Origin of the sequence: Fulvivirga marina (genome assembly GCF_016775155.1) — a bacterium.
GTDB lineage: Bacteria > Bacteroidota > Bacteroidia > Cytophagales > Cyclobacteriaceae > Fulvivirga > Fulvivirga marina.
Genome location: NZ_JAEUGD010000018.1, coordinates 57,672 through 115,342 on the forward strand (window position 1 = coordinate 57,672; position 57,671 = coordinate 115,342).

At 37.9% G+C, this 57,671-nt stretch carries 59 protein-coding genes and 1 tRNA gene (2 of these 60 cut by a window edge); 18 read left to right on the forward strand and 42 right to left on the reverse strand.

Annotation, left to right across the window (positions count from 1 at the left end; all coding sequences use genetic code 11):
* On the reverse strand, positions 1–562 hold the 5' portion of the coding sequence (locus tag JMN32_RS05375) for a hypothetical protein (protein WP_202855272.1). Its footprint begins 425 nt before the window's first position; only the first 562 of its 987 coding nucleotides appear in the window; its start codon is at positions 560–562; the stop codon falls past the left edge of the window.
* Positions 562–1,020, reverse strand: a complete 459-nt coding sequence (locus tag JMN32_RS05380; protein WP_202855273.1) for an LEA type 2 family protein — start codon at positions 1,018–1,020, stop codon at positions 562–564. The genes JMN32_RS05375 and JMN32_RS05380 overlap by 1 nt, the downstream gene beginning before the upstream one ends.
* A gap of 205 nt (positions 1,021–1,225) precedes the next feature.
* On the opposite strand from JMN32_RS05380, the gene JMN32_RS05385 reads away from it, so the two are divergent.
* Complete coding sequence (locus JMN32_RS05385; protein ID WP_202855363.1) at positions 1,226–1,408, forward strand: hypothetical protein; 183 nt, start codon at positions 1,226–1,228, stop codon at positions 1,406–1,408.
* Between the two features lie 51 nt (positions 1,409–1,459).
* On the opposite strand, the gene JMN32_RS05390 is transcribed toward JMN32_RS05385, so the two are convergent.
* From JMN32_RS05390 to JMN32_RS05440, 12 genes are all read right to left on the reverse strand, one after another.
* The gene (locus JMN32_RS05390) at positions 1,460–1,858 is read right to left on the reverse strand and encodes a hypothetical protein (RefSeq protein ID WP_202855274.1); all 399 of its coding nucleotides are present in this window, start codon (positions 1,856–1,858) and stop codon (positions 1,460–1,462) included.
* A gap of 29 nt (positions 1,859–1,887) precedes the next feature.
* Entirely contained in the window at positions 1,888–2,145 is a 258-nt protein-coding gene (locus JMN32_RS05395; RefSeq protein WP_202855275.1) for a hypothetical protein, read from the reverse strand.
* Between the two features lie 409 nt (positions 2,146–2,554).
* Positions 2,555–2,887 (reverse strand): hypothetical protein, encoded by a 333-nt coding sequence (locus JMN32_RS05400; protein ID WP_202855277.1) that lies wholly within the window; start codon positions 2,885–2,887, stop codon positions 2,555–2,557.
* A gap of 236 nt (positions 2,888–3,123) precedes the next feature.
* Entirely contained in the window at positions 3,124–3,723 is a 600-nt protein-coding gene (locus tag JMN32_RS05405) for a C2H2-type zinc finger protein (RefSeq protein ID WP_202855278.1), read from the reverse strand.
* Between the two features lie 44 nt (positions 3,724–3,767).
* Complete coding sequence (locus JMN32_RS05410) at positions 3,768–4,022, reverse strand: hypothetical protein (protein ID WP_202855280.1); 255 nt, start codon at positions 4,020–4,022, stop codon at positions 3,768–3,770.
* Positions 4,015–5,331, reverse strand: a complete 1,317-nt coding sequence (locus JMN32_RS05415) for a hypothetical protein (protein ID WP_202855281.1) — start codon at positions 5,329–5,331, stop codon at positions 4,015–4,017. Before JMN32_RS05415 ends, JMN32_RS05410 begins: the two co-directional genes overlap by 8 nt.
* Positions 5,318–5,524, reverse strand: coding sequence for a hypothetical protein (locus JMN32_RS05420; protein ID WP_202855282.1), 207 nt, complete (start codon positions 5,522–5,524; stop codon positions 5,318–5,320). The genes JMN32_RS05415 and JMN32_RS05420 overlap by 14 nt, the downstream gene beginning before the upstream one ends.
* A gap of 12 nt (positions 5,525–5,536) precedes the next feature.
* Positions 5,537–6,376 (reverse strand): adenine nucleotide alpha hydrolase family protein, encoded by an 840-nt coding sequence (locus JMN32_RS05425; RefSeq protein ID WP_202855283.1) that lies wholly within the window; start codon positions 6,374–6,376, stop codon positions 5,537–5,539.
* Complete coding sequence (locus tag JMN32_RS05430; RefSeq protein ID WP_202855285.1) at positions 6,369–6,533, reverse strand: hypothetical protein; 165 nt, start codon at positions 6,531–6,533, stop codon at positions 6,369–6,371. Before JMN32_RS05430 ends, JMN32_RS05425 begins: the two co-directional genes overlap by 8 nt.
* A 29-nt stretch (positions 6,534–6,562) precedes the next feature.
* Entirely contained in the window at positions 6,563–6,808 is a 246-nt protein-coding gene (locus JMN32_RS05435; RefSeq protein WP_202855287.1) for a hypothetical protein, read from the reverse strand.
* A 15-nt stretch (positions 6,809–6,823) separates the two neighbouring features.
* Positions 6,824–6,952 carry a hypothetical protein gene (locus JMN32_RS27500; protein WP_262896698.1) on the reverse strand — a complete coding sequence of 43 codons (129 nt, stop codon included), beginning with the start codon at positions 6,950–6,952 and terminating at the stop codon, positions 6,824–6,826.
* Between the two features lie 273 nt (positions 6,953–7,225).
* A complete protein-coding gene (locus tag JMN32_RS05440; protein WP_202855289.1) occupies positions 7,226–8,698 on the reverse strand; it encodes a hypothetical protein in 1,473 nt (490 codons plus the stop codon).
* Positions 8,699–8,927: 229 nt separating this feature from the next.
* Between JMN32_RS05440 and JMN32_RS05445 the strand changes: the two genes are divergently transcribed.
* The 3 genes from JMN32_RS05445 to JMN32_RS05455 all read left to right on the forward strand — a co-directional run bounded on the left by JMN32_RS05445 (position 8,928) and on the right by JMN32_RS05455 (position 11,573).
* Positions 8,928–9,704: a MerR family transcriptional regulator gene (locus tag JMN32_RS05445; RefSeq protein WP_202855292.1), complete on the forward strand. Its 777-nt coding sequence runs from the start codon at positions 8,928–8,930 to the stop codon at positions 9,702–9,704.
* Positions 9,705–9,789: 85 nt separating this feature from the next.
* Complete coding sequence (locus JMN32_RS05450) at positions 9,790–9,966, forward strand: hypothetical protein (protein WP_202855293.1); 177 nt, start codon at positions 9,790–9,792, stop codon at positions 9,964–9,966.
* 8 nt (positions 9,967–9,974) lie between these two features.
* Entirely contained in the window at positions 9,975–11,573 is a 1,599-nt protein-coding gene (locus JMN32_RS05455) for a recombinase family protein (protein ID WP_202855294.1), read from the forward strand.
* On the opposite strand, the gene JMN32_RS05460 is transcribed toward JMN32_RS05455, so the two are convergent.
* Positions 11,568–12,842, reverse strand: a complete 1,275-nt coding sequence (locus JMN32_RS05460) for a tyrosine-type recombinase/integrase (RefSeq protein ID WP_202855295.1) — start codon at positions 12,840–12,842, stop codon at positions 11,568–11,570. The two genes, JMN32_RS05455 and JMN32_RS05460, sit on opposite strands and share 6 nt — an antisense overlap.
* Before the next feature lie 143 nt (positions 12,843–12,985).
* Between JMN32_RS05460 and JMN32_RS05465 the strand changes: the two genes are divergently transcribed.
* The 3 genes from JMN32_RS05465 (at position 12,986) to JMN32_RS05475 (ending at position 15,311) form a co-directional block, all read left to right on the forward strand.
* Positions 12,986–13,063: transfer RNA gene (locus JMN32_RS05465), tRNA-Met, on the forward strand.
* A gap of 626 nt (positions 13,064–13,689) precedes the next feature.
* On the forward strand, positions 13,690–14,532 hold the full coding sequence (locus tag JMN32_RS05470) for a glycosyltransferase (protein WP_202855296.1): 843 nt from the start codon (positions 13,690–13,692) through the stop codon (positions 14,530–14,532).
* Positions 14,533–14,627: 95 nt separating this feature from the next.
* Positions 14,628–15,311 carry an FkbM family methyltransferase gene (locus JMN32_RS05475; RefSeq protein ID WP_202855297.1) on the forward strand — a complete coding sequence of 228 codons (684 nt, stop codon included), beginning with the start codon at positions 14,628–14,630 and terminating at the stop codon, positions 15,309–15,311.
* Positions 15,312–15,341: 30 nt separating this feature from the next.
* On the opposite strand, the gene JMN32_RS05480 is transcribed toward JMN32_RS05475, so the two are convergent.
* Genes JMN32_RS05480 through JMN32_RS05500 form a run of 5 tightly spaced genes read right to left on the reverse strand, consistent with a single transcriptional unit; the run spans position 15,342 to position 20,005 of the window.
* Complete coding sequence (locus tag JMN32_RS05480) at positions 15,342–16,298, reverse strand: TauD/TfdA family dioxygenase (RefSeq protein ID WP_202855298.1); 957 nt, start codon at positions 16,296–16,298, stop codon at positions 15,342–15,344.
* A 6-nt stretch (positions 16,299–16,304) separates the two neighbouring features.
* Entirely contained in the window at positions 16,305–17,255 is a 951-nt protein-coding gene (locus JMN32_RS05485) for a TauD/TfdA family dioxygenase (RefSeq protein ID WP_202855299.1), read from the reverse strand.
* Between the two features lie 19 nt (positions 17,256–17,274).
* Positions 17,275–18,105, reverse strand: coding sequence for a sulfotransferase family protein (locus JMN32_RS05490; RefSeq protein ID WP_262896699.1), 831 nt, complete (start codon positions 18,103–18,105; stop codon positions 17,275–17,277).
* Entirely contained in the window at positions 18,102–19,163 is a 1,062-nt protein-coding gene (locus JMN32_RS05495) for a hypothetical protein (RefSeq protein WP_202855301.1), read from the reverse strand. The genes JMN32_RS05490 and JMN32_RS05495 overlap by 4 nt, the downstream gene beginning before the upstream one ends.
* Positions 19,164–19,189: 26 nt before the next feature.
* On the reverse strand, positions 19,190–20,005 hold the full coding sequence (locus JMN32_RS05500; protein WP_202855302.1) for a sulfotransferase: 816 nt from the start codon (positions 20,003–20,005) through the stop codon (positions 19,190–19,192).
* Between the two features lie 350 nt (positions 20,006–20,355).
* Between JMN32_RS05500 and JMN32_RS05505 the strand changes: the two genes are divergently transcribed.
* A complete protein-coding gene (locus JMN32_RS05505) occupies positions 20,356–22,089 on the forward strand; it encodes an ATP-binding cassette domain-containing protein (RefSeq protein ID WP_202855303.1) in 1,734 nt (577 codons plus the stop codon).
* Here JMN32_RS05505 and JMN32_RS05510 read toward each other — a convergent pair.
* From JMN32_RS05510 to JMN32_RS05525, 4 genes are read right to left on the reverse strand one after another with little or no spacing between them, the layout of a single operon-like run.
* A complete protein-coding gene (locus JMN32_RS05510; protein ID WP_202855304.1) occupies positions 22,086–23,546 on the reverse strand; it encodes a glycosyltransferase family 2 protein in 1,461 nt (486 codons plus the stop codon). The two genes, JMN32_RS05505 and JMN32_RS05510, sit on opposite strands and share 4 nt — an antisense overlap.
* A gap of 26 nt (positions 23,547–23,572) precedes the next feature.
* Positions 23,573–25,156 carry a carbamoyltransferase C-terminal domain-containing protein gene (locus tag JMN32_RS05515; RefSeq protein WP_202855305.1) on the reverse strand — a complete coding sequence of 528 codons (1,584 nt, stop codon included), beginning with the start codon at positions 25,154–25,156 and terminating at the stop codon, positions 23,573–23,575.
* A 32-nt stretch (positions 25,157–25,188) separates the two neighbouring features.
* Positions 25,189–26,121 (reverse strand): ATP-grasp domain-containing protein, encoded by a 933-nt coding sequence (locus JMN32_RS05520; protein ID WP_202855306.1) that lies wholly within the window; start codon positions 26,119–26,121, stop codon positions 25,189–25,191.
* A gap of 1 nt (position 26,122) precedes the next feature.
* Complete coding sequence (locus JMN32_RS05525) at positions 26,123–26,767, reverse strand: hypothetical protein (protein ID WP_202855307.1); 645 nt, start codon at positions 26,765–26,767, stop codon at positions 26,123–26,125.
* Between the two features lie 314 nt (positions 26,768–27,081).
* On the opposite strand from JMN32_RS05525, the gene JMN32_RS05530 reads away from it, so the two are divergent.
* Positions 27,082–27,648, forward strand: coding sequence for a carbamoyltransferase C-terminal domain-containing protein (locus JMN32_RS05530; protein ID WP_202855308.1), 567 nt, complete (start codon positions 27,082–27,084; stop codon positions 27,646–27,648).
* Positions 27,645–28,679, forward strand: a complete 1,035-nt coding sequence (locus JMN32_RS05535) for a carbamoyltransferase N-terminal domain-containing protein (protein WP_202855309.1) — start codon at positions 27,645–27,647, stop codon at positions 28,677–28,679. Before JMN32_RS05530 ends, JMN32_RS05535 begins: the two co-directional genes overlap by 4 nt.
* Positions 28,680–28,699: 20 nt before the next feature.
* Here the strand turns inward: JMN32_RS05535 and JMN32_RS05540 are convergent, their stop codons facing one another.
* Together JMN32_RS05540 and JMN32_RS05545 are read right to left on the reverse strand one after the other, a co-directional pair.
* On the reverse strand, positions 28,700–29,584 hold the full coding sequence (locus JMN32_RS05540; RefSeq protein WP_202855310.1) for a hypothetical protein: 885 nt from the start codon (positions 29,582–29,584) through the stop codon (positions 28,700–28,702).
* A gap of 34 nt (positions 29,585–29,618) precedes the next feature.
* Positions 29,619–31,934, reverse strand: a complete 2,316-nt coding sequence (locus JMN32_RS05545; protein ID WP_317191763.1) for an ABC transporter permease — start codon at positions 31,932–31,934, stop codon at positions 29,619–29,621.
* 161 nt (positions 31,935–32,095) lie between these two features.
* Between JMN32_RS05545 and JMN32_RS05550 the strand changes: the two genes are divergently transcribed.
* Entirely contained in the window at positions 32,096–33,166 is a 1,071-nt protein-coding gene (locus JMN32_RS05550) for an SPASM domain-containing protein (protein ID WP_202855312.1), read from the forward strand.
* A gap of 16 nt (positions 33,167–33,182) precedes the next feature.
* Complete coding sequence (locus JMN32_RS05555) at positions 33,183–34,028, forward strand: DUF6492 family protein (protein WP_202855313.1); 846 nt, start codon at positions 33,183–33,185, stop codon at positions 34,026–34,028.
* A gap of 1 nt (position 34,029) precedes the next feature.
* Here JMN32_RS05555 and JMN32_RS05560 read toward each other — a convergent pair whose 3' ends face one another.
* The 8 genes from JMN32_RS05560 to JMN32_RS05595 all read right to left on the reverse strand — a co-directional run bounded on the left by JMN32_RS05560 (position 34,030) and on the right by JMN32_RS05595 (position 42,582).
* Positions 34,030–36,618, reverse strand: coding sequence for a glycosyltransferase family 2 protein (locus JMN32_RS05560; RefSeq protein WP_202855314.1), 2,589 nt, complete (start codon positions 36,616–36,618; stop codon positions 34,030–34,032).
* Positions 36,619–36,620: 2 nt separating this feature from the next.
* Positions 36,621–37,736, reverse strand: a complete 1,116-nt coding sequence (locus tag JMN32_RS05565; RefSeq protein WP_202855315.1) for a DegT/DnrJ/EryC1/StrS family aminotransferase — start codon at positions 37,734–37,736, stop codon at positions 36,621–36,623.
* Positions 37,737–37,758: 22 nt separating this feature from the next.
* Positions 37,759–38,754: an NAD-dependent epimerase/dehydratase family protein gene (locus JMN32_RS05570; protein WP_202855316.1), complete on the reverse strand. Its 996-nt coding sequence runs from the start codon at positions 38,752–38,754 to the stop codon at positions 37,759–37,761.
* A gap of 85 nt (positions 38,755–38,839) precedes the next feature.
* A complete protein-coding gene (locus tag JMN32_RS05575) occupies positions 38,840–40,036 on the reverse strand; it encodes a glycosyltransferase (RefSeq protein ID WP_202855317.1) in 1,197 nt (398 codons plus the stop codon).
* A gap of 183 nt (positions 40,037–40,219) precedes the next feature.
* On the reverse strand, positions 40,220–41,152 hold the full coding sequence (locus JMN32_RS05580) for an ATP-grasp domain-containing protein (RefSeq protein WP_202855318.1): 933 nt from the start codon (positions 41,150–41,152) through the stop codon (positions 40,220–40,222).
* Positions 41,153–41,894: 742 nt separating this feature from the next.
* Positions 41,895–42,098 (reverse strand): hypothetical protein, encoded by a 204-nt coding sequence (locus tag JMN32_RS05585; protein ID WP_202855319.1) that lies wholly within the window; start codon positions 42,096–42,098, stop codon positions 41,895–41,897.
* A gap of 78 nt (positions 42,099–42,176) precedes the next feature.
* Positions 42,177–42,368 (reverse strand): META domain-containing protein, encoded by a 192-nt coding sequence (locus tag JMN32_RS05590; RefSeq protein ID WP_202855320.1) that lies wholly within the window; start codon positions 42,366–42,368, stop codon positions 42,177–42,179.
* Positions 42,355–42,582 (reverse strand): hypothetical protein, encoded by a 228-nt coding sequence (locus tag JMN32_RS05595; RefSeq protein ID WP_202855321.1) that lies wholly within the window; start codon positions 42,580–42,582, stop codon positions 42,355–42,357. The genes JMN32_RS05590 and JMN32_RS05595 overlap by 14 nt, the downstream gene beginning before the upstream one ends.
* 142 nt (positions 42,583–42,724) lie before the next feature.
* Here JMN32_RS05595 and JMN32_RS05600 point away from each other — a divergent pair, with 142 nt between their 5' ends.
* A complete protein-coding gene (locus JMN32_RS05600; RefSeq protein WP_449528500.1) occupies positions 42,725–42,958 on the forward strand; it encodes a transposase in 234 nt (77 codons plus the stop codon).
* Positions 42,959–43,372: 414 nt separating this feature from the next.
* On the opposite strand, the gene JMN32_RS05605 is transcribed toward JMN32_RS05600, so the two are convergent.
* Positions 43,373–44,986: a class I SAM-dependent methyltransferase gene (locus JMN32_RS05605; RefSeq protein ID WP_202855322.1), complete on the reverse strand. Its 1,614-nt coding sequence runs from the start codon at positions 44,984–44,986 to the stop codon at positions 43,373–43,375.
* Between the two features lie 220 nt (positions 44,987–45,206).
* On the opposite strand from JMN32_RS05605, the gene JMN32_RS05610 reads away from it, so the two are divergent.
* Positions 45,207–45,848: a Type 1 glutamine amidotransferase-like domain-containing protein gene (locus JMN32_RS05610; protein ID WP_202855323.1), complete on the forward strand. Its 642-nt coding sequence runs from the start codon at positions 45,207–45,209 to the stop codon at positions 45,846–45,848.
* A 4-nt stretch (positions 45,849–45,852) separates the two neighbouring features.
* On the opposite strand, the gene JMN32_RS05615 is transcribed toward JMN32_RS05610, so the two are convergent.
* Positions 45,853–46,671 carry a GNAT family N-acetyltransferase gene (locus JMN32_RS05615; RefSeq protein WP_202855324.1) on the reverse strand — a complete coding sequence of 273 codons (819 nt, stop codon included), beginning with the start codon at positions 46,669–46,671 and terminating at the stop codon, positions 45,853–45,855.
* 101 nt (positions 46,672–46,772) lie between these two features.
* Entirely contained in the window at positions 46,773–47,399 is a 627-nt protein-coding gene (locus JMN32_RS05620) for a hypothetical protein (RefSeq protein WP_202855325.1), read from the reverse strand.
* Between the two features lie 672 nt (positions 47,400–48,071).
* Here JMN32_RS05620 and JMN32_RS27705 point away from each other — a divergent pair.
* Together JMN32_RS27705 and JMN32_RS05630 are read left to right on the forward strand one after the other, a co-directional pair.
* The gene (locus JMN32_RS27705) at positions 48,072–48,239 is read left to right on the forward strand and encodes a cysteine-rich CWC family protein (protein WP_202855326.1); all 168 of its coding nucleotides are present in this window, start codon (positions 48,072–48,074) and stop codon (positions 48,237–48,239) included.
* A 166-nt stretch (positions 48,240–48,405) separates the two neighbouring features.
* The gene (locus JMN32_RS05630; protein ID WP_202855327.1) at positions 48,406–50,919 is read left to right on the forward strand and encodes a caspase family protein; all 2,514 of its coding nucleotides are present in this window, start codon (positions 48,406–48,408) and stop codon (positions 50,917–50,919) included.
* A 168-nt stretch (positions 50,920–51,087) separates the two neighbouring features.
* On the opposite strand, the gene JMN32_RS05635 is transcribed toward JMN32_RS05630, so the two are convergent.
* From JMN32_RS05635 to JMN32_RS05650, 4 genes are read right to left on the reverse strand one after another with little or no spacing between them, the layout of a single operon-like run.
* A complete protein-coding gene (locus tag JMN32_RS05635; protein WP_202855328.1) occupies positions 51,088–52,332 on the reverse strand; it encodes an NAD(P)/FAD-dependent oxidoreductase in 1,245 nt (414 codons plus the stop codon).
* 20 nt (positions 52,333–52,352) lie between these two features.
* Positions 52,353–53,354: a 4-hydroxyproline epimerase gene (locus JMN32_RS05640; protein ID WP_202855329.1), complete on the reverse strand. Its 1,002-nt coding sequence runs from the start codon at positions 53,352–53,354 to the stop codon at positions 52,353–52,355.
* Positions 53,347–54,936, reverse strand: a complete 1,590-nt coding sequence (locus JMN32_RS05645; RefSeq protein WP_202855330.1) for an aldehyde dehydrogenase (NADP(+)) — start codon at positions 54,934–54,936, stop codon at positions 53,347–53,349. The genes JMN32_RS05640 and JMN32_RS05645 overlap by 8 nt, the downstream gene beginning before the upstream one ends.
* A gap of 9 nt (positions 54,937–54,945) precedes the next feature.
* Positions 54,946–55,881, reverse strand: coding sequence for a dihydrodipicolinate synthase family protein (locus tag JMN32_RS05650; RefSeq protein WP_202855331.1), 936 nt, complete (start codon positions 55,879–55,881; stop codon positions 54,946–54,948).
* 302 nt (positions 55,882–56,183) lie between these two features.
* Here JMN32_RS05650 and JMN32_RS05655 point away from each other — a divergent pair, with 302 nt between their 5' ends.
* On the forward strand, positions 56,184–56,762 hold the full coding sequence (locus JMN32_RS05655) for a YceI family protein (RefSeq protein WP_202855332.1): 579 nt from the start codon (positions 56,184–56,186) through the stop codon (positions 56,760–56,762).
* 7 nt (positions 56,763–56,769) lie between these two features.
* On the opposite strand, the gene JMN32_RS05660 is transcribed toward JMN32_RS05655, so the two are convergent.
* Positions 56,770–57,204, reverse strand: a complete 435-nt coding sequence (locus JMN32_RS05660; RefSeq protein WP_238354361.1) for a response regulator — start codon at positions 57,202–57,204, stop codon at positions 56,770–56,772.
* Between the two features lie 256 nt (positions 57,205–57,460).
* On the opposite strand from JMN32_RS05660, the gene JMN32_RS05665 reads away from it, so the two are divergent.
* A protein-coding gene (locus tag JMN32_RS05665) for a hypothetical protein (RefSeq protein WP_202855333.1) crosses the window boundary here: on the forward strand, positions 57,461–57,671 show its 5' portion. Its footprint extends 683 nt past the window's final position; the window shows 211 of its 894 coding nt (coding positions 1–211); it begins with the start codon at positions 57,461–57,463; the stop codon falls past the right edge of the window.

Consider the following 57,671-nt stretch of genomic DNA (forward strand, 5'->3'; position numbering starts at 1 on the left):
CCAGGATTCCGTCATTCATGGTAAAGTCTTTCTTTTCCAGGTAGGGCACTTCATAGTCGAACCAGCTGGTTACAGTGTCCATGATGATAGGAAGCTCCTCGGTAACTACTGTATAAATGTGCTGGTATCGGGGCACTAACCAGGGGTTGCTCTTGACCGGGTATTTAGTGATCCTAATTTTATGTTCAATATTTAAATTGGTTAAAAGGCTACAGATCATGACCGTCATGCAGTCACAGTCGCAGCCGGTCTTTCTCTCTGCCCAAACCCGCGAAGGCCTCCTGACCTGCTCGATACCCTTTTTGTCCAGCTTATACTGAATATGATCGTAAACAAATTGCCATACGTTGCGGCAAGTATCCCGAACGTTAGAGCCTTTTAACTTTGGGGCAACCTTTGCCGTGTCGTCCAAGGTAGTAGCCACCATTTCCTTGATCAGGTTAATGGTATGATGCAGTTTGGCCTTGCCTTCCGGCTGAATAACGGTATCAACCATGCTGCATTTCGGGAACAGGTGGTCATATTCGTAACCAGGCTTTATCTTTCTTTTTCCGGCCTGCATCAGAAAGAAAGGGTTGTGGTTTCAGTGTCGGTGTAAGGGATGCCGTTTACCGTGGTGGTTACAATTACGTCCACATTTACACTGGTTTTGTCTTTGTTCCTAATCGCATCTACCAGGGAGAGGCCAAGACTTTGTGTCAATGCCAGCCAGCCAAAATTCATGTCGATTTCAAAGGTCTTTTGGCCGAATTCAGGAACGGTGATCTTCTCGTCTTCCAGTTGGGATGTACCCAGACTTTTGCCTCCATAACTTATTGTAACAAGTGGTTTTTGGAGGGTAATGGTAAGTTTATTCGGGTTCTTGATAGTGGCATAGATTTTTACGGCAATACCTGAAAGGCCTACTTTATGTATCTTGGCTTTTGTCTTGGTTTGAATGGTTTGTGATGCCCTGTTGAGTTTGAGCAGGTATCCAAAGGTGAGGATTCCCGCGCCTGCTCCTATGATCCACTTTAGCATAGTTTTTCCCGTTTTTTCTTCAAATATTGGTCGGGAAAAACGGGGATCAAAGCGGGTCTGGCTTATGCGGGAAAGGCCGTTTACTTGCTGTAAACAGAAGTTTTTTTATGGACTTAAATAGTGTTGATAGGCTCTTTTTGACACTTTTTGGCTCTTGCGTAGATTCTCAGAGATCGTTCTGAACTTTTGGGTTTATATTAGTGACATGGAATATTTGAGGTTTAAAAGCAAGGCAGAATTAGCCAGGGAGTTCGGGATCAGCCGGGAGACACTACGGTTAAAGTTAAAGCAAATTGAAGGGCTGGATACAGGTAGGAGGCAATTGCTTTATCCGTGGGAGTTGAGGGTTATTTATCGGGAGTTTTGGGAAGGGCAACGAGCAACCTAATACAATATTTTAATTTAAAATTTCACTTATTCAAGTATTTTCTTTACGTAGTCAGTGTACTCTGTTTTTATTCAATTGAGTCACCCCCTGAACTATACATACCACTCTTAAAAACCGCTTAATGGTGTGTAAGAAATCAATAAGAATCACCTTATTATCAATATAAAAAAGAGTTCCATTATCCCTTCTTTCATACAACAAATTATTTATTTCTTTAATGACTTCAATTTTTTCCAATTCATTCACTATATGATCTGGATAATGAGCGAAAACATTTCTTAGGGTATTGAACCTTTGAATTTGATCCCATTCGCTTTTTACATCTGTCATATCAATTTTTACCACCTGTTCCATATACTGTTTATACTTAGAAACATAACTCCCCTCAAAGTCCTTTAATTTTCCAGAGGTATCTTGGTTCGCGTTAGCAATGCTGTATAATTCCTTCATTGTCTGCTCAAGAAATGAGTAGATTGATATTAGGGTTGAGCTGTAATACAGTGATTTAATGTTTTTTTTATTGAATAGTCCACCATATCCACGTCGTCACCTAAGCCGTCAGAAAATTCTTTCTTGATCTCTAATAGCTTATTTTTCACTTGTATGTTTATCAACTTCTCTGTCATTTCAATGTATTCCTCGAAAGCATCAATTTTAAGTTCTACATTTAAACCAAACTGAAACCTGCAAGGCACTTCCTCATCTACAAAGCATTTTCGTAATCCAAATAGTCCCATGTTTTTATTTTAGTTTACAAGTGGCTACATTAATTAACGTTCAAAATATGACCTTTTAAAAGCTCTTAATTACCTTCTTAAAATAAACGCCATTGGGCTATTTAGCCCCTCTCACGGACCAATATCGAACAAATTAATAATAATACTTTCATTGTTGTTATTTACATTGTTGTTAAGGCCACTTACTTGAGTGGTCAAGATATATTACCTTATACTAGTTGCTATGAGTTTTAAACCTGCCCAAGTGTTCTGAACAAATACTGAAACCTTGGCATGAAAATGGGGATTTTATAAAAAATCCATAAAACCTTGATTATCAACTTAATAATTGGATTTCACAATTATTATTAAAATATTCGAACAAAATATAGCTCAAACACATGAAAAACAACAAATATTTATATGACAATTACGATGAGTAGGAAGACTTCAAACGCTCCAAAAGTTGAGGGTAGGTGTCAAAGATTTTTCTAAGATGTTTCGTACTGGTGGATGTGATTTCAAAATGATGTTGGTACATGTCCTGCCACATCACTTTGACTTTGACATTGATTAATGGATCATGGAGGCTTACCTTCTTAATGATTTCTACAGGGTGAGAAAAATACTTTTTCAGGTCGTGAATAGGTAAGAAAGGGCCAGCCCCCATCGAGTAGTAGAGCTTACCCTTTTCTTTAATCACCTCCATTAAGCAATGTACTCCGAATTGCTTGACTTTATAAAACCCTTCTTCTAGTTCCATACCCTTAGAATTACACTTACAATATTAGTAATTACTAACATAATTAGCAATAATTTCAGTTGGGATATGCTTATTTTTTTCATCATAAGTCCCTCCTAATAAATCTGTTACATTTCAGTCCTGTACTCACAAATTCTACTTTCCAGAGTTCCAAATTTCTTTCTCTATATAGCTTCTTTATCAAAAAGGCTTCGCCTTCCAAAAGCCGTTCGCCTGTCGGGTCTGTATATATCATTTTAGTTTTGTACCGCTTCATGATCATTAACTATGATTGTTTTCGAATTTTTATGTGCGGCCATGTGGCCATTGAGGGCTTTGACGGATGGAAAGGACTTGTGACAATGTTCACATGTATACAACACTTCGTTTACAACTGGTTTACTGGTGTTGACAATGGTGTTTCCGGTGTGGTCCACCATTCGGCTTCGGTTTTCTGATGCTTTTTTAGCATATAATTCAGCATAGCTATAACCAGTATAGGCTCCGAAAACACAAAGAAATACTTTAGTCAGGCGTATTAAATAGTTTTCTGTAGGATCGAATGGGTCAAAAAACAATATCTCTACTATGAGTATAAATATGGCAAATATGATAGGCTTGCGGCCAATTTTGTGAAATGTAAAAACCAAAACAGCTATCGCGAAAGCAAAGGAGTATGCAAAAGCGTAGATGTGCTTGAAATAATTACCGGCAACAGGTGAGATATTATAGTAGAGCTGATAGAGGTTAACGGTAAGTGGGATTGTAATTGAGAGCACCCCTATAAAAATGAATTTACGGGAGAACATGAAGGTCTCCACTCTATCAAAAAAGCCATTGGTTTGTCTATTTTCCATTAATTCAAGTTTTAATGCTCTCGATCAATTTCCGCGCCTCGGAATTATTTATATATCTCTGTAGGGTCTACACGGTCGACTTCTCTCCCTCCTTGCCTATTCTCATAGATAATGGCCTTTTTCCAATCTCCTTTGAGCGCTCCTACCAATAGCATTTTCCTAAATCTTCTTATCCCTACTGCTTGGTCTGGTTTACTGCGTTTGCTTTTTTTATCACGGGAATAGAATACCCTGGTCTGGTTATTATTCTTCAACACCCAACATCTCGTGAGTGATGTTGACTTTAGATTCTCAGGCATGGGCTATGATATATTTGTTATAGGCTGACAGGTAGGCTCGGGTGATCATATCATCATTGAGTCTTTCCAGATGCTTACGGTGCTTATTGAATAGCTCATATCGAGAAAGGTGTTTATGCCTGCCTTTTCCCCTCTGATGGTCTTCGAGTTGTCGTTTCATTTTTTGAAGCTCAATCTCATTGCGTACCTGCAGTTTTAAGGTTTCTTGTTTGAGGTACCACTTCCAGGTTTTCTTAAAGCCATTTTTTACATTGTATGGGCAGAAATACAGATCGGCTGGTGCTATCCATCGGTCTGGGGAACGCTTCAGGTAATCACATACCATTCGTATCCTGGTCAAACAGGACTCATGGTAGTTTTCCCATTGCCTTTCTGTGTAATCTGCTTTGAACCCTCTGTAAACAGAGGTCCAAATGCTGTTAAGGATAGATTTTTCTTCATAATCCTTGAAAGTTTTATCCGGATAAAGGGCATTTTTTGCATACTGCCAGAAGTTCCTGACCAGTTTGATATGAAAAATGCGCGCCGCCCCCCCGGCCTGCTGCTCTTGTTTCTCCTGTTTGGGATGCGGCTGCGGCATTTTTTCTGGTTCTGGTGAAGGGTTTGTTTCATCTTTTTTTAAAATATGGGCATTCAGGACTGTGGCTAAGGCCTCTTTTGCCTCTCTTTCATTCAAATCAGCGGCATTTTTTCTGGTGCTCTTGTCAAATGCTCCTGTTTCGTCTTCGCCGTGAGGCAAGACACACTTGTCCGGCTCATGACGGACGCCTTTTTCACTATACACATTGCTATTAATATTGTTATGCTCTTGTAGTTCGTGTACTAATCCCTGAATTTTTTTCCGATTCGCTTCGATATGGTTGTAAACAGGGGTTAGACTCGTGCCGCCTTCCTCTAGTTTTTGAACTTTGTAAGCTCCTTTCCACATGACTTCAGGGTTTACCCACACTTCAATACCGTCTCCGGCATGGCGCTTTATTTCTTTAATAAAGCCTGCTTTGATAAGGCGTTCTTTGTGGTTATAAAGTGTTCTCACGGTACAGCCTTTACATGCTGCCAGACTGGACATATAGGTTCGGAATGACGGCATATTCACCAGGGAATACTCCGTTATAGCGGTCAGCTTATTAAGTTGCTTTAAATAGAGCCGGATGATGAGTTCGGCTGTTGCCCGGTGTGATGCATTGATCTTTTCTTTCAAGCCTGGATGTTCTTTATTATATCCGTCAATAAAGGTTTTGAGGGCTTCAAATGTCTTAGAGAAGTTGAATGTCAGGGGTAGTTCTGTATTCTCGTTAAGCTCCGTCATTATCTGTATATTTTAAGGTGCTAAGTGATACTTTGATGCTGTTTAGGTATTGCAGGGTGTCCTGAATCAGTGCCATAACCAATATGACGGAGCTGTCTCCTTCGTGTAATTTCTTCTCATTGATCTTATAGGCGGTCTCATACTTCCCGATTTCGTATTCTATATATTTGATCTGTTGATGTAAGCTTTTCATGTTTACATTGGTTTACACTCCGCAATGGCCTTCACATTCTTCAAAAAGTTCCAGTTGGTCTTCACTAAGGTTGGCTTGATCTAAAGGAATGCACTGTCGATGCAGGTATATAGGATATTTCACTCCTTTATTTTTACTATCCCGTAGGCGATAGTCTAATTCAACGGCTTGTTCCCATACCTTTGGGAATTGTCGTTTCAGTCGCAGCCAGCTTTCGTTGCCCTGGTATGGGCAAAAGAAACATGAACTCTTCGGCGGCACGGGCAATTTCATCTTTGCTAACCAGCGCACGCAATCTGACCGGGTATGTAAAGCATAGTTCAGTCCCTTTCCGGTGGACTTTTCTGTTTTGTAATTGCAGAATGGATAAACAAGTGTTTGCCATTTATTGTCTGGGTACCGTACCCTCGAAATTTCATCCAGTGTAATGCCCAGCCATATCTCAGTGGCGGGTGTACGCCCGTACTTTTTTAGTCCATAATAATCTCTGATGGCTTTATTGACGCGTTTTACCTTATAATCACCAGTACATTGCCTTCTCAGGGTCCCCACCTCTCCATTGTCTTTTTTGATATAGGCAGGTATGGATGAAAACCATTTTCCATTTTCATTTCGACCATTAATAAGTTCTTCATAAATGGAATGTTTGTTTTTGGCAATTACAATGGGAATGCCATCATTCCTGATTTGCCAATCCATCAGCCATTCCAAATACATATAGGTATCTGGTAACTCTGCACCCGGATCAGCAAAAATGGCTATATCAGCTTTGGGCAACTCTTCCATACAGCTCATGAAATATAAAGCTGTAGATTGCTGTCCGAGGCCTAAAGAAATTACACGTTTATGCATTTTGAAAGGTGGTTAGAAGGCTTTCAAATGATTTTTGATCTATCAACATCTGTCCGTTTTTACGGATGGTGCGCACCATGCACATGGTCGATAAGAAATGAAAGGTCTCAGTGTTCCAGGTTGAGATAAAAGGGTGCTGCTTGTAGCTGTCCAGCATTTGTTCGGGCGTTTTATAGTGGTGCTTATTCATTGGATATTATCTGCTTCAATGATCCAACATCCCCCCGGACGGTTTTGCCTGGCCTTGATCACTCCCTTGGAACAGTGTGACACGACTGTGCTATAAGGTATGCCCATCAAATCGGCGTATTCACGGGCTGTATAAGTTCGCTTTTTGTCCATTTGCCTCCTGAGTATTCGCTCAAAGCTTTCCTCTAGTGACATGCGAAGGTTTTCAAGGTCTGCTTTGGTTATTGGGGAATCTGAATCCATGATGAATTTATTTACCTAACCAACCTTGAGTTGCTCATTTGAGGCAGGCTTATTCATACGGGCCTGCTCTATTTTTCGCATGGTATAGCTTAGTCTTGCTATCAGGTCCTTGTATGCCTTGTCCTTTATTATGGGCTGTTTCATGGCTAAAATTTTTAATTGTCAGCCGTAAAGAGAAAAATAAAAAATCACATTTATCCAATGTTAACACCCCCGACACACCCCGCAACACCCCGATTTAAATCATTGATTTTTAAATAGTTAACTTCAAAAATATTTTTCAAACTTTTTTACACGTTAACCAAATAAGTATATTTCAATGTGTTTTATTAATATTTTTGTTTGATGTTTTCTTTGATTAGCCCATAAAAAAAGCCTCCGATGGGAGGCTTAAAATCTGTCGGTCGAATAAGGGGCTTACTTCTTTTTTAACTCGTCTAGTACTTTGATCGCCTGGATAAAATCGTGATGAAGGTTTTCCGCAGCTCTCTTATCAATGGTAATATATTTATTGTATAGGCTGTTGGGCGAAATACTATCGGTCCCAACGGTAGAAAATGTATAACATAGTCCTTCTACAAATTTCCTTGCATTTTTTAACTCAATCATTCCTGACTCCTTCATCACGCGCACAAAAGCACCTAATTCTGCCACTGAGCCCAAAAATACATTTTTCATTTCAGGGGTTAACTCATGATGTTCACCCATTTGTTCTTGCTTATCAACTTTTGATAGCAGTTGCCTGCAAAATTTCAGCATGGTGTCAGGGTATGAGGGAATTTTAAGGTCATAACTGCTATCCATTGATTCTTGTAAACTTTTGTAGTATTTAATGCGCTGGCCCAAAAAGTCCAGGGTATCTAAATCGGTCAATGTAGCAACTTTCTCTTCTATTCTTCCAGACATATAAAAAGCAAAAGCCGGGGTATTTACTCCCAATAATTCAAAGATCCTGATCAGTCTGTTTACCAAAGCATCATGACTATATTGAGGCTCTTTAAGTATTTCGCAACTCTCTGTCAATACTTTATCGAATGTTATGAGCATTGAAAATGAAATATCTGTATCCAGTTTACCGATCTTGGACAATAGGCAATTAATAACATCCTTAAAACTATCTTCGCTAGATTCATACACGAAACTCTCAATGCATCGTATTTGAACTGCATGTTGAATGATATATTTTTCCCTGATAAAAAATGGCACTTCAGAGGAAAGGTCCATGTATTCACTATATTCTTCATAGAGGTGCAGGTATATACCATATAGATACTGGAGTAGTAGTTTAAAAATATCGACTACTGTTTTGTCATTCGAAATGAAAAGATGGGACACCGATGGTAATACTCTCTCCTTTACTTTGGATATATATTTGTCTAATAGGTACTGAAGGTTAGCTACATATTTTCTTTTAGCCTTTGTTTTGGCGCCAAAATAGACATGTGTATATAAGTCCTCTTTTATCTTGTCATATTCTTTTGCAAACAGTGAATTGTAATAATGAAACCGGGATTCCTGGTTGGACATTTCATCCAACTTCTCTCTACTCCCTATAACTACTTTATAGGGGTGTATCTGGTATGTATTTACTATCTGTGCAACCGTTAGGTTAACAGGCATGTCATTCAGTAAGGCCAATGCTTTGCTACTATATTTAGGAGTCTTCCAGTTATTAGGGTCTGATATCTTATAATATTCCTTAAACCAGAAATTTTCATGAGAATGATACATCATAAATTCATTTTTCCTGAAGTAAGAGACTTCGTAGTAAAGCACAGGCTCATATCCGTTTTCAATTTCCTGCAATAAAAGTTGATGGTAATCCAACAAGGGGTTTAACAATGGGTCAAGACGACCGCCACTAATAAGTTCAAAAAATAAATGATTCAAGAGTTTTTTTATTATATTAAGAATGATTTTTTTGAATATTTCAATATTAGGGGCGTAATTAAATGATACGAAAAATAGACTTTTTTACAACAAAAAATATAAGCTAATACTTTGTTAAACAGATATTTACAATAGTTTTTGAAAAACTAATACGTAAACAGCATTATGAAAAAATATTTCCTCAAAATAAACAGTACATTAATGTACTATTTTATATATTTGCTTCTCTATGAGATTCAAGAAAATGGAAAAACAAAGCAGCTTTATTACACAAAACTTTGAGGACTTACATGACACACTTACAAACAAGCAACTCTCTCTCAAGGACACGGGACAAAACCACCGGGTGATTAACAATTGGGCCAAGCAGGGTATTATTGAGGATGAACGTTCTGATCAGGAGAAATGGAGGCGGTTTAGCCTCATGGATATTATTTGGCTCAGCATAATTGATGACTTCAGGTCCTTTGGGATGGGACTACCTGCCATAAAGGAAGTTTATGACCATCTCGTTGCCAAAAAAGCTAAGCGACTGGAAGTTAATGGCAAATCATTATCGCAACTTGAATTAGCAGTCCTACAGGTTTTTCATGATAAGGGCTTGAGATTTATGGTTACCGATAGTCAGGGTAATGCAGAAATTCTATCAGAAACAGATTTCAAGTCAAAAACTACTGATGGGAGTATTGACAACCATATTGTGATCAGCCTTAACAGGACAATCAATGAAAACTTTGAGGAAATAGCTTTTGCCCCTACCCTTGACCGAGGCGATCTTACGAAAGAGGAGCGGGATTTGTTAGATATCATCAGGAACGGGAATTTCCTGTCTATAAAAGCAAGGTTAAAAGATGGTCAGATTACAATGATTGAAGGGGTTGAGCGAATGGCTAACAAGAAGAGGATAATTGAGATCCTCAATGAAGGATCATTTCAGGATATCGAATTGAGGCAGGAAAATGGTAAGGTGGTGTCGGTGCACCGGACACTTAAAAAGAAGTATTAAATACACTACGATATAAAAATCGGGTCTATTTCCACAACATGCTTTTACTGCACCAAAGCTCGAAGGCATTTTACAGGAAATACCAATGGATCAACTCAGTGAAGATGATTTATTAAATCTTAAACCGATGACTTATGAGCGCCTTAAAACTTTTGAGGGGTTCAATGATATTGAAAAAGAGGAAGCAGACGAAATAATTAAAAATATGGAGATGTTCTGTGAGATATTATATAAGTATGTCTCGCGACTTCCGGACAGATAATTGAATTTATGAGAGACCTACATATTTTCCAACAATTTGCAAAGAAAAGTAAATTATCAAGCCATAACAAGGATGGCGAAGGCGTAATCTACACGCGTGTCTCTACTAAAGAACAGCTAGAAAATAATGCCAGCCTTGCCACTCAAAAGAAATGCTGCATTGCGTTTGCCAATAGAAAAGGGATTAAAGTAAGAGCCTATTTTGGAGGAACGTACGAATCAGCCAAAAGTGATGAAAGAAAGGAGTTTCAGAAGATGATCGCTTATGTTAAGTCAAGAAAAAGCATCTCTTATATCATTGTTTATTCTTATGACCGCTTTTCTCGTACAGGAACGAATGCAGCCTACATAAGTGAACAATTAAAAAAACAGGGCATCCTCACTTTATCTGCAACGCAGGAGGTTAATGCTGATACTGCTGCCGGCTCATTTCAACAAAACCTATATTACCTTTTTAGTCAATTTGATAATGAACTGAGAAGAGGTAAAAGTATTGATGGCATGATAGACAAGCTGGAAAGAGGCGATTGGGTTACTTCTATTCCGCTGGGATATACAAACCTAAACCCAGGCAAAGGTAAAACTCCAAAAATAGTTGTAAATGATGATGGGAAGTTATTAAGGCAAGCTTTTCATTGGAAGGCCAATGAAGACATTACATATGAGGAAATGGCTAAACGTTTAAAGGCAAAGGGACTAACTATCCGGTCAAAACTATTAAGCAATATTTTCCGAAACCCTTTTTATTGCGGGTTAATGGCTTGTTCGTTAATTCCTGGTAAGGTGATCAAAGGAAACCATGAACCGCTCGTTTCAAAGGAGCTTTTCTTAAAGGTACATGGCTTACTAAATGGTAATACTTATGGGTACTCGTCGGACGAGCAAAATTTACCATTAAGACAATTTGTAAGGAGCTATGAATGCGGCACGCCTTATACTGGCTATGTCGTCAGAAAGAAGGGGTTATATTATTACAAGAATAATCGTAAGGGAAGCAAGGAAAACCGCAGTGCCAAAATAATGCACAAGAAGTTCACTGAGCTCTTATCACAATACCAGCTATCCAATAAGGGAAGCGCATTGGCTTTAAGAGAGATGATGCTTTATACATTTACAAAACATCATGAAGAGGCTTTGCAGCAAAATAAGATTTTCAAGAAAAAGATTGAGGTGCTTGATTCCAAGCTGGAACGATTGGAAGAGCGGTTTGTGTTCGATGAAATTACCAGGGAGCAGTACAATAAATTCTCTTCAAAAATAATCACTGAAAAGTATGAAATTGAGGAACAACAGATTTCTGAGGGAATTGACTTATCGAACCTTGATAAAGCCATTGACAAAGCGCTTCAATATAGCCTTAAATTGCCTGATTTGTGGGTTTCTGGGGACTTAGGCATTAAAAGGTCGTTGCAAAATATGGTGTTCCCGGAAGGTGTGCTGTTTGACTTCAAAAATGACTGTTATCGAACCACCAGAGTCAATTCAATATTTGACGCAATACCCTATTTTTCAGTCAGTTATAGTCAAAAACAAAAAAGGACAAACCAACATAATGTTAGCTTGTCCTCGATGGTAGCCCCTTGGAGAATCGAACTACCTACTCTATGACAAAATTTGATCAGCGGCATCATCCAAAACTTCTTTGTCGAAATCATCAAAATAAGCCTCGGTAGTATAATAGTTGGTATGCCCGAGCATATCCCCTATTACGTTCTTTCCAACACCTTTATGAAGACCTGCGGTTGCAAAAGTATGTCTAATGACATAAGTAGTTAATGTAACAGGAATCCCTGCATCCTTACCTATTTTCTTAAGCCAATCATTATGAGTGGAACGCCTTTCTGTATATTTCTTATAAATGTATGATTCGTCATCACTGTCAATCACATCCTGGAGAATTGGAAATATCAAATTACCAGTCCGCCTCTGATTCAGATAATATTTTAAAATGCCTAGTGCTTCTTCATTGAGCTTTATATTGAAATCCTTTACACTTTCTCCTCTTCTCGTCTTACGACGCCGATATTTCAACCTGCCTTCAGAAACATTCTCCCTGTTAAGGAAAGCTAAATCAATAAAATTCATTCCTCTACAATTGAACATAAAAAGAAGATAATTTCGATGATGCCAGATCGGGGTGTCATGCTGATAATCCAGGTCTCTGATGACCTGCAAATAATCTGTTTTGATAGCCCTTTTCTTAGTTTTTGCTTTTTTTATCGAATATCCACCCTGCCCAAAAGGATAGTGCTCTTTTGAAACCTCAGTTGTGGAATCTTTTATAGCTAAATTATATATTCTCCGTATTGAACGCAGGTATGCACCGAAGGCATTAACTTTCATTCCCTTTGACCTGCAATTAGCTTCGTAGCCCAAGAGAAATATTTCATCAATATCCGTCAAGAGAAGATTTATCCGTCCACTATAATTAACCATAGAGTTAATTGCATATTCAAAGCCCTCAGCCATACTGTATTGACCAGATTGATTATACATGGTTATAACCTTTCGCCCATAATCACTCAGAGTCGTAGACTTTTTTAAACTAATTACTTCCTTCTTCTCTTGTCTGCTACCATTAATAGACTCCTTAACCAAATCAGCTAATTCATATACCGTCATATCCTTTAACTGATAATCGTACCTCAGTATAATGTCATTCGCCAATGCCAATTGATTACCTATTTGAGCGTTTACACGAGTCGAATTTTGATACCCTTTTCTAACTTTCAGATTTTTCTTATCCCACTGATCCACGGTTGCTTTATAACCTGTAGGCATCATCTTTGGAAGATTTTTGTGCGTCAGTCTGATAACAATCGGATACACATCCGTCTTCTTACTTCTCGTATCTAATCTTAGTACCGCTGTAGCCATGCTATTAATATTTTTTAGTGTCGAACATTTCAACGCAAACTGCCTTAGTTTGGTTGCTAAGATTTTGCTAAGTTTTTAACATTCTAACAACGCAAAACAAAACCTAGGATCGTTTAAAAACTCTATTTATTCATCTATTTAAAGGGTTTATTGTTTGATAGAATAAAAAACAACCTTGACTCATAATCAAGGGGTCCCTGGTTCGAGCCCAGGTGGGCCCACAACACTAAAGCCTTGTAAATCGTTGATTTACAAGGCTTTTTAATATTCAACTTTTTTCGCTTTTTTGGCAAAAATTACTATTTGCAAACATTTTGCAAACATTTCGTTTTTTCTTTATCAAAAAAGAGGATCGAGCACATTTTTGGGATTAAGCGGAATTTCTGTGGAGTATCTAAGAAAAGTATAATTTACGGCAAAAAAAGATTGCCTTGGAAAATCATTGTTAGAGCTATTTCTGCCAGAGGGTATTTTTTGATTGGTATTTTCAGATAGAGATAAATAGAAAAAACAGCAAACATTGTTTTTGATTAACCCCTGACCTAGAGGACAGCTCACAAATACATTCTTTCGACATAATATTAGCACAACTAACACTTTACCAACAAGAAGTGAACTAGTTTTTCCTAATTGACTAAGATTTTTTCACCTCTATATGTTTACCTCTACCACCCATTTTGTACTATAATGGTTATCCTATGATCATTTGCAAATTTTTTATTATTTTTTTAAATAATCAACACAATATAATTCAAGGACATTTCTATTACCTTAATAAAGGGTTATTTACCGACGAATGCTAATTATATATTATAATTGTGTCATATATTGAAATACATAGAAAGAGATGTCAACATCTTCAGATAAAAGAAATTGCATTGTCATTATATTTGATGACCAATACTTTGATTTTGCCCGGAACTGTCTTAAAAGCTTTTCCAACTTCCCTGATCACCCCATGATAAAGGTAATCTATCAAGGAAATGACACTAATATCTCTAAATTTATTGATGAATTAGATAATACTGAACGTATCGATATAAACTTGGATATGTCAAAATTGTCAAATTTAAACTTAGGCCATATAGGCTCCCCCATGATCTATGTTAGGTATGTCATTTGGTCATCATTATTTGACGATTATGACAAGGTGTTGTACATTGATTGTGACTCACTCATCATAAAACCGTTTCCTGAGCTATTCGAACATGATGATTTTTTTACGCTTTACGATAATGCCGACAAACCATTATTCAATGAATCGGCTTATAAGAACGAGGAATTCATTACGAAAACTCAAGAAGACAATCTTCCACACGATTTATTAAATCGCATGATGATTAATAGTGGAGTTCTGCTAGTACCCAAAAGATACCGTACTGCCGAGAATTTTCGCTTATTAAATGAATTATCCCAGAGATACTCCAAGTTCATCGAGCATTCTGATCAAAGTATTATTACTATTTGGTGCTATTTAAACGACATTAAAATCAGCTGTGACTATCGATATAATTTTATGATCGACAGAATAACTCGTCCGAGCTTTTCAAATATAAAACTCGAGGACGCAAAGCTACTTCATTTTTCGTACTGGAAACCTAACAAAAATATTGGCGAATTATTTCAAAGAGGTCCAATGTTTCGCCAACTCAAAGCACTTATTGAACAAAACTCAGATTTTTTCAAATAATCATAAATATATCCTATTTATATCCTATTATAGCAGCAATGAACATTCAGCAGAGCTGATGGAATCAATAATTATTTTAAATTTTAATATATCGAATGGGCTTAAAATACAGATCTCAAAAAGGGCAAGACAAATGGCTGGTTGAAGAGATATTTGATTATAAACAAAAAGGATATTTTGTAGACCTTGCTGCCTCTGACGGCATCACTATTAATAATACATACGCTCTCGAAAAAAGATTGGGCTGGACAGGAATATGCATTGAACCCAATGAAGTTTTTTATAAAAGTCTGCTTGAATACAGAAATTGCCAAACTGCTAACATTGTCATCGACAAACAGGATGATGTAGTAGTTGATTTCAGATCTGATAATATGTGGAGTGGAGGTATAGTAGATGAAGATACTGACAACAATGAACATTACCGATCTGAGCAGTTAAAAACTGCTACTATCAGTAAAAGGACAACCAAAAAACTAGAAACTCTACTAGATGAGATCAGTGCACCAAAGATTATCGATTATTTAAGTCTTGACGTAGAAGGAGCTGAAACTCGAATTCTCAGGGATTTTGCTTTTGATAAATACATCTTTCTGGCGCTCACAATCGAACGACCAACTCTTGAATTGGAAGAAGCACTATTCGACAATGGCTACGTTTATGTTACAAAAAGCAAGGTCGGAAATGAATTCGACACATTCTATGTACATAATAGCATTCCAAATTTCAGTACAATAAACAAGGAAAGCTACAGACCTACACCTAAAAAGGATTTTTAGATATCACATAAATTCTAATAGCACAACTCATTAATTCCTTTCAATAAGCATTTGCTCTAGTATTCGCCTCGCATGTGTATGGTCACTAGGGATTTTCTCTAATGGAAGGTCTTCAGACCATACTCCACCTCGATAAACAGACGCATCGACTCTACCAAAAATACTCTTCAATCCAAGTGGAAGTTTTTTACTTTCTGGTGTTGATAGCCATATCCTATAAAGCAACCTGTTGTCACCTTCAAGAAACTTTTGCCTGGCATGCAAGGCTTTATGGTTATTTACAAATAACACATCCCCCCTTTGCAAAAGGCATCGTTCATTATGTTCATCTATAATCTCATCTAAAAATTTCAGCGCAATTTCCTGTTGTTCTGAAAGCTTGTATTTTTTATCGTATTTTAAAGCGCTGTCTATAAAATGCCTGGTATACCAAAATAATAAGTCACCATCTTCAGTTTCGAAGATTATTGGGTAATAAGATATATCTCCATCCTTCCCGGTGAATTTTGAGCGATCTACCGGATAATCCTGCTTCAGGAATTCGTAATAATCCGGATACGTCTTCTGCATATCTTTACAGACAGCAGCAGAATTCATTAGCCTTGTCCTGCCTCCTTCTTTGGATGCATGTACTCCTACAAGCATAAAAAGATCACATCTATCATTATGTGGAGGTAATGCACCGGAATATTCATAACCCCTAGTACTAACATTAGAAGGCTCATTTTGACCTACTACATCTTCTACTCTCACAAGAAATTCGTTATTCCTCGACTGAGATACGGGCAGACCAAATGTAAAGGCAAATTTTAACAGATCGAGCTCAAGCGAACTACGATCTTCACTATCAAAATCAAATCCTCTTACGAGTAAATAGCCATCTCCATCCTGAAGAATACCATTAAATTTATCAGCATAGCCATCCACATATTCGTAATAACCATGTTCATTTTTTTTAAATACTTCATCAAATTCAAAAGAGGTCATAACTTATTAATTTACAGCTTTGACAAGCTGATCAGTGTGAAGTAAGTGTTTTACATTTTCTCTGGCCATGTTAATATCTGAAGGTATCAGCTCTTGATCGAACTCATCTGACCAAACTCCACCTCTATAACTTCCTGATTTAGTATATCTAAACATGCGCATATAATGATCAGGGAGTTCGCAACTACGAGGATCAGATAGCCATACCCTATATAGCAGTCTATCATCTCCTTCAGGAAATTTTTGCCTTCCATGTAGCGCTTTGTGATTATTGATTACACATATATTACCATGCTGCAACACCACACCCTCTTTGTGTTCATCAATTAGTTTGTCCAACATATTTAAGGCTTCCATCTGTTCAACAGATAATTCTTCCTTGTTTTCTATCCTTGACCGAACATACCACATGATAAGTCCTTTGGATGATTCCGAAATTATAGGCATTTTCAAAGTCCCTCCGGGATAGTGATAGGAAAATTTCTCCCGAAGAGTCGCAAATTGCTCTGGATAATCCTTCATCAACTGAGAACATATTTTATTGGTGCTAACCATGAAAGTCTCTCCCTCCCTTTTTGAGGGCGTCACACCGAAGAGTACCAACAAATCGGCTCGATCATTATGCATTGGTATAAACCCCGCATTCTCCTGACCTACTAACAGGGGTCTGTTTCTCACTTTATTTGAGCCGGTTTTAGCTGTATCAATATCTTCCAACCTAACTACAAAGTCATCGTAAATAGTTTCGGACAGAGGAACCCCCAAAGTGAAAGCCCACTTTAATACATTCGTCTGTATTTCCTGCTCACTGGATCCTTCCAGCGGGAAGCCCTTTAGTATAAAATACCCCTCTTCATTATATAGGATATTTTCGAAATTACTTATAGTATCAGCATTACAAGAGTAATATCCCTGATCGCCCTTGCTGAAAAAATCATCAAAATTGAATGCTTTCATATATTATTGTTAATACTCTTTAACACTCGAACATCAGAGTCTCTTCCCCAATTTTTTCCTTGTATAATTTAATATCTGCGTCATACAATTTGCACACAACATCATACATCTCCTGGCTAAATAATGATTGTGGGTTGATTATTTCACCCTTCTTTCTCATAGAAATTATGTCATTCACATTTAGTTTATGCGCATTAGTGATAGAAACCTTCTTGAAACCGTCTATACCATGTTTAGAAGTTTTTCGCATGTCATATATCTTCAACTCTATCTTTTTCTCCAACGTGTCTACGGCTTTCCCGAATTTTTCAACGCTGAAATAATCATCATAATCTTCATATAATAAAAACTCAACCTGAGGAGACCAGTGTGCGTTGACGTGTAAAAACTTCCAATTACTCTCCAGTTTCTTTACAAACTTTTCAAAATTTACCAAGTGCCTGGCAGCAGGATCCAGTAATTTAGCCATAACACCGTCCTGATGTCTGTAAGTAAGATAACTATGTGGCCTCCTATTAAACTGATCCAAAAATGCACTTGCCAATCTAGCAAACGGACATCTTAATATCACAAACGCGTATTCATTCCTCAATTGATATCTTAGATCCGGTTTAAATAACCCATGACCAGAGACATTAGTAGTCCATTGCTTGTTACTGTTGGCATCCCAAATACCGTTAGCAATATCGACAGAGTACCTCATTGTCTGGCTGGCATTTTTAGGAATGAATGTATAAATGCTGTCACTTGAATAAATATGTTTAGCAAAATTTACAGCCTGATTATGCTTGTAATTATGCTTCCAGCATTTGCCCGTTTGACCTGGATTTAATAAACGCCTCTGTTTCATTGTCTTGTAAATAGCTGCTTCAAGGTTTCAAGCCTTTCTTGCGTAAGGTAATATTCATTACCACTGTATAATAATTGATTTTTCAGACTGGCCATCTCTGAAGCTGATATATTCTGTCCGTACATCATTTCAAAGAGCTGCGAATCTGTAGTCACTCCAAATAACAACCTATTTTTATCAGACGAATTATTCCATAGTTTATAATGCGTGCCCGTAATAAACGTATGATCACCATAAACTATGTCCCTAACTTCGAGTATCTTCTTCACTTCATCAGGAAAACCCTCAACAATATTATTTAAAAGCTTGACATACGCCTTATCATGGATAACATCTCTCGGATCCATCATATTTTTGCGTTCGCTACAATTTAGAAACGATGTACCCACATGTGAGGCACCATATTCTACCGCCAGACTGGTGGTAACTTTGGCAAGTCCCAAGTCATTATGAGGATGCCACTCAAACGTTCCAATATTTTCGAATATTCTTCTCAGCCTATCCATGTTACCAATACCTTTGGTATCACAAAGTATAACACTTCGATAACCAGCACCCATCAACTTTCCATACCACTCTACAACCCTTGACTCAGGATTGTCTATAGCATCATTAGTAACATCTGTAAGGGCAATATCCAGGGGAATATCTATGAGTTCACGCCAGTATTTTATAGAATTGAGGGCAAAATTCAGCACATCTTCGGGTGAAGAGTGTAAAATGCTGGTGCATGCTGATGTGCTTGAAGAAATCCAGATATTGGCAGAAACATTCTCCGCTTCTCTGAGTAGTTTTGCCATAATATTTAGATCGTGCTTTCTAGCATGACCAACTGTAGACAATTCTACTCCTGCATTTCTTTTTAAACCTACTATATCCTGACATTTTGAATATTCTCCTCCACATATAGATGGGTATCCAATATTTATTCTAGACCCTACTGGAAACGCCGAAAGGTACTCTTCGTAGAGAGCCATACTTACATTAAACGTTGCGGCTATTCCATCTCTTCTAAAATCATCCCTGACACTAATGTCCTTATTAAAAAATTCTCCCACAGTTTAAATTGATCCTATTGGCTAAATTATATGAAAAACCTTTCCCATTGGGTGTCCTTATATCCAGATCTGAGGTCATCAAAATTCTCAATCAGCTCAGAATTAGATTGCACCTTTTGCTTCATTAAATACGAGTCGAGGTTTTGATAAGGCAAATCCAAAAAATTGAGGATTTTATTAAGAATTACACCACTCTCTCGCTCCAAATCCTCATATCTAACCTCAAGCATATTATGATCCTTGAAAAGCGTATCATAATAATTTTCATATTTCTCCATCCTATTAAAATACTCCGTACACTCATTTTCAGACAGTCTTATAGGCTTGTATTTTTGTGGCTTTTCGCCTATACGTACCCATTGGTCCGTAAAAAAAGCATTTTTCAGTGAAAGCAATGAATTTAGTTTATTATTCCTCTTCAAATGAACTATATAATATGACTTATCATTTTTAAGAGTATCTAAAAAGCTGGTAAGAGATGTCGATAGTTTGTTAAAAAAGCGCTCATCAGATATAAGCTCACAGTAATCAGACAAACTGTTTTGGATTCTTGGATTATGAAAATGCTCATCATGGAGCATCTCTGAAGTCTTCAGGGCACTCAAATGTCTGTAAAAAAGCTTGAATCCAACAACACTCTGACTTTGGTGAGCTAGTTTTTCATCCACATACTCCTCAGCATTATCCGCAATCTTAATAAGAGATTGTCGATCAAGCAGTGAAATATTAAAGAGTTCATTATACATGAATACTGCTTCATGACTCGATAGCAATCCTCGCAAAAAGTTGGAACCGGTTCTGGGTCCTGAAAGCAAAATCAGCTTTTTACCTACTGAGTTCATTTTGTTAAAATTAAAACAATTAATAGAATTCGACAGCTATGCTAAATACAAATATATAAGTATTAAACAATAATATACACTTAGCTTTAAACTGACTCATATTGGATAAATAAAAATAATAATAATTATAGCGTTGGAAATTTATTTCTGCTTACCATTGAGCTGTATGAGCATCAGCTTTTAATATTTATTATAGCTGATAGGGCTAGCTAGCCTTAATCTGTAAGTATTTAAGAAGAACCATCGTTAAAGTTACGCTCATATAATTAAGCAACAATATTTTATTGAAAATATTCTAACTTTGAGCCTTCTAATCGATTAATAACTCTTCAAGCAATTTAAACACATTAATGACTCAACGAATAACAGCTTTCATTAATGATTACTGGGGAAGCACCAAAGCGTGTATGACCCAGTCATTTAAATACACATCCAAATCCTCTATTATAATGGTTATAATGGGGCTATCACTTGCAACTGTGCCTTTCGTAAGAGCCGATGCATTGAGATACCTGATAAACACTATAGAAATTAACAATGGAGCATATAAAGCCCTACCCATTTTCTTGGGCATACTATTTTTAGCCGCCACTGTCGTCATTCCGGAGATTCTATCTGAACTCAGGCTATATGTAAACAAAATTTGGAAATTCAATTTAACAGAAAAGCTTGAGGTATTAATCCTTCAGAAACGAATTGATATAGATATTGCCAAATACGAGAATCCTGATTTCCAAAATCTCATGCAGAGAGCATTCCATAAGGGGCATGCGCCATTGGTAAGTTTTTCAGAACAGCAATTTACCATGCTCAACCTAATGGTTTCATTTATAGTTGGTTCGGTATTAGCCATAGGAATTCATCCTCTTGGGTTTGTCATCCTGCTAGCATCATCAATACCCAGCCTGATCGTTCAGTTTAAATATGGTGCTGATGTATGGAATATCAGGCACGAGGATTCTCCTGAACAGAGAAGGTTTTTAGACTTAAAAAGATACTTTGTTGATAATCATGGTATAATTGAGACCAAACTATTTCAGATAACACCCAAGTTTATTAATTGGGTCGAAAGGATCCTCAATAATTTTCATAAAAAGCACAAGAAACTCCATAAGCAAAAAGTATTTTTCACGCTTTTTTCTGAACTCATATTCCTGGCAGGCTATATCACCTGTATATATTTGATCCTACTATCACATTCAGGCAAAGAATTGATAGTTGGCGATCTCATATTTTCTATAGGTGTACTCAATGGAACTAAATTTGCCATTAATAACCTGTTTAATAATCTTATCAGGCAATATGAAGAACACCTAAGTGTCAGAGACATTATTGAATTTTTAGATACAGAATCAGGATTCAAAACGATATCCAATTCATCATTCAAGCTCACAGATGCGCCCGAGATAGTCTTTGAAAATGTACGGTTTAAATATCCTTCTTCAGCAGGATGGGTACTCGAAGACATTTCTTTCAGCATCAGTAGACACGAAATGATTGCACTCACAGGAGCAAACGGATCAGGCAAATCGACTATAATAAAGCTGCTCTGTAAAATATACAAACCCTGTAATGGCAGAATTCTCATCAACGGCATAGACCTAGGCACCATCGATCAAGATCAGTGGTGGACCTACCTTGGCATTATGAATCAAGAGTATCAGGATTACCGCTTCATAGCTCAAGAGGCTATCGCCATAGGTAATATACACCAAGAACCTGACATACGTAAAGTTCAAGAAAGTGCACAATTGAGTAGTGCTGACACATTTATAGAAAAATGGAGCGGAAGATATCAAACCCAATTAGGTGCCGTATTCGGAGGCAAAGAACTTTCAAAAGGGCAGAAGCAAAAAATGGCGCTAGCCAAAGTCTTGTACAGAGATTCTTTCCTGACAATTCTTGACGAACCAACAGCATCGATAGATATGCAGTCAGTACAGATAATTGCCAACAATCTATCCTCCATTCGAAAAAACAAGACTCTTATTCTGGTTTCACATGACCCTACACTTTTGGATAAATGTGACAAAACGTTACATCTTAAAAATGGTAAACTTACGGTTTCAGTTCACAATCTCTAATCTCTTTGGTGAACAGATTTTTTTGATAACTCCGCCAATGCTAACAGCGATTTAACAGAGGTAATTCGTAGTCCATGACCTTTTTTTTCTGATCGAGGTATATTACGAGCCGCCCATCCTGAATCTTCTATTGTTATACTTTCTATATTATCTTTCGCATATCGGGATATCCCAATATCCAATTGCTCAGGTTTGATAAAAGATTTATAATCCCAAACCAGCACTAATGTATGCTTAATCGCATCGATAATTTTGGATAGAAACTGATGATAAGTGATGTCCTTTTTNTGCTTAATCGCATCGATAATTTTGGATAGAAACTGATGATAAGTGATGTCCTTTTTACTCTTGTACAAATGATAGTTGACACCGAGTTTATAACTAAGCATACTTCCACAATCTGATCCTGATTCAACTATATGTACAACATAGTTCTTAAAGTAATTCTCCAGATAGTTTAAGTAACAATTCAGAGAGAATGAATAATCTGTGTTTATATCATCTATTAATACGAGAATGGCACAATTAGAAAGATCCATCTTTGAATTTTGCGCAATGGACAAAGAGTAATTTGATGAATCATTTAAGTAACTATATTCATTACTGGCATTAAGCTCCAATTTTTTGAATCCATTGAGAACATATAGCTGTAAAGATTCCTTATCCATACTATTTACTAGATGCCACTCTTTTTCATTACTCCTATAAAACCCATTGTACCGACTATCAACTCCTCTATAATGCTCTAAATGGTATATATTATTAGACTTAAAAGTATAGTGCTTTAGCCCAAGTTTTTTTGCCCTGTAAACAAACTCCATATCCTCATATCCATAGGAAATAATATTAGTATTCCATCCTCCTATAAGGCTGAACGCCTTCTTATGATACATTATACATCCACCTGTACTAAAATAATCGCTGTTTCCATATATAGGATACATATTGGACAAGTCATATTGCTCAATCTCCTGTCGATAATTTCTTGGATAAAAAGTAAGGCTATCAGTCAACTGTTTTACACTATTGGCATGAATAAAAAATTTTGATATCTCCACCATAATACCGTTATGTGGAGATAGTATTGACCATTCATTTTTTTCGATTCTCTTAAGAGCCTTAAAGATTACTTTAGGCTCTACTAAAACATCCACATCAATCATCATTACCACGGGCCTAGTGGCCAGACTCGTCGCCAGATTTAAATTTCTTGTTTTATAATGGGTTCCTGCATCATGGATAAATTGATATTGAAAATGATTTTCAGAAGCTAATTGTTGTTCAGTAAGAAAAACATTCTGATGCTCACCTTGCTCTACAATAATTATCTCAGTATTAGAAAGATAAGAGCACAGATAGTCAATTACAAAATGTAGATTGTTAATCCTGTCTTCGGAATCAACCTTGACTTCCATAATTACTGAAAGCTTTCCCAAATCATACCTTTCCATGCTCATCTTATCTCATTGATTATTTATAATTACTACAACTGCTTTAAGTAAATACTATCATCGGTAATAAAACCATCCAAGTCGGTTGTACCTACAAAATGCTTAATATCATGCAAACTATTGATGAAACCTACACCAAGAAAATTCAGTGACGTGTTGCATAGCACACCAAAACCAGTTTCATACTTAAATGCATTAAGGATATTATAAAGATGAGCATTGGAGGTTTGAGTCACGGTCTGCACTCTGGCCGTATCATCCACATGGGTAATAGCTTTTAATTTGGGTGAAATTACCTTTTGGAAGTAGAGCATATAGGGGCTAGACTGATCCCAGTCGAAAAACTTTGCAACATCTTCTTCCAGGCATACCGGAGCCACAGGACGATAGTCTTCCCGCTTTTTGATCGCATTAATTCTTCGCTTTGATTCCAGAGTAAAAGGAGCTGCTATAATTGATCTATTCCCAAGAGCCCGAGGCCCTATCTCGCACTTACCATGAATAAGACCGAAAATTTTACCGTCTTTGAGCAACTTCGCCACAGATTTAGCATCAAAGTCATGCCTGTCAAATTTTACTCCAGAATAGTTGTCAACATGTTTCTTAAAATCCTGTCCACAGTAAACATCCCAAGAAACCTTGGCAACACCTGTATGATGGTATAATGCATCCACAGCCGTCCCAATCGCTGAGCCTGTATCATTTGTAACAGGCGCTACAAATATATCGGAGAATAAGCCTGAATTCTTCCACTTACTATTCCACTCACAGTTTAATCCACAGCCTCCTGATATTAAGAGCGGATATCCCTTCTTACAATTCTTTTGAGCAAATGCTAAAAACTCATTGAATATGAGATCAGAAAACTTTCCACAAAACTCTTTAAAATCAGCATCCTCCACCCCTGCGTTATAGAATGGAGACCACTCCATGTAATCTTCCAGTCCATCATAAACCGTATTGTTTAGTATAAAATCAGCTGTTTTCTTTTCAATTTCATTCAATTCTCCTCTATTCGAAAATCCGGCCAAGGCCATCACCTTACCAGAATAACTATTGCTTATCTTAGCAGAACCTTCCGAGGCCAGATGATATAGAAAACCGTATTTCACACCGGGTTGATTCATTACTGTCCCGAGTTTTTTAATTTTTAGACTTGGGTCTATTTCGTAAAAATCACCAAATCTACCTTCCCATATCAAAGCATAGCAGGGCTCCCCCTGTGCGAATGGGGACATGGCGTAAGTACCCATAAGATGAGACCTCTCATGAGAAGACGAAAACATATCAATCTGCCTACCCATAAAATTCATCTTCTGTGACTGCATATGCGGCAAGTCAATCCCAGCATATCCCGATCCTATGTCTGCCAAGCCATCAAACTCGAGCGTTTTAGCCCATCCGCTGATCGCCACTACATCAGGAATATCATCAATATACTGAAATGCATCAAATATAGTGGATGCGTTAAGTTGTGAATACCTACCATGAGAGTCCTTTTCCGCTTCGTAAGAAAACTCCAACTTGCCGTCTTTGATGTAAGCAATACTTCCGTCATGTCCGGGCTTAAAGGATAATATAGAAGTTACATTGCTATTTGGTACATGACCTCCCATGTATTAAAATTTTAGTATGTTGAAAAATTATATTAGGTTAATATCCTGGCTCTTTCGGCTAGTATCTGCACTGCTTGACGTGGTAAGTCTACATGAGTAACCTCAAGCACATTTCGATATAAGAACACCGTGTTTATCTCAATCAAATGATAGTGATTACTTTCACTTAAGCCAACATCTATCCCATATAGGCCTAACCTACAATCTTGAGGAAGTGCTTTAAGAAGAAACTCTTCTACATACTCAAAATCCTCTTCGATAGGCATCATTTTACCTCCTCTTGAAAGATTCTTAAGGAGTCTATTATCTCCTGCATGCTTTTCATAGGCACAGATAATATTATTATCTGCTATATAAACTCTCCACTCCTTCACAAACCGTATGAATCGTTCGAGAAGAATAATTCGCTCACCCTCATCAAAATTTTCAAGGATAAACTGACGCGCTTGCGTCAGAGTCTTTAATTTCTGAATTCCCATTCCTCCAAGTCCATTGATTGGCTTGTTCAGAAGAGGAAAATCTCCGTTTTTCTCGGCCATAGCCAGAGTTTCATCCACCATAGCTCTGCTGTGGATCAAGTAACTATTTGTTCTGACATTCGAACCTTTGGTTTGTAACAATTCATAGCATTTTCCTATATTGTCCGTTATGCCATTATAACAATGAACAAATCTTTCCAGTCCGGTACTTAGCGGACATCCATCCTTCTCCAGATTACCTAACAACAATAATAACTGTTGCGCTGTACAATCTCCATATTCAAGAAAATATACCATGGATAAATCATTGAGCGATACACCATCCATCCACATTAATGGATAAACACTATCTCTTCTGTACTCATAAATCACCCTTTCTGGATGGATTATGATGATTTCATCATAAAGAGATCTTGAGTGCTCAATAAACCCACGTCTTTCATCAAAAATACTCGAATGGTATATAATACCTAATCGCTTTTTCATATTAAACGTACGCATTTAAATAGGGACTTAGCACTTCTTTCAGACGCCCATTGTCACGCATCTCCCTGGCCACAAAATGTCCTCCGGTAGTACCTACTACATTAGTGTTATTCCATTTAGAAATAAGATTGCTCACATGTAGCTGATCTCGCTCATGATTGGGATCATAAAACAGGTCAATGGTATCATTTGATAGATCAAGCTGACTCAAATCCAAATATCTATGACCTTTGTAATCCTCGTTTATTCTAGTTAAGTGCTTCATGTACCGGCTGGGTATAGATCCATTTAAAAGCGTTTGAGGTGAAAAACAAAAGATGCGATTAGCCTTAAGAAGATGTCCATAAAGCAGACTTGCGTAACCTCCAGCACACATACCTAGTGTATAGACACTTTGAAAATTATGCTCGCTGATCACTGAACGCAACTTATTGAGCGTTTCATCATGAGAGTTAGAAAATCCTTTTATTCCTTTATAATACCAAGATCTTTGACTGTCCTTTAGAAACAAAAAATTATGTTCAGGGAAACTTCTGCTCAAAAAGCCTTTGAACTCAAAATAAGTTTGTACTCCAAAACTGGAAAAAACTATGGTCAAAGCTGGAATATTATGTGCAAAATTAAAGTTATAGTCAATCTTATCCATTACTGAAACAAACTTATAGCTCCCCGGAGTCATTAGTCAATAATAATCCGAGATTAATAGTTGATTGTACAATTTTTAATGAAAAATAAAACAAAAACCCATCTCAATACCGAATTGAGGGACATAAGTAACCGTTTTCAAAAATTAAAAAAATAGTTAACTGGAATTAATATTTAAGCAAAATGTTCAAGTTAAAAAAACAAATATAGGCAGTTAAGTTTAATTATTTAATTCTTAACTTTAGCAAGTTTTATTTTATTAAAAGCTATCATATTGATAGTATATAGTATTATTTTTTAATCTTCAATTCTTTTATGTCTCAAAAAGTATTGATGTATTCGGCACAAACTGCAGCCGAATATCTCTTTAACGGCTTTATAGGCGGTTTTACCCGAGGAAGAGCCGAAGCAGGCCCCAGAGCTTTGGGTAATAGATCCATATTAGCAGATGCAAGAAGTGTTACTAACAAAGATCGAATTAATGGTTTTATAAAAAACAGAATGGCCTTTCAACCACTGGCACCATTATGTCTGGATGAGGATTTTGACAAGTATTTTGAAAGATTATCTTGTGACATCTCCCTAGATTATATGCTTTTCGCTGTTAAGTGCAAACCACTGGCAGAACAGACTGTACCAGCTATAATTCACGCTGACCAGACGGCAAGAGTTCAATTAATTAATAAGGAAAACTATCCGCATTTATACGAGTTACTGATTGAATTCAAAAAACTTTCGGGAATAGGTATATTAATTAATACTTCATTTAATGGCAAAGGCGAGCCCATAGTTAATACCCCGGATCAGGCTTATGCCGCTTATAAAACTTTAGATCTTGATTTCCTCGTTCTTGACAAATACTTTATAACAGAAAGACTATGATATTGGGCGTAAACCTCAACCATGATTATGCATATTGTAAAATCGATGGCGATAATATTTATTTACTTGAAATGGAAAGGCATTCCAGAATAAGGCATCACTGGAATAAAGAATCATATACATTAGCCATACTGGACGATCTTTCTGTTGAAGAACTAAAAAATACAGAAACTATCTACCTCAATTCTCCGAATATGGACCAAATTGAAGAAAAAGGAGGCAATTTATCTTCTCTAAAGCGTGAATATCACTATCGAGGTGACTATCTGACATTAGATAATAATAGCGGCCTGAGCCATGGCAAACTTGAAGTCGAGGGAATTGAAATAGATTGCACTTGGGTCAGCCACTATCATGCCCATGCTGCGAGTTCATTCTTCACATCATCTTACGACCAGGCTGATATTCTCTGTATTGACGGAGGAGGCGATTTTGGACTTGGCGCATGGTTTTACGGAGACAAGACCGCCATAAATCTTAAATCTAGGTATTTGGATTGTCAATTGGGTCTAAGCTATCATGAATTCTCAAAAAACGTTTTTAATGTACAAGGCCGTGGATTTTATGAGAGTAAAGTAATGGCACTAGCCGGGTTTGGTAAGAGAGAAAAAAGTGCAAACAAGTTTCTCAAAGCTGATTCCACTTTGAATGACATGTCAGCCTATAACAAAATATCTGTACACGATATTGCTCAGTTTCAACATGATTTTGAACAAGGCATAGTCGACCTTATACTTAAAGACAAGAAAAATGACTATTTATGTTGTGCTGGTGGTTGTTTCTTAAATGTCAGCCTCAACAGAGAACTTGTTGAACGTGGCTTATATAAAGGTATATGGATACCTCCATATACCTCTGACATGGGTATAGCCATCGGCTGCGCTCTCTACGCATATATAGATTGCAAGGGCGAACTCCCTCCTAGCACTCTGCTTAAAAATCCGTACCTTGGAGATCATTTAAGCGTCTCTCTTGAGAAAATTAAATCTATAATAGAAAAGAGCGGCGAAGAATATGAGCTTCACACGTAAAACTAGACATTCCCTCAAAATTACGGTTTAAAAACAAATGAACGCATCGCAGATCTGGTTCTGTGTAAGGGAATCAGTTCTGATTTATATTCAGCATGAAATCTAATTAATCCAGTAGCATTTAAATTACCAAACTGAGGAGAAACAACTATAGATTTACCAGGCACTAGCTTATCTCTCAACTTATTATATATTGAAACCATCGACTCATACTCATCTGTAAAGTCTTGGATCAATAAAACAACAGACTCAGGTGTTATATAATCATAATCATGATTCAATATATCACATTCATGAATTGTCACATGATCTTTAGGATTTACGAGCGTTTTAAACTTTTCACTAAAAGACTGACCCTTTTGAAAAGACTCAAAATTTGGATTATCCAAATCTCTACAGGTAGAATACATCCAATCCTCCCATAAGAACTGGTCATAGACATGTACTTTATTATTTTTGAGGTTTTTATTTAGGATATTGGTTGTAGCGCCCATCCAAGGGCCAAGTTCAAGAATACTGCAATCCTGATACTCACGACCGATAGCTTGGCAGGTATCCTTTATGTAACTCAATGTTTGAGGGTATATCAATTTTGGTATACCCACTTCATCAATATCGAGCTCCTTGGTTTCCAAAGATGTAAACTGTGTTTCTACCTCAAGATAATCTCTGTATGACTTTAGAAGCTCCGCTACTTTTGGTTGTATATTCTCAATATTTTCAAGAAAAAATCGACATTTTCTGACGTAATTACTAGTATCAAAATCAAGCAGCGCATTTCTCCTTTCTAAGGAAATAAGAAATTCACATAGAGAAAAATTTAGGGTATCATTTGAAAATGGATTTAAAAAAATTCTTCTATTTAGTATTTCCCTTTGAAGAGAAAGAATATCGTCACTTTTCATTTAAATCAGTTTATATACTATAAAAAAATTGAGCCTATTTTTCACGGATCACTTTAACAGGATTGACATTACTCGCCTTGACTATTTGAATTACTATGGTTAGCAATGATACAAATAATAAAATAAGAGCTGGAAGAAGTATATGCGCTATGTTCATATCGATTCTATAATGAAAATCATTAAGCCATCGACCTATTGAGTAGTAAGCAATTGGTAAAATCATCAAGATCACACCCAAAAACAGAATCAGATATTTTTTAACAAAAAGAATAATTATCTGAAATGAGGTAGCTCCAAACGTTTTCCTTATGCCCACCTCCAACTTACTATCGGTAATTTCATAGAGTGACAAACCAACAAGACTGAAACAACCCAAAAACACTGCTATAAAAGTAAGAAGTTTCATTACTCTTAGTAGCTGACTTTCATCATTGAATTGATTTTTATAGTAGGTATCTAATGAAATGAATTCAAACGGCTGATCAGTGTACACTTTATCCCATATAGCCCTTAATTCTTCTACCCTTTTATCAGAAAGTGGGTTTTGCTCAGCAGCATAGCTAACAGTGAAATACCCTCTTACAGGATTGAATTTCATTATCATGGGGCCTATTTTCTCTTTCGGAGAAGTTTTATGATAATCCTGAAATACGCCTATAATTGTATATACATTATTATCATCATCATTCAGGCGCTCTCCTATAGCTTCAGCAGTTTCTAACCCTAGCAATTTCAATGAAGCTTCATTAATTAGAACTTGATTTTTATTCAACTCCTTTTCACTTTTCTGAAAATCCTTCCCGAAGATTATTTTGACAGAGTATGTAGATAAAAATTTTCTATTAACATTATTTACATACATTAATACCTTATCATCCGAACCCACCAGAGAATAATTCTCACCCTGCCTATACGGCTGTCCGGGTATTGTGGATGAGGAGGAGACATTCTCAACCCATGATATTTGCTTTAGCTCATACCTAAAAGAACCTGCTCTCGCACCTTTGCCTTCCCAGCTATCTTTCGGTGGTTTGATTATCAGTTTATTATTTAATTCGATACCCTTATCCAGATCATACAAGTACTTAATCTGAACATCCATAATGTATGTAAAAGACATCATAAATACGGCTATAGCAAACTGAAAGCCCGTCAAAAGTCTTCTTTTTAATAATGTTGACCTGGATTTATATTTATGTGACTGAGATGTGGCAGCATTATTAGACACAAATACTGTTTTCAACACATAAAGCGAAGGAAGTAGCGCTCCTAAAATGAAGATAGCTATAAATATGGTATTGATATGATACTTATTACTTGCTAATGGCAGCAAATGATTTGCCGCAAGTCCGGAAAAATAGTCATAGACCCCGTTTAAAAGCAATACTGCAATACCAATAGCCACCAACAGCACAAGAGCCGTTTCAAAAAGATATTGAAGTAGTAGCTGTGTATTACTAGCTCCTATGGATCTCCTTATAAACATCTCGCTTTGTCTGCGCATAAACTGTACTACGGAAAGATTTGAGAAGCTTATCCATGAAAGAATCATAATCAAGACGCCTATCGATATCAATAATATTTCAAATTTTGACAAAGATGGTTTCAATGGCTTTAAAGTTATAGAAATGCTCCTATTATCACCTTTGAAAATCTGCTTTCGGTTGATGACATCAGAGATTTTAGCTGCCACGCTCTCATAATTTTCTGAATCACCAATTAAAATATATTGATTGTGCTCAGGGTTTTCCCAGAGATCATTGGTCTCTTCTGCGGCTCTCAAGAGTATATTAAAATCCAGATTAGAGCTGGCCGGAGGATCCTTTACGACACAAGTAATAGTCCAAATATCTTCCTGCCCCCAAGGTGCCCGCGCCCTTATTGACTTACCCAATGCATTTGTATTACCAAAGTACTGCCTGGCTATATCTTCAGTAATAATAATTGAGTTAGGCCTTTCTAAGGCACCTATCAAATCTCCATCAACCCGCTCCAGGTTAAATATTTTAGTAAAAGTAGAATCGACTGAAAATATTCCTGTCTGATTAAAACTCTCTGAACTACCTCCATCATCATCGACATAAATTAATGTCTCAACATGCCAATCAAATTTGGTGTAATTTTCGACCTCGGGAATTTCTCTCATCGCTGTAATGCCTACACCACGATAACTAGAACTTCCATCGTAACTTATATTCCCATTATTGCTCTCCGTTTGATCAATATGAAAGATCCTATCTCTATTATTATAATTTTCATCTAATGTCAAAGAATAACCAACATATTTGCCTGCGAGTAGCACTGATGCCATGCCAATTAGCAAACCGCATATAGTAATTAAATTGGCCACCCAATTACTTTTAAAAATCTTTAAAAAAGTTCTCAGATAGTGATAAATTATATCAGGATTAAAAAACATTTGAAACAATTTAATGAACTTTAAATCTAAATTTTTTCTTGATTAAATTTCTCACAAAGCTAATAATATCTCATAATTAACCCCTTTCATTTATGCCTAATAAAATTAAAGACGATATGGAACATTTTTTTTGTTCAAAACCATTTGATTTTTTGTCAGTCCGTACCGATGGTAACGCCTGGGTATGCTGCGAAGATTGGCTCCCAGTATCGATAGGCAATCTCTCTGGAGGCTTAACTTTGGAAGAGGTGTGGAACAGCGACACCGCTAAATCAATAAGAAAATCGATACTTGATGGCTCTTACAAATACTGCAAAGAAAATCGTTGCCCCTTTCTTGTTGCCAAAACGCTGCCGGAGATCAGCAAGGAAAAAGTAAATCACCTGATGAAATATACTTCTCCCGTAAAATCCGTGCGAGCACCATTACCAGAGAAAATTAGTCTAACTTATGATCCTACGTGTAATTTAAAATGTCCGTCATGCAGGTCTGACTATATCGTGCTAAAAAAAAGTGGTAGATCAAAAGCGCAGGATATTCAAGATAAAATTTTTACTTCTACGTCCTCAAAAGACTTAAAACAAATTATATTAACCGGATATGGCGATCCCTTTTCAAGTTCTGTACTTAGAAGTTTTCTTAAAAATATAGTTCCTGAGGAATTTCCTTCGTTAAGAATAAACCTGATGACTAATGGACTATTGCTTACACCAAGAATGTGGGAAAGCATATCATCTTCACATAGTCTAATTAAAAACATCCATGTATCCATTGATGCATGTAGTCATGAGACCTACTTGCAGAATAGAGGAGGTGATTTTTCAAAACTACTTGAAAATTTAGAATTTATTGGTTCTCTAAGAAAGAAAAATACACTAGCTAGATTTGAAATCAGCTTTGTTGTTCAAGAAAATAACTTTACAGAAATGCCAGATTTTGTTCGTTTGGGTAGGAGGTTGAAATGTGACGAGGTACTATTTCAGAAAATCTTCAATTGGGGCACTTATGAAGACACTGATTTTAAAAAACATGCAATTCATAAATCAACTCACGAAAGACACAATGATCTGGTTAGAGTTTTAAATTCAGAAATACTAGCTGACAGCATTGTAAACCTTTCAAATCTAACCGATTTAAAGACTTCAACTAACTTTACACTGTAACCAACTATCTCAAAACATGGTTTTTGATATATTTATCAAATCGACAGGACAAGATCTTCTTTGTTTTCAAGAACTACAGAAAGATATTAAAATATATTCAAATCTTGGAGGCAAGGTGTACGTCAGTGTACCAAAGCAGGATTACGAGCTTTTTCAAAACGTCATATCTGAGGATTTTATTCTTCTGACAGACCAAGAAATAATAATATCCTGGAATTATAGTGGTAAGTACTACAGCGACAACTGGTACATGCAGCAAGCACTGAAACTTCTTATCTCTAGATACATTGAAAATGAATATTATCTCATTCTTGATTCGAATACACTTATTACAAGAAGGTTTGACGAGAATGATTTTTACCTGAACGGTCTGGTCAAATATAATATAGGTAATGAAAACGGTGATGATCTCAACTTTGAATATTCGACAGCTGCCTTTCTGGGATTACAATCTTACAAGGCCGTTGGCTTCAATAATGTCAATCAGGTATTCAATACGGCTAACGTCAGACAGTTACTTAAACACATAGAATCACTAGTAGATGAGCCTGTAGCAGATAATCTTATTACCTCGTGCCTCCCTAATCATGAAAAATGTCCTCCACCATGGACCGAATTTCACCTTTATGGAATATTTAGCAAAGAACTCAGTCCAGTACAACATCATGCTTATTCAAGGGATAATCAAATAGCACATTTCAAATACACCGGACGAGATGCCATACTCAAATTTATCAACGATATTCAAGCGTCAAAACCATTATTTATAAAATTCTGGAAATCGAGACGCCTGGATGTCGCTGACATTCCTGACAAAGAGTATCTTCAACTGATTAGTGAGTTAAAATCTTCATTTCAATGATCTACTCTGGCTCACATACCTCCTCACCAAGTACAGGCCTCCAGTTTCTATCATAGTGATAAAGATAAAAAGCCACTTTATGATACTTTATATTAGGATTACGTGAAAGAGCTATCTCAGAATCATTTTTATCATTATCATTAGTGAATGACAAAAACGCATCTCCTTTGATTTTTCGTAATTCTACACCCAATACATGAGACAGTAGATATGACAACCAATAATCATCTATCCATGCCATTTCTGGCTGTGGATAGCTATAGGTTGCTGCCTGTTTCAATAATTGTTTGGACAGAATACAGCTATTAGCATGAAAATAATGAACTTCACACGTAGGTTCATCATAAGTGTGCCACCTTATATTATCTTTCTTCCAAATCAGGTGTGGATTATCTTCGTCTAACTCATTGGATAAAAAGCTCTCCCCACTCACACATACCAAAGATTTGTCCCCATACCTTTCATGGTTCTCCCAAAGTTCTTCAAGATATGTAATTCCGGGAAGTACATCATCGTCACAAAATACAACTTTCTCCCCCCTAACCAGGCTAGAAAGTGCGAGTCTTGGTCTGCAAAGTATATTCTCAGAAGAATGTATAAGTTTTATATCTAACTTATCTCTGTAAATCGCTGCAATTTCGTTGAGATCATTCCTGAATTCAAAATTATTATTCCAGATGACCAACTCAAAACTCCTTTGAGTGGACTGCTTACTGAAACAATCAAGTATCTCTCTGATATTGAAGAGTCTTGAGTACACACACATGATGATAGAAATATCAAAATCTTTAAAGTGGATACTCTCTCGTGACAACATTACATCTGCCTCGTCAGTCTCGTTGCTTTTAGTCGGGGCAACTGGTGTTTCATTCTCATGATCATTCTCAATGACTGAGGCTGGCCAGCCTTTTCTCATGTGATATTTATAAAAGGTGGCCCTTTCTTTGCGAACCTTAGGATTGTGAAATAGCGCTATATCCTTGTTATCCGCACATGGGGTAAATTTAAAGTTATCATCGAATTTAACTTTCCATATCGGAATACGGAGCTCGTGAGATATGATATATGACATCCAGTAATCATCAATAAGTATGAAATCGAGGTTCTCCCATTCATAATTATTGAGCTTAAGCAAAATACTTCTTGGTATCAGACAGTTATCTGCATGAAAAAAGTGGATCTGAATATCTTCCTTGGTTTCATCATAGAATGTCATGTGCTTACCTCTATCCCACACTTTATCAGCAGTTTCCTCATCCAGTGTGTGTGGCTCAAATTTATGTCCTCTTGTGCAAAGAACAGCCTCTGGCCCGTAAGCTTGATATTTCTGCCAAAAATCTCGTATGTAATGCTTGCCCGGCTGAACGTCGTCATCACAAATAAGTAAATAATCACTCTGCATCAGATGTGCCATAGCCAGCCTCATAGCACAGTAATAATTTTCTGACGAATGTATCAATCTGATATTGATCTTATCCTTGAAATCTTCGACGATAAGATCAAGCTCTGCCATCGTACTTATATTATTATTCCAAAGGATTACCTCAAAGGTTCCATCAAATTCCTGATTGGAAAACCGTTCAAGAATCCCTCGTATATTATAAACACGATTGTAAGAGGTGATGACGACGGTAATGTCGTATTGTTTGAATATTTTATCCTTTTGACTGTTTGGTATATCCAAGCTCCTATAAATTGGTGAAGCATGCAGGCTTTTCACAAAGAATTCTTTTGTTATCTTTTGCTTGTCCATCGAAACGAGATATTGATGAGCTTCCATAACAAGATCTAATTTTTTCAATTTATCACCTGCCTCTTCCACACTATTATAGTATAGGGGATAATCCTCACCCAGATATTCTATAACACCGGGAAGCCTATTGATCAAAATCGGCGCATTTCTCGCAATACATTCTAGAACTGTAGTATTGGCAGGAGCGTCATAAAGGTTTAGGAATACTATACTTGTAGACAAAAGTGAGTCATATTCCTCGTCACTCACTCTCGCGACAATCTCTACGGATTCATTGATATTGACATCCTGCTGCCTAAAAGCTTCATTATCAAGAAGTATTTTTTTGTACCCATCAGCTTTGATATCAAAAAAGGGTTGAAAATTCCTCAAATATTCTCCTATAAAGATTATCTTTCTCTCCCCTTCCAAAAATCCATCTTTGTCGAACTCAACGAAATCAAAGTCCATCGGATAAAACAATCGATTAACCTTAACTGGTAGATTCTGAGCATCCAGAAAATCCTTCAGGTAGCTTGAAAGAGTATAAATACCCTTGCAATATTTGATACTCCTTTTCCATGAGTTGTAATTGATCAGCCGTTTTAAGTCTGGAAACACCATATTATTATTATCAGGCACCTGATGTATAAAAGCTATCCACGGCTGTTCTAAAGGCTTACGATGAAACAGATGATCTTCTAGCGCATTGATAAATAAAATGCCATCTTCTGCATGAACTTCATATTTCAAAATATCTACTACGTACTTCCAACCTCCACGGTGTAAGTCCCAATAGATGGTGTCATCAACCTTGACCTTATTATATTCCAGAATATAGTGATTATTATTACTCATGATTATTTCATATTTCGATGAATTTGCAGTATTACACTACAAACCTCTTCTATTTCATCATCTGACAAGTCCATGTAAGATGGCAGATACAACCCGTTTTCTCCCAATTTTCGAGAGTTGGAATATTTACCCGGGAAAGTATATCCTTTTAAAAATTGCTGTTGGTGGATAGGTGTGAAGAAATTTCTTGTCTCAATACCTTTTTCTTCAAGCAAATCTTGTAACGTATTTCTCGAACATCCAAACCCCTCCGTTATAACTATTCCAAATACCCAGTAGACATTTTTTGCCCATGTCTCCTCACATGGAAGTTCTAATCCATCAATGTCTGCCAATAAGCGTTTGTACACCTGAGCTATGTGAATTTTCTTTGCTATCGCTTGTTCTACAAATTCTAGCTGAGCCACTCCCAAAGCAGCCTGCAAATTGGTCATTCTATAATTAAAACCTACTGAAGAGTGGTTAAATCTGGATTGATTATCACAACCAAAAGCCATATTTTTCCTTGAATGAGCCTTTTCATACAACTCCTTATTATTGGTGACTATCATCCCCCCTTCCCCAGTAGTAATGATTTTATTAGCATAAAAACTAAAGCATGATGCATCTCCCCAACTGCCCACATATTGGTCACCGACTTTGGCTCCTATCACCTCAGCACAATCTTCCATAAGTAGAAGTTTATGCCTATCGCAGATTGATTTTATCAAAGGCATATTAGCAGGATGTCCATAATTATGAACTACCAATATCGCCTTCGTCTTATCGGTTATATAATTTTCTATCTGACCTACGTCGATATTCCAGGTATAATCTACATCGACCGGCACAGGTATAGCACCTGCCTGTAATATTGCGAAAACAGGTGCCATCATGGTAAAATCCGGAATTATTATTTCATCTCCTTCTCCTAACCCCAATACATCAAGAGCTAGATGTAGCGCATTTGTACCGTTGCTAACTGTGGAGGCATATTGATAATTAAATTGAGAGGCAAAATCCTTCTCAAATTGATCTATGAAACGTCCTTTGGAAGAAATCCAACCTTCCTGCATGGCTTGGTTGACGTATTCTTCCTCATTTTTCCAAAAAACAGGCTTACTTACAGGTATTTTCATCAGGTCGATATGAAATTCTTATTTATTTCAAAATATTAGAATTTTTCACAAAGCTTTCCCAGCTCCATTTGCAATCATTTTTGTAAAACCAATCAACAGTCATTTTCAATCCCTCAATCATGTCAATCTCAGGCTGCCAATCTGTAATACTCTTCAATTTGGTATTATCACATCTAAATCTATCGATATCACAAGCCCTGAGTCGATCAGTATCTACTTCGATCTTTAGATCCTTCACATTCATAATATCAGCGATTTGATTGGCCAACCACTCAACAGAAAATGAGGTGTTTGATCCTACATTCACTACATCTCCATTTTCCATATTTGAAAACAAGACCTTAATGAGCGCTCTGGCGGTATCGTGTACATAGGTAAAGTCTCTTTCAGCCTTTATATTACCTAATCTTAGCACATTACCTTTATTTAGCTGGTGTATTATTTCTGGTATTATATAAGGCTCTGACTCACGTGGGCCATAACAGTTAAATATTCTTGCTGTCACCACCGGCACATCGTGCTCAATACAATACGTATAGCACAGTCGATCTGCTGCCAATTTCGATACGGCATAAGTATTAACCGGCTTTAAAGAAACATACTCATCCAATGTTTCTTCTTCCGTGATTCCATAAACCTCTGTTGAAGATACATATAGCATCCTTTTGACATCACAAATCTTGCAGGCTTCCAGAATATTCAAACATGCCGTCAAATTGATATCGAAAAATCTTCTAGGCCACTTGTAAGCAGTGGGAACGTAAGTATCACCAATACAGTTAATGATATACTTCACATCACAACGCGTAATAGCATCTATGATTTCCAATTGGTTGAGCGCATCACCTTGTACAACTTCAACATTATCTAACCCTTCCACATTCTCAGGAATGCCGTGAAGATAATTGTCAAAGCATACAACTTTGGCATTTAGTTTCAACAATTCTCTTATTATCGCTGAGCCTACAAAACCGGCACCGCCAGCAACCATTACGGTCAAGTTAGAATTATCAATCATCGTAAAAAAATAAATTTATAATTGTATATTCGATTGTCATTTTATAAAAAATAAGTGTATTCACAGAGGACAGCGTAAATGTTTCTCAAAGCCTCAATTTGGAAACAAAATCTCCAAAAGTACTCTTCCAGGTCATATTCAATGCATATTCTCTGGCATTTTTCTTCACCTCTGTTCTTATACCATCTTTTTGTATAGTTTTTATTAATTCAATTAATTCTGGCGTTGAAGAAAATTCCCAGCCACAATCATATTGTTGTATTATACGTCCCATTTCACTACCTCTTGTTGCAAATACCGGAAGTCCGCAACTGAGCGCCTCAAGAGCGATCATTCCGAATGTGTCCCATTTGCCATAAAAGACAAGAGCATCGGCCTTAGCCATCTCATCAGCAAGACTTTCATGGTCAAGATAACCGAGAAATGAAGTATTCTTTGAAAAATCCAGGTTCTGACCATTAGAAACTTTCCCTGCGAGTATCCATTGAGCAAAGGGTGTAGATGTAGTAAGTGTGCTAATATTGTCAATACCCTTTTCCTCTGAAAATCTTCCTACGTACATTATCTTTAACGTACCATTCTGTCTCTTCAATTTTGGTTTGAAGATCGAGGTATCAACACCGGGAGTGAAAATTTGATAGTTGAATGCCTCACCTATTCTGAAAAACCCCTCAGAAACATCTGAATTAAGGAATATATTATTCTTATTATTTATGAAATGTTTATGCAGTCGACGCTGAGCATTCATCTCAACATAATCGAACAACTCGTTCTCCTTGCCAGCTATTCTAATGGCATAAAACGATGGGTAATTGGTATGCAAACAAATAGCCGGATCCTTGTCTCTATAGATGGACTCCACTACAAACCCTAAAAAGGATTGCGTAGCTATCACAACTTTAGCTGGTTCAATAGAGTTTGCAAATTCTTCACACTTTCGGAAAAAGTCCGGATACCAACCCCTGTCACCGTTCCAGGCATCCAGCCATTCGACATCGCTGTAGTCAATATTGCCTTTCAGAAGATCTTCATGTATTACGTCCTCTCCCTCTACTAAAGCGTATAGCGGCCTTCTTTTCAAAACAAGCCCCTCTCGAGAATCCCTCACAACCAAATTTAGTTGTGCCCGTACTGATTTGAAAGTAAGATTATGATCCAAATCAGATACCAACGCCAGGGTAATACCAGCAGATTCACACCATTCTATAAACTTTAAGTAAGTATATCGAACACCACATTCCACATTTAAGTGATCAACGACAAGCAGTAGGTCAACCTTCATTTTCAAATGTTAGAGTTTCAAATCCTGGCATTCCTATAACAATACCCACTTAACGAGCAATTAATTTTTCTCCCTGCCCTGAAGCAAAACTTCAAAAATAAGAACTAAAACAATAAACTGTATATTAAAATAAAAATAACGACAAATATAGTACTAAATCATTAACAAATTAAAACCTATTGATTAGGAAAGAGACCTTGTTTTTCTTATAAGGATATCGGCTGCTTTATCAATGCCCTGAAATTGGGATTCGTAATTGATGTTGGAATGCTTCTGTGAACTGATGCCCATTGGTGAAGAGAAATGCCACACAAGTCCGAGTGAATTGACCTCTATAATATAAATTTCACCTGTATTGGGATCTTTAACAATGTCACACCCTATAAGTGGTACGTCAGGAAATGCTTTTTTATGCGCTTCCTCGCCTAGTCCTATAATATCTTCATCATAACTGAGCGTAAAATCACAACCTTTACCTGTTGAAACTATTGAACCGCCAAAATCTTTAAAGGAATCAGCCGACTCCAAAGGTTGCCTGCTCTTATCGGCCTCTATTTTCACTGAAAATAATACTTCACCAAACAAGGATGTAACTCGATAGCTGACTGGCCACTTGCCAGTATAAATAAAATCCTGGATAACCCACATTTGAGTGTGGTCTGCAGCTTTGGTTTTAGGCTCTCTCCACTTTACCTTTGAATTTTTCACAATCCTGACATCAGCCCCCTGAAGACCTCTAACTGGTTTCATAACTACATAGTCTCCAAACTCATTCATATCAGGTCTGTAGTTTTTTGATAAAATTCGAGTAAAAGGCACAGGCAGATCATTACATCGTAAAGCCCGTATTTCATCATACTTGTCCATTCTCGAACCCTGATAGATAGTTCCTGGGAGTTCATCCAGGTGCTGAAGAGGAAATATAGCAAAAACAAGAGTAGGCTTTCCTTTTAATTCATCACCAACAGCCAGATTCTCTTCAGTATCCTCTAATACAAAAACCTTGATATCCTCTGTATTCGTCTCAATGTATTTTGCTATTCTATTGAAATCATCCGTCTGATTTGAATAAATATGCGGAACAAGTACTAAGTTATATTTTCTACTTAAAATCATTTTTTATCAAAATAAAAATGCTTAATATATAATAATATTAAGCAAAAGAATGGTTCATCAACCTAAAGCGACTACTGGCCTCCGGAATTCAATCCGTCAATATTAAATATGAAAATAATAATAAACAAGAGATACACGGTCTTATCAGTAAATCTGACAGTTTAACCTTTTGAATAATTTTGGAACACAACTGAGAGGTGAAGTCTTCTGAAGAATAAAAAATATCTTCTTCACAATCGTCAAGCTTGGGAAGCTCGACTGATAAATAAATTAAAAGAAACCCTCTTGAGACTTTCTTTTCAAGTTATTGAAGACGAGATCATTGAGCTGTAGATCATGGGATCTGGGAACTATAATTAAATTTTCAAAAGTTGAGAACACCAACCAAATATATTCTTCCCGTAAGCTCTAGCAACTACCTTTGATTGGAGTTCTTAACATTAGCTTTTACTTATTGCTTCTTCAAAAGATTAAACGTCCAATCACCATTTACTGAAGCTGTACGACTTCCCTGATGAACGCTATCGTTAAATACGAAACTTAAAGTCATTGTTGTTTCAGTCAATGACACTACCACGGGTAGATTCTCATTACCGGTTCTGATTACGGTAAAAGAGGAGAGGCCGGGGACTCTTCTTCAAACTCCCATCCCCCACTTGCCGGCCAAGGAGAAACTCCTGACGGGTCTCCTAAAAGCACTGTATGTTCCTTTCCCCTGCCCATTATCATAATTTATTGTTAATTAAAAATCAGCATAGCCTGCTGTTCTATCCTCGGTTTGGTATAAGACCGCTCGTGCTGATTCATCCACTACCCAGGTTCCTGAAAAATTATTACCTGCCTGATCATGAGGCGACAACCCGTTATCATCGTCATTTTTACACCCGGATAAGACAACCATTATTACTAAAACCGCTGCACTTAATATATATGATGTTTTTTTCATTCTTATTATTAGTTTTTCAATTTAAAGCTTGATTTGAGATGTTCAATTGGACACTTATACTTGCCTAAAATCTCATTATTAATTACTCTCCATTACTATTTTGTTTCCTGAAGTCTCTAGCAGCACCAGTTGATTACTGTTTATTTTAAATTGATAAGACTTACCGCTCAACTGTTTTAATAGCTGTTGTTCAACCTCAATATCAGGACAAATCATTCTGGTTGAAGAGATTGTTCCAAAGTCAAGTTGGTTCTCATTAAGATCTACCAAATCCCTTTAGCCTTTTGTCTGCCAGATTCAGGGTTAGCTCTGGAGCTTTGCGAGCGAATTCATAAGTCTTAAGATCATTGCCTCCAATAGATATTATCGACCATGACCTGCTTAATTGCTCTTTCACCTTCTCCACTTCACTTTTTTGTCCATCCGATGGCCGTGAACTCATACACGATACAAACAGTACATAAATGATCAAGATTTTTCGCATAATAATGAAAACGTCAGGACACTTTCTCAAAAAAAGCAGACCCCAGATCATCTCGTAATAAACCGGAGATCCCATGGTCTTTTTGAGGCTGTCCTTGTCTTACTTTTTATTTATTAGCATTGTCTCATTAAATACTAAGCTTATGGTCCTACATTGTCAGGTGTACTCATTAAGTAATACTCAGTTTAAATCCTTCAACACCGTTTCAAGGACGATCCAGCAACATTATCTGACTATCCTCAATTATTTTGAACGTAGAAGCACCAATGCCGCAGCTGAGTCTTTCAATGCTAAAATTAAAGCTTTCAGGAGTCAATTCAGAGGATTTAAAAACGTTAGTTTCTTCCTTTACAGGCTTTCCAGAATCTATGCTTAGTACAATTGCTCCGCAGGTTTTCGGCTTGATCCCCTCCAAGCCCAAAACATATATCATGGATATAATAGATTTTAACAGGTATGACATTCCTTACTTTCCATTAAAGAATGAATATAACATCCAACTTTTATCAAGTAGTCAACCAGACATAATCAATTCCAAGAAGAATTCTCTATGCTCTTCCTTACTGAATAGGAATAGGTAAAGGCAGCCGCACCATGGTGCAGACGCAAGTGAGCTTTCATTTATCAAGTATTCATTACGAAACGAGCTCTTATGGGACAGTTTCTTTAAAGAACGGGATAAGACTACTATTTATGACCGAAGTTCTGGTAAAGTGAAATGTTCCGTTCAACTTAGGGTTAGTGAAAAGGAGGACATATCCTACAACCGCTACACTAAGACTATTGACTACTAAGCCTTAAACAAATTAATGGTCACTGTTGCCAAATCGGAGTCCGGATATTTTCTAAACATCTCTTTATCATGAGAAAGGCCAGCCTCCTGTAATACTTTGATAAACTCCTCTACTTCAACAATATATTGATCAGAATAGCCATGAGTAACATCATAAGCAGTAGCTGCAGTTTTGCCCAGATTTTGAGCTACGAGTTCAGGGCTTACGGTGTGAAGCTCAATAAGGAGTAATCCATACTGCTTTACATAGGGTGTCCACCTTTTGAAATGCTGCCTGAGCGATTCAGAAACCAAATTATTACTCAGCCTCCTACCCTCACTGCAATAAGCTCCGGTAGAGGAACTTATTCTCAGGTCATCTTTTTGCTCAGGTTCCTCCCAGATGCGATTATGATCCAGAAAGGTGCGTACATTGAGTAAATCCTTCAGGTCAATATTATACGCTTCCTTAAGGTCAGAAGCCAGTATATCCGGCTTACCAATATCTCCCCAAATAATCTTAGCCCAAATATCCGCCTGTATCAGATTCGCCTTTGATACTTTCAAGGCGGCTTCATTATAATCCACCCCTATCAATAATAGTGGATGTTCCTCAAGCACCCTTCCTCGTTGCGTCTGATTAGCTACTACATTAAACAAATGTTTTAAGAAAGCTCCATTACCACAGCCCATATCCAGGATACCCTTAGGCTGTTCGTCGATTGGTCTGTTAAAGATCTCAATGATAATTTCATCGACTACCTTAAAATAAGCTGCATGCGCACCACCACTTCCCCATACATTCATTTCGCGATCTACATGCTTCTCATTCCCATTAGTGTCTGTCCCTTTTAATATTATGGGATCTCCAAAAATCAGATCATTGAGCTTTCTGAGCGTGGGAATATAAGATACGGTTACGCCATAAGCACTAGCCCTCTTTGCAAAGAACAAACCTTCCTCTGTAAACTCGTAAGTGTTATTGATTTTATTAAACCATTTCAGATGAGTAAGAATATCCAGCAAGCGCCCAAAACCATCGGCATCTTTATGAAATTCCTCCGCTTTAAACCGGGTCTCCATAAAGTACTTATGAAACATACCGCTCATACCAAGGTGCACGAGCGTTGGGCCTACTACTATTCCTTCAATATGCGTTAGTATTTGTTGATGAACTTCCTCCTCCAATGGGTTGGAATAGGCAGATTTCTCATGTTCATGCTTCAGTTTGCTAAAAACCACCTCCAATTTTTGGAAGGGTTCCATTTCAAACTTACGGTTATGATATTTCTCCGATAAAACCAGTAACTCCACTGCATCCTTATAAAGGCTAAAAAAATCAAAGGCTATTTCTGAATGGTCATTAATCTCAAAAGTTACCTGATCCGCCTCATTATCAACCTGCTGATCAAGCCATCCCTGAGAGCACATAGCCCTAAGGGCTACATTAAGATACCCATCATTTGCATTGAATTGAGTGGCTATTGTTTTAAGGTCTGCCCTCTTCTCCACAAGCAAAAAATCTGTAACACCATACTGCTTTAGGGTATATGCTGAAGGTGCTGTAACAATTCCGTCCAAATGCCGAAATATCTTACTTCTGAGTATGGCTTGTTCTTTTTTTGCGAGCATAAGTTTCTAATTCAATTGATACCTTCTCAATTCATTGCTTCATAAAATAGCAACTTTTTAAACAGGGCACAATGCTCCCTGCTATCTTTTAAGACCAATTTCAGATGATGTTTTTCTTATGCAACAGACAAAACATTAACTTCGACGCTTCTATGTAAAATGCCTAGAAAGCAATAATTAATAAAGCATTTGATTATCAATATCGTAAGACTTAATCTTGATGAACAACACACTTCCAATATATCTACTGTCCGATAGTCAGCTACTGTTTTCACATAACGCCGCCGGGCAGCACTTTCTTCAGTCAATTATTACTGAAATCGATAAGCCTGATATCAAAGCCGCATATATTGGATGGTCAAATGGTGACCAGCCTGAGTTTTATGAGCTCTTTAAAGAGGGCATGAAACACCTACATATTACCAATTGTAGTATGATCTCCGCTGACTTTAATTCAATCGATAAAGAGAACCTGTTAAAAGCTGATGTTATATTGCTGGCCGGTGGCGATGTAAATAAGGGCTGGCAAAGATTGCTGGAAACCAAAACGGTAGATATAATTAAGAAAAAGTATACATCAGGGGCAATTTTAATAGGCATATCAGCCGGTGCTATTCAACTGGGCTGGCAGACACCCTTTACAACTGATGATAAATACGAAGAAATGATGCAACTCGTCCCCTTCATCATCGGTGCTCATGACGAGGTAAACCAATGGATAGATTTAAAAAGTGCCGTACTCAAATCTGGCAAGGAAGGAATAGGCATTCCTTTTGGGGGAGGTCTTAAATATTACCCCGATCAAAGGATTGAGATCATCAATAAACCGGAGGAAATTTTTTACTTTACTAATAATGCTTGATTAATTACACCAATCTTTCCATTTGATATTGATTGATAGTGTTTTGCAAACCTGAAGCTTTGAGCCATTCCAGCTTCCTTTCCAAAGTTCCAACAACATTGTTTACTTTGATTTGAGTTGAAACAGATTGAATAGCAGCACCTAACCGTCCCCATACATCCGGCTTATCGAAAAGGACATCAAATTGAGCCAGATACCCTGTAGATTTATTGATAATGAATAATGATTCTTTCTTATCATTATTCATTACTGTAAAGAAGTGAAAGGGGCCATTAATAATAGATTCTATCCTGTTCTCCCAGGAGTAAATTGATTGATCCGCTAATTCATCTTTATGGATGGAAACCACTGAAGCTTCCTCCACCTGTCCTATACTACCCTCACACTGAAACTTTCCTCCAAAACAATGATAGTTCCGGGCAACCTTAAAACCACATTTTTCATAAGCTCTTACGGCATTTTCATTTTCCTGAATAACCTCAAGTGAACAATGCTTCACCCTATTACTTCTAAGAACCGGCAGAGCAAAATCAAACATCTTTTTAACGAGGCTATTTCCCCTATAAGCAGGCAATACACCTGTAGCTGCATTAAATGCAGAAAGAACCCCATCTCTTTCATCTATGGCCAAAAGCATAAAAGCAATGAGCTCCTCTCCCTCAAATACCCCTACGGAAAAGTCATACCTGACTTTGGCTACTCTCCAGCGCTCCTCAAAGAGTCTTGCATTTTTTGTGAATTGGACATAGTAATTTTCAAAGGACTTAAAAAAGCACTTTGCTACAATCTCAAACGGCACATCAACTAAAGTCTTGAACTTCATACCATTACAAACGTTTTTTGTAGTATTACGCAGTTCTGTCCAGTGAGTAGAGTGAAATTACATGCAAGGCATTAATAGATTGCCAATGGATTGAAAAAAGATTATACAGGTTTTAGCTTTTGGTCCAAAACTGATTTGATCTTATCAAATTCGAAGAAAAAACGAAATGCCGGAGTTGTCATTAAGTACATTTTATTCTCTATCCGCCACCATAGAATCCCTCCTTTATTAATACACTCTCTATCATCCATAGCAATATCGGTTAGGTAAGTTGTGAATGCTGCGGCTACACTATCACTTTCAAATTCCCACTCCAGAATATCTACCTTTAGATACATATGATCTATGGTCTCCTTGCTTTTAACCAAAGTCTTTTTAACTCCTTTGATCAATGTAAAATCAATCTTGTTCAACCGCGGATCCTGGTCAGCACATGAGGTAAATAATTGCGCTAACCCTGGAGCTACTCTATCATTAAGATCATACAAAGTATCCCCATTGACCACTTGTGATTGATAACCAAATTCGGCATCAAGCAACACCAAGGCTTCATTAAAACGATCATAATCAGTTTTGACAACTGGTTCTTCAATCGTCTCCAACCGGCTTGTGTCAGTTATGACGGTATCTGAAAGCAAGTCTTCAGAGGTTGATTCGGTATTTTGAGCTTCCCGGTTGCAGCAAATCAGTATAGTAAAGAGCAAAGAAAGGAGAAGATATCTGATCATGATCAGTTTAAAAATTTAGTAATTCAAATTAGTCAATAATGACCAAATACCAAATAATCAATTACGTCTGATCAACCCGACAAACGTGCCGCTTTCTCCCCTTATCATTGCCGTATTCATACAGTTAAAATCAAGCCATATTATAAAAAATAAGAAACACCATGAAAATCAATCCCTATTTAAACTTCCCTGGTACTACAGAAGAGGCCTTTAATTTTTATAAATCTGTATTTATAAAATAGTTCATATTTTAATAACCCTATTTAGACACAAATTCATTTGATAAATAAAAAATATTATAATATAATAAAAATAAAGTAATGCATATTGCGCTACCCATAAGGACGGAAATATACTCATGGCTACAGATGCCATGGAGTCCATGGGACAGAAACTGAGCACTGGCAACAACTTTTACATTTCTGTATCTACTGACAAGTACAGATGGGGCCAAAGATATCTATGATAAGCTCTCTGCAAGTGGTTCTATAGAAATGCCTATTGGTGATGCCCCTTGGGGGCATACTTTGGTATGTTTAAAGACAAATTAGGTATACCGTGGATGGTTAGCTATGACTACCCTAAGGAATAACCATTATATACTAAAGCTTTGCTATCCCTACAGGGTTTAGTAAAGCTTACTTTTCCTTTTTCACACGTAGTTCGTACCTTGTGCCCTGCAAGTCGAAGTTTCTTAACCCATACCATGAAACCAAATATTGTCCACACTGCAACTCCGCTTTTGAGTGTAAAGTAGATTCCATAACACAATGTCAGTGTTCCTCAGTCAAACTGAACCAGGAAGAGCGAAACTTTGTCCGCAGCAAATACCGGAACTGACTTTGCGCTACATGCCTCAGAAAACTCAGAGATGAGTATAATCAGCTGTAGGAACACTTCTTAAAGAAACAGGCCTTATCTAAAACAGTAGTGTATATTTCAGTTATTCTTCTTTTATTAAAATTCTTTTTTTTGCTAACTTGAATATTCATTTTATTCTATTTTCATGAGGTCTATAGTTCTATTATTTCTTTTCATTTTATCTGTAATTTCGTTCCAATCGCAAGCCCAAACAGGCTCTAAAAAGCGACTGGCACTGGTGATTGGCAATGCTGACTATCAGAATGCCAACAAACTGCTAAACCCTGTCAACGATGCCCGCTCCATGAAAAAAGCACTAACGAGTTTAGGCTTCGAAGTTATGCAGTATGAAAATCTGACCCAGCGAGAAATGAAGCAGGTGATAGATGAATTTGGCCGAAAGCTGGAAAGTTATGAAGTGGGACTATTCTACTTTGCGGGACATGGCATACAGGCCAGTGGAAACAACTACCTCATACCGGTAGAAACCAACCTGACGAACGAACAACAAATAGAATATGACTGCGTGCGTGCTGATCGTGTATTGGGACTTATGGAGTATGCCAAAAGCAAAGTAAACATTGTCATTTTGGATGCTTGTCGCAATAACCCATTTAAACGAAGCTGGAGCAGGTCTGCCCAGGGAGAGGGACTCGCTTTTATGAATGCCCCGAGCGGTTCGCTCATTGCCTATGCAACGGCTCCCGGGAAAACAGCCTCTGATGGATCTGGAAGTAACGGACTGTATACTGAAGCCTTACTAAAAAACCTGGCCACCCCCGACCTGACCATTTTACAAGTATTTCAAAACGTGCGCAAGAATGTTGTTGATCAATCTGATCAACGACAAATTCCTTGGGAGTCAACCTCTCTGATTGGAGATTTTTATTTTAATAAAACACAAGCAGGCGGCAAGGAACAGCAACCCGACAAGACACTTATAGCCAAAGAAAGCAGTAATATAACCAGTACTACCCCTACTTCTATAAACTCACGTGCCATTTGGAAATCAGATGAAAAAACATGGCACCTGCTAGACAATAAAGTACAGATTGCCTCTCGCACCAAATATACCTATGCTGGCGATGATCTACTGGCCTATGACCCTGAAACTGGTGTATCCTATTTATTACCTGGTTACACACATCTGACCGACAATGTCTTCCGTCCAGCCGAGATCCTTTCTGAAAAAGATCAGTATTTCTGGAGATCTAAAGACCTTAGCTTTTATGTTTACGATAAGGGTACAAGCATCAGTACAGAAATAGTCCATTCCAAATCTGACGATGACCTACTGGTTTATCACCCTCAGACCAACACCACGCTACTGCTGGAAAAGTACTATCAACTGCAAGACAATAAGCTGCGCTCGGCTGAAGTGGTTTCCAAAGCAGACAATATTTTCTGGAAATCAAAAGACAATAAATACCTATTCTTCATTAAGGGAGAACAAGTGGCCAGTACTACCTCCTCAGCTGCCGTGAACAACGATCTGCTGGTATACCATGAAAAAACGGGGTCCAGCTACATTTTAAAGAATTTTTATAATCTACAGGATGACAAGCTGCGCTCAGCAATGCTCATCAGTGACCAAAAAGATGTCTTCTGGTCTGGGTTCAACAATAAATTTCACCTGTATGTCAAAGGAAAGGATGTTTCTTCGCAAGTCACTAACAAATGGTCAGGCAGTGATCTGGAAGTTTACTATGGAGACAACACTTATCTACTCAAAAACTTTGCTAACCTTCAAGACAGACAATTGAGGGAGGCCACTGTAATGGAATCAACAAGCAAAGTAGAATGGAAGGCAGAAAATAACCTGTTTTATATAAAAGATAATAACAAGGAAATACAGCTACAGACCGTTTATGCTATGGCCGGCAACGACCTGCTGGTATATCATCCTGATAAACAAAAGACTTACTTACTAGAAAACTATAGCCACCTGCAAGACAACCAATGGAGGTCGGCTCGTCTGTTATCTTCTTCAAAGGAATCAGTTTTTTGGATGTCCGAAGACAATGTTTACTGGTTATACGTGCAGGGAAAACAAGTTGCACAGGAAACATCAAGTGTAGCCGAAGAACGTAACCTGGTCGTTACTCATACTCCAACAGGTTCCAGGTATCGTCTTACCGGCTTCTATGATCTTCAAGATAAGCAACTAAGGGCTGCTGAGATTTTAAGTTTAAATACACCCATCACTACCAAAACTTCATCTACCAATGATAATAATTCATATAAAAGCAAGGGTAATGCTACCTGGCGATCAAAAGATAACTTATACTGGCTCTACGTCAATGGGGAACAGATAGCAAAGCGAACCAATAGTGTATTTATTGATAACGACCTTTTGATCTATGACCCTTCAGACAATCTTTCTTACCTCCTCGAAGGTTATAAAGAAAAGCAGGATGACCAGATCAGGTCAGCCATAATTCTGGATTCTTCAGAACAAACCTGGTGGCGTGCCAATGACAATGGGTATTATATCTATGTGAAGGGTGAGTTAATTACCACCGCCACCAATGTTCAATCTTATTGGGCTGATAGTGATCTCATTGTATATCACAAACCATCCGGGGTTACCTACCGGTTGGAAGACTACAATACCAATAAAGACGATCAGCTAAGGCCAGCATTTAAGGTAGTGGAATAGCCTAGGCTGATTATGGAATGTTATTAATAAAAAGGAGGCCGGGGCAAACTTATCAGGATTCGATCAATAACCTAAACACATTTTTTAACTTTTATACCTCTCGTTCCTAAACTCATTTGCCCAAAGCCAGCCTAACCCCAGATTTTTTAATTTCTTTTTGACCTTATCTCAGTTATAGCGATCGGGGTTGAGTATCGCTATCTCTATATCTGTTTTTTGACCGGAAACTATCTGTGACACCAATTTCCCTGTTACAGGCCCAAGACTCATACCCATCATGGAGTGTCCTGTTGCAGCGGTCAGGTTATCATAGTGCTTAAACTTACCGATATAAGGAAGCCCATCCGGAGAGCAAGGTCTAAGCCCTACCCAGACATCAGATTTTTGAAAATCAGTATTTTTAAATTGGGGATAGTAATCTGGTATAGATTTGTATATGCCTCCTACCCGTTTATCATTCACTGTCCTGTCGGTTCCATTGAGTTCCATAGTTCCGCCGAATCGTATTGCGCTATTCATTGGCGTGACAGACACCCTCGCCTCTGATAATAGCGCACAAATACCCGGATATGCCGGAGGTTGGTCTACCATTACGCTGTATCCCTTGCCTCCCTGAAGCGGAATGTTGACTTTCAATGCTTTTATCAACTCTGATGACCATGCACCAGCTGCAATCACAAATTCGTCTGCTCTTACCAAATCTCCTGAAGTTTGAAGGGCGATCACCCTGCCTCCACGCATATCCAAGCCCTTTCCCCTTTCTGATACAAAGCTGACACCTCGCTTTTCCAAAAGAACCTTCATACCTGACATAAATAAGCCAGGCACCATATATGCATCCATAGGAAAGTACACTCCTCCCTCCACATCCATCTCTACTCCCTCATCCATGCTCATAAGCTCAGCTGCTGTCAGGGTCTCAGCTTTCATTCCCAACTGCCTGGCCCGCTCCGCCACCATGCGCTCTTCTTTAAGGGCATGACTGGTTTTGCACAACATAAAAAGACCTTTGGTCTGCAATGAGAAATCCAGGGACTCTTCTTCAGCCAATTGTAAATAAAGGTTGCGGCTCTCCATATTCATCTCTTTGAGCACATGCATAGCTCTTTGAACATTAGCTGGCGTTGCCGCTTTGTAAAACTTCCAACCCCACGATATGAGATCTTTACTAAAACGGGGCTTGATATGGAAAGGACTATCGTTCCTAAGCATCCATTTAAGCCCTAATATCACCATACCGGGAGCTGCCAAAGGAATAAAATGGCTTGGCACGATCATACCTGCATTCCCATATGAGCACCCCTTGTTTTGATCGTCATCGCTAACCACCGTAACCTGATATCCTAATTCGGACAGGTAATATGCAGAGCTCAGCCCTACTACACCTCCACCAATAATGGCAACCTTTTTCATCGTATAATCATTAATACACCTTAAATTACCTGAAAGCCTCCCGCATACGGATCATCATCATCGACCATGATGTTATTATAACCATATACCATAGCCCAGCCTTCTACGCTAGGGATAATACCTTTTTTGCCTCCTACCTCAACTTCATTTTCAATTCTTCCGGTGAATTTTGAGCCAATAATACTTTCATGAATAAAAGGTTGTCCTTTTTTCAGCAGACCTTTAGCATACCATTGAGCCATCCTGGCAGACGTACCCGTGCCACAAGGTGAGCGGTCAATAGCCTTATCACCATAAAAAACCGCATTTCTTGCTGTAGAATCGGGAGACAAAGTTTCTCCGGTCCAAAGAATATGACTCAAGCCTGAAATAGTCGGGTTATCAGGGTGCTCAAAGCTGTAGTTGTTATTGATGTTTTTCCGCAACTTTCTGCTCCACTGGATCAACTGCTCAGCTGAATACGCCTGAACTCCTTTGAAATTCTCCTGAGGATCAACAATCGCATAAAAGTTTCCTCCGTAAGACACATCAACTTTCAGTTCACCCAAATCCGGACAGATAGCCACTAACCCTTCCGCTTCCAAAAAAGAAGCTACATTCGTCAGTTTTACTGATTTAACCTTTTCCCCTTCTTGGGTATAGCTAACCTTTACCAAACCAGCAGGGGTTTCCAGACAAAGCTGTCCCGGTACTTTGGGGGTTATTAAACCTTCTTCAATCGCAATGGTCACCGTACCTATAGTACCATGCCCGCACATTGGCAGACACCCGGAAGTTTCAATAAATAACACCCCCACATCATTATTTGTGTCTGTCGGTGGATATAAAATACTTCCCGACATCATATCATGGCCTCTGGGCTCGAACATCAGGCTTTTACGGATCCAGTCATACTCGCGGAGGAAGTGCTGTCTTTTTTCGCTCATGTTAGCCCCCTCCAGGTTAGGTCCTCCACCGGCTACTACCCTAACCGGATTTCCACAGGTATGGGCATCTACACAAAAGAATGTCTTCTTAGCCATTTATAGCGTCCCTCGTTAACTCTCCATTCACTTTTCTCCAGATACCCAACGGGTTGCTATTCTTTACCTCATCTGGCAACATCTCCTCAGGAAATCCCTGTAAGGCAAGTGGACGAACAAAACGCTTAATAGCATCCGTACCTACTGAAGTAAACCTACTGTCCGTTGAAGATGGGAAAGGCCCTCCATGCTGCATGGCATGGCATACTTCAACACCTGTAGGCACTCCGTTAAACAACAACCTTCCGGCAACGTCAGAGGCAGCTCTTACAATGTCTTGATAATCTTCCAGTTCACCTGGCTCTGCCATAATAGTCGATGTAAGCTGTCCCTTTATGGTGCGAATAACTTTAAGTAATTGTTCTTTGTCAGTACACTTCACTACCAATGAAAACGGTCCGAATACCTCTTCATGTAAATTTGGATTGTCAAGGAAGTCTTCGCCGGAAACCTGAGCGACAGCCGCAGAACCCAAGTGATTTCCCTCCTGCTCAGCTCCAGCTCCCAGCAAGGTCACACCAATTTGTTCCAATACTTTTACTTTTCCACTTTGATAGCTTTTCCAAATACCTTCATTTAGCATGGTTGCCGGTGTTACCTCCTGAATTTCGGAAGCTAATGTTTCCAGAAAAGATTTTAACTCTTCTCCTTCAATAGCCAATAACAGCCCTGGATTAGTACAAAACTGTCCTACACCTAAGGTAATGGAGCCTGCATATTGTTTAGCGGTTTCCGCTGCTGATGCTTTTAATTTTCCGGGGAGCAGTATCACAGGGTTTACACTACCCATTTCTGCAAAAACTGGGATGGGATCTTCTCTTTGGGCCGCAGCTTTGTACAATGCCATTCCGCCGGTGAAGGAACCTGTAAAACCAACTGATTTGACAACGGGATGCATCACCAGTTGCTGGCCCAAAGAAGAACCTCTACCATTTAAGCTTGAAAAGACTCCATCAGGCATCCCTGTATTTTGAGCAGCCTTAGCAATAGCTCTTGCCACGAGCTCATTGGTGCCCAGGTGCGACATATGCGCTTTAATAATTACAGGATTACCTGCTGCCAGAGCAGATGCAGTATCTCCACCGGCAGTAGAAAAGGCCAATGGAAAGTTACTTGCTGCAAAGACCACTACAGGCCCAACGGGCACCAGCATTTTCCTGATATCAGGTTTAGGCAAGGGCTCTCTTGCCAGCTGAGCGGTCTCAATGATCGCATCAACCCAGGAGCCCTCGCGAAGCAGCTGAGCAAATAACATCAATTGCCCAACCGTTCTGCCTCTCTCCCCGATAATTCTGGCTTCAGGCAAACCACTTTCTTTCACGGCCATTTGAACAAGCTCATCATCAAGCACCAATATTTCATCAGCTATGGCCTCAAGAAAATCAGCCTTTTTACTCCCTGGGAATTGCTTGTACACTTCGAAAGCTTTAGCTGCTTTTTGAAGAGTTTCTTCTATCTCCTCTTTGGTGGCCATATAAAATTTCTCCAGGGTTCTTGCTTCCCTGGGATCGTAAGAGTTAACAAACTCCTCTGATGCGGCTGATAAACTGAATCCGATAATGTTCTTTCCTTGTACTACCATGCTTCTTGTTTAAATCGTGTTCATTACATTTTCAATATTCAAATATTCAGGTAGCTCTGGCCTTACACTCAGCCCCTCCTCGATAATCTTCACTACCCTCTCCCGCTCTGCTCCATTCAAAGGCATGCGTGGAAGCCTTACCTCTTCCGTACCTAATCCTACCATAGTTTCGGCCAGCTTTATATTTTGTACCAGTTGCGGATTAATATCAAGTTCTAGCAAAGGAAGGAACCATCTATAGATTTTCAGCGCTTCGGCATGATATCCAGACTTTTGCAGACGGTATATGGCCACTGTCTCTCGCGGGAAGGCACAAACAAGGCCTGCCACCCATCCATCAGCACCCATAAACAGACTTTCCAAAGCAAGTGTATCTACGCCTGACAAGATCTTAAACCTGTCACCGAACCTGTTAATCATTCTTGTGACATTGCTAATATCTCTGGTCGACTCCTTTACCGCCTGAATGTTAGGGATTTCAGCTAGCTGCTCAAACATATCCATCGTGACTTCTATTTTATAGTCAACCGGATTGTTGTAAATCATAATAGGCAAATCCGTGGATGGTGCCACCGCTCTGAAGTATTCCACGGTTTCCTGATCTGTAGCTTTATACCTCATCGGCGGCAATATCATCAGTCCGCTGGCTCCGCTCTCTTTGGCTTTTGCCACCGCCTTTATAGCAGATGCCGTGCTTTGCTCAGCTATATTCAAAATCACGGGCACCTTGTCGCCAACTAAGGACACCGTGCGTCTGACCAGTTCATATTTTTCATCATCACTCAGAGAACTGGCCTCTCCAAGAGTACCTCCCAAAATAATACCATCAACACCCGCATCGAGTTGGGCCTCAATGTTCTTTTCAAACCACTGCCAATCCAGTTCATCGTCTTTGGTAAATTTAGTAGTCACTGCGGGAAATACCCCTTGCCATTGAAAATTCATACGGTAAAATTTTAAGTTCTTTTTCAGGAGCCAAATTAGTACAACGGTCAATTGAAAGTTTTTACTATCTGACCCTATTATGATACTATTATAACATGTTTATCTAATTCAAAGCTCAAATAAAGATTAGATAGTATTCATTCGATCAAATCTGATAAAAAATGGATGAAGTGAAGAGGTGAAATAAAGTCTTAAAATACCCATATAGAACCTCTGATACGGCACCACTTTTGTCTATAGGTACTTTCACAAAATTTCACTATATTATAAGAGCTATCAGAACCCTTAAAAACACGCCCCATATGAAGAATATATATATAATATTGATTATCAGCTTTATAAGTTCAATAAGTTTAGCTCAGAGCACCTGGGTTATTGATCCTACGCACTCGTCAGTTCAATTTGATGTTTCACACCTCGCTGTATCTTCCGTAACTGGCTTCTTCACTTCTTATGCCGGAACTTTGACCTCCAAGAAAAGTGACTTCGAAGGTGCCAAAGTGAATGCCACCATTGAGGTTGCCAGTATTACCACCAACAATATGGAAAGGGATAAACACCTGAAGGAAGACGATTTCTTTAATGCTGAGAAATACCCTGAAATCAAATTTGAAAGTACCAGTTTTAAAAAAGTTTCTGATAACAATTTCCTAATTGAAGGAAACCTCACCATAAGAAATGTTACTAAGCCGGTGACTTTGGAAGCTGAATTTGGCGGTATTGTTTCCATCAATAATAAAAAGAAAGCTGGGTTTACAGCTACCGGTACAATCGATCGTTTTGAGTTTGGACTAAAGTGGGATGACGTCCTGGATAATGGCGGATTGATAGTAGGTGAAAAAGTAGATATTATATTAAAAATGGAACTGGTAAAGCAGTAGACCTGACTCAGTTACTGGGCTGATTTTCCTTCAAAACTCGAATCTGCTCCAATTTCTGATCATTGAGAGGCTTGGATAGAAATTTAATGACATCAGGGTTAACTTCGATCTTTTCCTTGTCCCTCATATTATCAGAACTGGTAAGTACTACAATGGACACTTTGTTGCGTACGTGATCTGGGAATTTGGAAAATTCGTAAAGGAACCTGAAACCATCTACGACAGGCATGTTGAGGTCCAGAAATATGATATCGGGAATATCAACCACTGGAGCAGAAAGCAGATACTCTAAAGCTTCTCTACCCGAACTGTAGGTCAGGAGCCTTTTGGTAAAATGACAGAACTCTATTACCTTTTGGTTAATAAACAAATCTATTTCATTGTCATCTATTAGCATGACAACTTCAGCACACTCTCTATTCATCTGACCCGCAGAACTCATTAGCTTAAAAAATCAATAGCTATAATAGCTATTCACCGGCGTGAAAACAATGCCCTATGCATATATTTTTCATTCATTAATAAAACTATTTAAAATATTATTAAAATTATACCAAAAACATTCTGTTATAGTGCTACCTCAAGCCTTCATTATCAATAATTTCTACGTTAAACAGTCATCAAAAAATGAATCTTTATGTTTTATTCGCAAAAAAAATATCTTAAAATTGAAGAATCATAATTTAACCATGAAAACTATGAATTATAAATCTATAGGATCATTCAGTTTATCATTCCTTCTACTTTTCGGCATGTTTGCCTGCGGTTCAAAAACAACCGAGGAAAAAACTGATTCCTCAGAAGAGTTTGAGCAGGCTGAAACAGATCTGAAAGAGCAAATCCAGGAGGTAATATACGAAATACCTTCTCCTTCAGAAATCCCATTCCTTTTGGAAGCAACCGGTGCTG

Excerpts from the sequence above, each read along its gene's own strand:
- JMN32_RS05380 (WP_202855273.1), bottom strand. The coding sequence starts at position 1,020 with ATGCTAAAGTGGATCATAGGAGCAGGCGCGGGAATCCTCACCTTTGGA.
- JMN32_RS05385 (WP_202855363.1), top strand. The coding sequence starts at position 1,226 with ATGGAATATTTGAGGTTTAAAAGCAAGGCAGAATTAGCCAGGGAGTTC.
- JMN32_RS05390 (WP_202855274.1), bottom strand. The coding sequence starts at position 1,858 with ATGAAGGAATTATACAGCATTGCTAACGCGAACCAAGATACCTCTGGA.
- JMN32_RS05395 (WP_202855275.1), bottom strand. The coding sequence starts at position 2,145 with ATGGGACTATTTGGATTACGAAAATGCTTTGTAGATGAGGAAGTGCCT.
- JMN32_RS05400 (WP_202855277.1), bottom strand. The coding sequence starts at position 2,887 with ATGGAACTAGAAGAAGGGTTTTATAAAGTCAAGCAATTCGGAGTACAT.
- JMN32_RS05405 (WP_202855278.1), bottom strand. The coding sequence starts at position 3,723 with ATGGAAAATAGACAAACCAATGGCTTTTTTGATAGAGTGGAGACCTTC.
- JMN32_RS05410 (WP_202855280.1), bottom strand. The coding sequence starts at position 4,022 with ATGCCTGAGAATCTAAAGTCAACATCACTCACGAGATGTTGGGTGTTG.
- JMN32_RS05415 (WP_202855281.1), bottom strand. The coding sequence starts at position 5,331 with ATGACGGAGCTTAACGAGAATACAGAACTACCCCTGACATTCAACTTC.
- JMN32_RS05420 (WP_202855282.1), bottom strand. The coding sequence starts at position 5,524 with ATGAAAAGCTTACATCAACAGATCAAATATATAGAATACGAAATCGGG.
- JMN32_RS05425 (WP_202855283.1), bottom strand. The coding sequence starts at position 6,376 with ATGCATAAACGTGTAATTTCTTTAGGCCTCGGACAGCAATCTACAGCT.
- JMN32_RS05430 (WP_202855285.1), bottom strand. The coding sequence starts at position 6,533 with ATGCTGGACAGCTACAAGCAGCACCCTTTTATCTCAACCTGGAACACT.
- JMN32_RS05435 (WP_202855287.1), bottom strand. The coding sequence starts at position 6,808 with ATGGATTCAGATTCCCCAATAACCAAAGCAGACCTTGAAAACCTTCGC.
- JMN32_RS27500 (WP_262896698.1), bottom strand. The coding sequence starts at position 6,952 with ATGAAACAGCCCATAATAAAGGACAAGGCATACAAGGACCTGATAGCA.
- JMN32_RS05445 (WP_202855292.1), top strand. The coding sequence starts at position 8,928 with ATGAGATTCAAGAAAATGGAAAAACAAAGCAGCTTTATTACACAAAAC.
- JMN32_RS05450 (WP_202855293.1), top strand. The coding sequence starts at position 9,790 with ATGGATCAACTCAGTGAAGATGATTTATTAAATCTTAAACCGATGACT.
- JMN32_RS05455 (WP_202855294.1), top strand. The coding sequence starts at position 9,975 with ATGAGAGACCTACATATTTTCCAACAATTTGCAAAGAAAAGTAAATTA.
- JMN32_RS05460 (WP_202855295.1), bottom strand. The coding sequence starts at position 12,842 with ATGGCTACAGCGGTACTAAGATTAGATACGAGAAGTAAGAAGACGGAT.
- JMN32_RS05470 (WP_202855296.1), top strand. The coding sequence starts at position 13,690 with ATGTCAACATCTTCAGATAAAAGAAATTGCATTGTCATTATATTTGAT.
- JMN32_RS05475 (WP_202855297.1), top strand. The coding sequence starts at position 14,628 with ATGGGCTTAAAATACAGATCTCAAAAAGGGCAAGACAAATGGCTGGTT.
- JMN32_RS05480 (WP_202855298.1), bottom strand. The coding sequence starts at position 16,298 with ATGACCTCTTTTGAATTTGATGAAGTATTTAAAAAAAATGAACATGGT.
- JMN32_RS05485 (WP_202855299.1), bottom strand. The coding sequence starts at position 17,255 with ATGAAAGCATTCAATTTTGATGATTTTTTCAGCAAGGGCGATCAGGGA.
- JMN32_RS05490 (WP_262896699.1), bottom strand. The coding sequence starts at position 18,105 with ATGAAACAGAGGCGTTTATTAAATCCAGGTCAAACGGGCAAATGCTGG.
- JMN32_RS05500 (WP_202855302.1), bottom strand. The coding sequence starts at position 20,005 with ATGAACTCAGTAGGTAAAAAGCTGATTTTGCTTTCAGGACCCAGAACC.
- JMN32_RS05505 (WP_202855303.1), top strand. The coding sequence starts at position 20,356 with ATGACTCAACGAATAACAGCTTTCATTAATGATTACTGGGGAAGCACC.
- JMN32_RS05515 (WP_202855305.1), bottom strand. The coding sequence starts at position 25,156 with ATGGGAGGTCATGTACCAAATAGCAATGTAACTTCTATATTATCCTTT.
- JMN32_RS05520 (WP_202855306.1), bottom strand. The coding sequence starts at position 26,121 with ATGAAAAAGCGATTAGGTATTATATACCATTCGAGTATTTTTGATGAA.
- JMN32_RS05525 (WP_202855307.1), bottom strand. The coding sequence starts at position 26,767 with ATGGATAAGATTGACTATAACTTTAATTTTGCACATAATATTCCAGCT.
- JMN32_RS05530 (WP_202855308.1), top strand. The coding sequence starts at position 27,082 with ATGTCTCAAAAAGTATTGATGTATTCGGCACAAACTGCAGCCGAATAT.
- JMN32_RS05535 (WP_202855309.1), top strand. The coding sequence starts at position 27,645 with ATGATATTGGGCGTAAACCTCAACCATGATTATGCATATTGTAAAATC.
- JMN32_RS05540 (WP_202855310.1), bottom strand. The coding sequence starts at position 29,584 with ATGAAAAGTGACGATATTCTTTCTCTTCAAAGGGAAATACTAAATAGA.
- JMN32_RS05550 (WP_202855312.1), top strand. The coding sequence starts at position 32,096 with ATGCCTAATAAAATTAAAGACGATATGGAACATTTTTTTTGTTCAAAA.
- JMN32_RS05555 (WP_202855313.1), top strand. The coding sequence starts at position 33,183 with ATGGTTTTTGATATATTTATCAAATCGACAGGACAAGATCTTCTTTGT.
- JMN32_RS05560 (WP_202855314.1), bottom strand. The coding sequence starts at position 36,618 with ATGAGTAATAATAATCACTATATTCTGGAATATAATAAGGTCAAGGTT.
- JMN32_RS05565 (WP_202855315.1), bottom strand. The coding sequence starts at position 37,736 with ATGAAAATACCTGTAAGTAAGCCTGTTTTTTGGAAAAATGAGGAAGAA.
- JMN32_RS05570 (WP_202855316.1), bottom strand. The coding sequence starts at position 38,754 with ATGATTGATAATTCTAACTTGACCGTAATGGTTGCTGGCGGTGCCGGT.
- JMN32_RS05575 (WP_202855317.1), bottom strand. The coding sequence starts at position 40,036 with ATGAAGGTTGACCTACTGCTTGTCGTTGATCACTTAAATGTGGAATGT.
- JMN32_RS05580 (WP_202855318.1), bottom strand. The coding sequence starts at position 41,152 with ATGATTTTAAGTAGAAAATATAACTTAGTACTTGTTCCGCATATTTAT.
- JMN32_RS05585 (WP_202855319.1), bottom strand. The coding sequence starts at position 42,098 with ATGAAAAAAACATCATATATATTAAGTGCAGCGGTTTTAGTAATAATG.
- JMN32_RS05595 (WP_202855321.1), bottom strand. The coding sequence starts at position 42,582 with ATGCGAAAAATCTTGATCATTTATGTACTGTTTGTATCGTGTATGAGT.
- JMN32_RS05600 (WP_449528500.1), top strand. The coding sequence starts at position 42,725 with ATGGTCCTACATTGTCAGGTGTACTCATTAAGTAATACTCAGTTTAAA.
- JMN32_RS05605 (WP_202855322.1), bottom strand. The coding sequence starts at position 44,986 with ATGCTCGCAAAAAAAGAACAAGCCATACTCAGAAGTAAGATATTTCGG.
- JMN32_RS05610 (WP_202855323.1), top strand. The coding sequence starts at position 45,207 with ATGAACAACACACTTCCAATATATCTACTGTCCGATAGTCAGCTACTG.
- JMN32_RS05615 (WP_202855324.1), bottom strand. The coding sequence starts at position 46,671 with ATGAAGTTCAAGACTTTAGTTGATGTGCCGTTTGAGATTGTAGCAAAG.
- JMN32_RS05620 (WP_202855325.1), bottom strand. The coding sequence starts at position 47,399 with ATGATCAGATATCTTCTCCTTTCTTTGCTCTTTACTATACTGATTTGC.
- JMN32_RS05630 (WP_202855327.1), top strand. The coding sequence starts at position 48,406 with ATGAGGTCTATAGTTCTATTATTTCTTTTCATTTTATCTGTAATTTCG.
- JMN32_RS05635 (WP_202855328.1), bottom strand. The coding sequence starts at position 52,332 with ATGAAAAAGGTTGCCATTATTGGTGGAGGTGTAGTAGGGCTGAGCTCT.
- JMN32_RS05640 (WP_202855329.1), bottom strand. The coding sequence starts at position 53,354 with ATGGCTAAGAAGACATTCTTTTGTGTAGATGCCCATACCTGTGGAAAT.
- JMN32_RS05645 (WP_202855330.1), bottom strand. The coding sequence starts at position 54,936 with ATGGTAGTACAAGGAAAGAACATTATCGGATTCAGTTTATCAGCCGCA.
- JMN32_RS05650 (WP_202855331.1), bottom strand. The coding sequence starts at position 55,881 with ATGAATTTTCAATGGCAAGGGGTATTTCCCGCAGTGACTACTAAATTT.
- JMN32_RS05655 (WP_202855332.1), top strand. The coding sequence starts at position 56,184 with ATGAAGAATATATATATAATATTGATTATCAGCTTTATAAGTTCAATA.
- JMN32_RS05660 (WP_238354361.1), bottom strand. The coding sequence starts at position 57,204 with ATGAGTTCTGCGGGTCAGATGAATAGAGAGTGTGCTGAAGTTGTCATG.